Here is a 53,811-nt window from a genome sequence, read left to right as displayed (position 1 = left end):
GTCGCGGGGCGTGGGCAACCGTCGGCACACGGGGGCGTGGCGGGGGGCGCCGCCCGCGGCCCCCCCCCCGTCTCCACGTACGAAGGAGCTAGTCGTGGGAAGCATGCGGGTCAACAAGGTGGCCGACCGGGTCAAGGTCGTCGTCGCCGAGATGCTCGACCGCAGGATCAAGGACCCCCGCCTGGGGTTCGTCACGGTGACGGACGTCCGGGTCACGGGTGACACCCAGCACGCGACCGTGTTCTACACCGTGATGGGTGACGCCGAGGAGCTCGAGGGCACCGCCGCGGCGCTGGAGAGCGCCAAGGGGCTCATCCGCTCCGAGGTCGGCAAGCAGCTCGGCATGCGTCACACGCCGTCGCTGGAGTTCGTCCGCGACGCCGTCCCCGAGAACGCACGTCAGATCGAGGACCTCCTCGACCGGGCACGCGAGCGCGACGCACGGGTGGCAGAGAAGGCGGCGGGGGCGCAGTACGCGGGCGACCCCGACCCGTACAAGGTCAAGGACGTCGACGACCTGGACGAGGCCGACGACCTCGACTCTCAGGAGTGAGCAGCGCGGCGGCACCGAGCGGGCTGGTCGTCGTCGACAAGCCCTCGGGCTGGACCTCGCACGACGTCGTCGGGCGGGTCCGGCGCCTGGCCGGCACCCGCAAGGTCGGCCACGCCGGGACGCTGGACCCGATGGCGACCGGGGTGCTCGTGCTGGGCGTCAACCGCGCGACGCGGATGCTCGGCCACCTCGCCGGGCACGACAAGGAGTACGAGGCCACCATCCGGCTCGGGGAGTCGACGACGACCGACGACGCCGAGGGCGAGCAGGTGGCGCGCGCCGACGCGTCCGGTCTCACCCTGGCGCAGGTCCGCGAGGCGGCTCTTGCGCTGACCGGTGACATCGCGCAGGTCCCGTCGTCGGTGTCGGCGATCAAGGTCGACGGCAAGCGGGCGTACGCGCGCGTACGGGCGGGGGAGCAGGTGGAGCTCGCCGCGCGACCCGTCACGGTGTCGCGCTTCGACCTCGACGACCTGCGTCCGGCGGCCGACGGCGCGGTCGACGTCGAGGCCGTGGTCGCGTGCTCCAGCGGCACGTACGTACGGGCCCTGGCGCGCGACCTCGGCGCCGCGCTGGGTGTCGGCGGGCACCTGACGCGCCTGCGCCGCACGCGCGTCGGTGGCCTCACCCTCGACGTCGCACGGACGCTCGACGCACTCGCGGAGGACTTCACCGTGGTGGGGCTCGACGAGGCCGCACGTGCCTCGTTCCCCAGCGTCGACCTGGACGAGGCCGCGGCCGCGGACGTGACGTTCGGTCGTCCGCTGCGCGGGTGCACGCTGGGCGCGGCAGGGCCGGTCGCGGTGTTCGCGCCCGACGGCACGTTCCTCGCGCTGTACGAGCAGGACGGTGCCGACGCGCGACCCGTCGCCGTCTTCGTCGGCTGAGGCGTCGGCGCCCTGCGTCGTACGCCCAACATGCTCGCGAGTCGACGGGCTCTACGCTGGTGCCCATGTCGACGCTGCTCTCGGTGCTGCTCTGGGTCGCGCTGATCTGGTTCGCCCTGATCGTCGTCGTCACCGCCGTCCTCATGACGGTCGACGCACGGCGCAAGCACCGCACCGACGACGACGCGGTCACGTTCCCGCGGCTCCCGCCGATCTCGGAGAAGATCGGCGACTCCACGCTCACGATCTTCACGTACGGCCGCGACCTCTTCGACGCGATGCTTGCCGAGATCCGCGGCGCCCAGCAGGAGATCCTCCTCGAGTCCTACATCTGGAAGGGCGACGAGGTCGGGGAGGAGTTCAAGCGGGCGGTGATCGAGGCGGCCGAGCGCGGCGTCAAGGTCCACGTCATCTTCGACTCGTTCGCGAACTTCGTCGTCAAGCGGTCCTTCAAGCGCTTCCCTCCGGCGGTCCACGTCCTGCGCTACCCGTTCTTCAACCCGTGGATCCTGGTCCTGCGGATCCGGAAGACGGGGCGTGACCACCGCAAGATCCTGGTCGTCGACCGCAAGGTGGGGTTCGTCGGCGGCTACAACATCGGTTCGGACTACGCGACGAAGTGGCGCGACACCCATCTGCGGATCGAAGGGCCGCTGACCTGGGAGCTCAACAACGCGTTCGTCGACTTCTGGAACCTCCACCGTGATCGCGGGATGCCCGAGCTCCCCGACCCGGGTGCTGTCCAGTGGGAGCCGCGTGTCCGGGCCCACCGCAACTCGCCGATCCACCTGTCGTTCCCGATCCGCAACATGTACCTCGACGCGATCGACCGCGCGAGCCGCTCGATCGCCATCACCCAGGCGTACTTCATCCCCGACCACGACGTCCTGGCGGCGCTCCTGCGCGCGGCCCAGCGGGGCGTCGACGTGCGGGTGCTCGTCCCGGAGGTGTCCAACCATGTCCTCGCGGACTGGCTGTCGCGGGGTTTCTACTCGCAGCTGCTGCGCGGTGGCGTGAAGATCCTGCTCTTCCAGGGCGCGATGGTGCACGCGAAGACGGCCACGATCGACGGTCGGTGGTCGACGATCGGCACGGCCAACATCGACCGCCTCAGCCTGACCGGCAACTACGAGATCAACGCCGAGATCGTCGACGAAGGCGTGGCCGCCCTCATGGACAAGGTGTTCGCCCACGACAGCACCGCCACGCGCGAGCTCACCTTGGAGGAGTGGACGAGCCGGCGCCTCCATGCCCGGTTCAGCGAGGCCGTGCTGGTGCCGCTGCGCCCGCTCCTCTGACCGCCTCTCGATGAGAGGGCTCTCACGCGAGCCTCACTGAGGTCTCACGACGGACCGGCACCGTGAGTGGTGCCAGATTCGCAGCCGGTCCGCCGGCGAGAGCACGAGGAGAGCACCATGAGCAGCAGGATCATCCGTACGGGAGTCGTCGCCCTGGGCGCTGCCGTCGCGCTCGGAGGCGTCGCCTGGGGCGCTTCGTCGATGACGACGGCCAGCGCGGAGACACCGGCCGTCACCAAGCGGATCGACGGCGACGACGCCGTGGTGCTGGTCGCCGACGACGACGATGACGACGACGCCGGCCGCCAGGCCGACACCCACACCCGGACCAAGGCCAGCCGCGCCTCCGCCCGCTCGCGCGACCGCACGAACAGCCGCAAGACCCGGGTGAGCCGCGACCGCGACCTCAGCCGCGGCGACAAGACCCGCGACTGGACGCGTGACGGCGGTTCGAAGACCCGCGACCGCTCGGCCGACCGGACGAACGACCGCAGCAAGAACGACACTCGTTCGCGTCGCGCCTGAGCCGCCGGGAGGAGGACGACATGACCAACCAGCTCGCGTCCTGGGGCCTGGCCCGCGGTGACGCCATCGCTGAGGACCTGATCGCCATGCGTCTGCTCGGCGGCGGCCACGCGTACGAGGCGTACCTGGCGTTCGACGAGATCCTTCACGCGCCCGTCGTCGTGAAGGTCGTGCGGCCCGACCAGGTCGACGACCCGGTCACGTTGCGCGGGCTGGAGCGCGAGGCCGACATGCTCGCCGACCTCGCGCACCCGGCGATCGTGCGCCGCTTCGGCGTGCAGCTCGACGGGGCGCGCCCGCACCTCATCCTGGAGAACCTCGACGGGCCCCGGCTCTCGTCGCTGGTCCGCAGGCACGGCGCGCTGCCCGTCCAACAGCTGCTCCCTCTCGGTCTGGAGCTCGCGTCGGCGCTGCACTACCTGCGTGTCCGTGACGTGGTGCACCTCGACGTCAAGCCGAGCAACGTCATCATGGGGGCGCCCGCACGCCTGATCGACCTGAGCCTCGCGCGCAGGACCGAGGCGGCGGCGCGGCTCGACTACGTCGTGGGGACCGACGACTACCTCGCGCCGGAGCAGGCAGACCCGCAAGGGTACGGCGTGCCGTCGCCGGCGAGCGACGTGTGGGGCCTCGGTGCCACGCTCTACCACGCGGCGTGCGGCTACGCGCCGTACGAACGAGGGGAGCGCGACGACCCGCTCGAGGTGCGCTACCCGCAGCTGGTGAGCCGGCCGCGGCGCATGCCGTACTTCGTCCCTGTCGAGGTCGCCGAGCTGGTCTACACCTGCATGGCGCCCGACCCGCGCCACCGACCGGAGCCTCGTGACGTCGCGCTCGCGATCGAGCCGCTCATGGAGGCGATGCCGAAGGCGAGGCTCTCCGGCTTCAAGATCTCCGCGGCGTGAGACGGTCCGCCGTGCGGGGTGTCAGCTGCCGAACCGGTAGCCGACACCCCGCACCGTCGTGATGCGCGACGCCCCGAGCTTCTTGCGCAGGTAGCCGACGTAGACGTCGACGACGTTCGAGCCAGGGTCGAAGTCGTACCCCCAGACCTGGGAGAGCAGCTGCTCGCGTGACAGGGCTTGGCCGGCGTTGCGGACGAAGACCTCAGCCAGCCGGAACTCGCGCGAGGACAGCTCGACCTCGGTCTCGCCGACGGAGGCCACGCGCCGACGAAGGTCGAGCCGTACGCCGTCGCGCTCGAGCACGTCGTCGGAGGCGGTGCGGGCCACCACCGTCCGCAGACGCAGCCGGACACGGGCCAGCAGCTCGTCGAAGCGGAACGGCTTGCTCATGTAGTCCGCCGCACCGCCCTCGAGCGCGGCCACGGTGTCGGTGACGGAGTCGCGTGCCGTCAGGACGATCACCGGCAGGGTGGGCCGCTCGGCGGCGAGGCGCTCGAGGACCGTGAACCCGTCGAGGACCGGCAGGCCGATGTCGAGGACGACCAGGTCGAAGTCACCGGTCAGGGCGTAGTCGAGCCCGGTCTGCCCGTCGGCGACGCAGGTCACGGTGAACCCGTCGGCGCGCAGTCCCTTGGCCACGAACGACGCGATCCGGTCCTCGTCCTCCACCAGGAGGATGCTGCTCACCCTTCGGCTCCTCTCTCGTGCGCCGTGCGGTCGCGGGGAAGGGTGATGCGGAAGGTCGCACCCTTCCCAGGGCGGTACGGGTCGAGGTGCAGCGACCCGCCGTGCGCCTCGGCGATGGCGGAGACGATGGAGAGCCCCAGCCCGAACCCCTCGCCGCGCGCGTCGCTCCCTCGCCGGAAGCGGTCGAACACCACCGTACGGTCCTCGGGCGCGACGCCCGGGCCCGCGTCGCGTACCCAGAAGGTGGTGGTCTCGGCGTCGACCGCGCAACCGACCGCGACGGTGTCGCCGTCGTCGGTGTGGCGCACCGCGTTCTCCGCCAGCTGCAGGACCGCCTGGGTGAGGCGGTGCGGGTCGAGCCGGACGACGGTGCCGTCGGCCGGCGCCGCATCGAGCGTCCAGGCACGGTCGCCGAGACCGCGGCACTTCTCGAGCAGGCTCGCGGCGAGCGCACCCGCGTCGACGTCGTCGGGTCGGACGAAGTCGGGTCGGCGCGCCTTCGCGAGCACCAGGAGGTCGTCGACGAGCAGGCTCATGCGGTCGACCTCGTCGAGCAGCAGGCCTCGCGTCGCGACGACGTCGTCGGAATCGTCCGCGTCGAGCAGCTCCAGGTGGCCCCGCAGGACGGTCAACGGGGTGCGCAGCTCGTGGCCGGCGTCGTCGAGCAGCTCGCGCTGCGACGCGAAGGCGGCCTGGAGGCGCTCGAGCATCTCGTTGACGGTCTCCGTGAGGTCGGTCAGGTCGTCGTGGCCCGTCACGTCGATGCGTCGCCCCAGGTCCCCGCTGTCGGCGATCTCCTGGGCGGTCGCCCGGAGCGTACGGACGGGGCGCAGCAGGCGACCCGCGATGAGCCACGCGATCAGCGTGATGACGAGCCACGAGCCGAGCGCGACCGCGCCGTAGGTGAGGACCATGCTACGGATCTCGGCCCGCTCGGCGGTGACGTTCCAGGCGACGACGAAGGCTGCAGGGTCTGCGCTGCCGTCGACGACGGGACGTACGGCCATCACGTGCTGGCCGCTGTCGGTCTCGATGACGGCCGTCCCACCCGTCGTCCGCAGCCGGTCGACCGCAGCGTCGAAGTCGGGGGAGGAGAAGAGCGCGGAGTCGCGCCGGCCCAGGAAACGGCGCTCACCGTCGCCGAAGAACGCGACGATGCGCTCGTGGGCGTTGGGCTGGTTGCGGGTCAGGAACGTCGACAGCAGGCTGTCGGCGTCGGCGAACGGCGAACCCGTCGCCGGATCGACGCCGCGCTCCTGAAGCGTCTGGAACTCGCGCAGCTCTTGGGTGATCTGCTCGCGCACCTGGGCGTCGACGCGGCGGATCTCCACGAAGTACGCCGCGAGGCCGGCCGACACCAGGGCGAGCGCCGTCAGCAGCGCGACCACCGTCGTGATCCGCTGGCGTACGGAGAACCCTGTGACCGCGTTCAGTCGTCGTCTCCGTCGTCGTCGTCCCCGTGGTCGTCCCCGTGGTCGTCGAGCTGGCGGGGCGTCGAGGGCTGTGGCTCGAAGTCGTCGTCGTCATCGTCATCGTCGTCCGACGGGGTCGCCGACGGGCTCGGCGCAGGGTCCGACGGAGTGGAGGTCGGTGGGGGAGCGGGGGTGGTGGGGACGGGGGTGATGCGGATCGGCTCGGTCTCGGCGGGCGAGGGGGTCGGACTGCTCATCGCCGCCATGGCGGCGGTCCCACCGACCACGGCGATCAGCACGCCGAGGAGGGCGAGGGCGATCTTGGTCGACAGCGTCATGGCGTCCACCATCCTCGCGCAGCTTCACAGCAGCATGAGGCGAGCATGAGAGAACTCTCATGCTGTCGGGGGGAGGAGCACGAACCCGAGGGGCGTCCGTGGCACAGTTGCCCTGTGAACGTCTGGCGAGCGATCGACGGCGCGCGTACTGAGCCGCGCACCGAGCCCAGCGTGGTGAGCGTCGGAGTCTTCGACGGCGTCCACGTCGGACACCGGCATGTCCTGGCACGCGCGCGTGAGCGCGCGGCGGAGCTGTCCCCAGGCTCGCCGCTGGAGGTGGTTGCGGTGACCTTCGACCCGCACCCGACCGCGGTGTTCGCACCGGACCGGGCGCCGGCGCTCCTCACCTCCGTCGAGCAGCGGGTGGCGCTTCTCCAGGAGGCGGGGGCGGACGAGGTCCGTGTCCTGGGCTTCGGCGCCGAGATGGCGTCGTGGAGTCCTGAGGAGTTCGTCGAGCGCATCCTGATCGGCCAGCTGGGGGTGGCGGGCGTGGTGGTCGGTGCCAATTTTACGTACGGCAGCAAGGCGGCCGGCGACGTCGACTCGCTGGTCGCCAGCGGCGCCGCCCACGGGTTCGCCGCCGAGGGCGTCGACCTCGATGGTGACGGCACCACCGTGTACTCGTCGACCTACATCCGCGCGCTGGTCGCCGAGGGCGACGTGGCGGAGGCCGCACGGGTCCTCCAGCGGCCGCACAGCGTCCGCGGTGTGGTGGTCGAGGGTGACAAGCGCGGTCGCGAGCTGGGGTTCCCGACGGCGAACGTCGCGCCCCCGGTCGGCTTCGCCGTCCCGGCCGACGGTGTCTACGCGGGGTGGCTGCGCCGGCGCGACACCGGCGAGGTCTTCCCTGCCGCGATCAGCGTCGGCACCAACCCGACGTTCGACGGTCAGCAGCGCCGGGTCGAGTCGTACGTGCTCGACCGCGACGACCTCGAGCTGTACGGGGTCGAGGTCGACGTGTCGTTCGTGGCCCGCGTACGCGGCCAGGTCCGCTTCGACGACGTGCCCTCGCTCATCGGGCAGATGCGCCGCGACGTCCTCGACGTACGGGACGCGCTGCGGACCCCGGTCTGAGCCGGCGGCCGGGTCAGTCCTCGTCGAACTCGTCGTCGAGCACGACCTCCCACGCCTGGTCGAGCTGGTCGGCCTCGGCCGCTTCCGCGTCAGGATCGACCTCGCCGGCGTCGAGGCCGGGCTTCGGATCGACGTCGGGATCGGGTGCGAGACGCGCGTCGGGCTCGTCGTCGTCCAGCGGAGCCTCGGTGTCGTGCGACTCGGTCTCGAACTCGGACATGCGTCCCCCTCGCTGCTCGGTACTTCGATCGTGCGCGTCCACGCGAGCCGTGGCAAGCGCAGATTAGGGATGGCCTAGGGCCGCTGATACCCTGGACGTTGCCGTCAGAACGGCCACGGATCCAGAGTGCCCGGGTGAACCAGCCCCGGCGCGCCGTGCAACGACCAGAAGGAGACCGCGTGAGCGCGACCAAGACGTACACCCCTGCCGAGATCAAGGACGTCGACCGCAAGGACATCATCGCGGAGTTCGCGACGTCCGAGGGCGACACCGGGTCTCCGGAGGTCCAGGTGGCCCTCCTCACGGCGCGCATCGCGCACCTGACGGAGCACCTCAAGACGCACAAGCACGACCACCACAGCCGGCGCGGCCTGCTGCTCATGGTCGGCCAGCGTCGTCGCCTCCTGAACTACCTCCAGAAGAACGACATCACGCGCTACCGCAGCCTCATCGAGCGCCTCGGTCTGCGTCGATGATCTTCGCGACGAGCGGCCCCTCCGCCACGGACGGGCCGCTCGTCGCATGCACGAGGTCCGTGGGCTCGGGCAGACTGGGCCCCGACGACCTTACGACCTGACAACTTCATATCGCACCACTATTCAGACGGAGCAGCGCCCGGGTCGACGCTCGGTCCTCGGTAGTGGCCCGCGGATTGCGGCGTACGACGCACGCACTTGGCGGACCTCGATCGAAGACCGGCGCCCATCGGAGCCGGCGCACCGAGACGGTGCGCACGACCTGCTCGCGTGACTGCTCCGCGAGACCCACGCGCCGAGCGCGTGAGAAAGGGGCACCCATGACGGGACCCGAGATCCACTCGACGACTGCCGTGATCGACAACGGTCGATTCGGCAAGCGCGAGATCCGCTTCGAGACCGGTGTGCTGGCTCGCCAGGCCGCCGGCTCGGTCACCGCCTTCCTCGACGACGACACGATGCTGCTGTCGACGACGACCGCAGGCAAGCACCCCAAGGACCACTTCGACTTCTTCCCGCTGACGGTCGACGTCGAGGAGCGGATGTACGCCGCCGGGCGCATCCCCGGTTCGTTCTTCCGCCGTGAGGGCCGGCCGAGCGAGGACGCGATCCTCACCTGCCGCCTGATCGACCGCCCGCTGCGTCCGTCCTTCAAGAAGGGCCTGCGCAACGAGGTCCAGGTCGTCATCACCGTGATGGCGCTCAACCCCGACGTCGCCTACGACGTCCTCGCGATCAACGCCGCCTCGGCGTCGACGCAGATCTCCGGCCTGCCGTTCTCCGGCCCGATCGGCGGCGTCCGTGTGGCGCTCATCGACGGCCAGTGGGTCGCGTTCCCGAAGCACTCCGAGCTCGAGAACGCCGTGTTCGACATGGTGGTCGCGGGCCGCATCGCGGGCGATGACGTCGCGATCATGATGGTCGAGGCCGAGTCCACCGAGGCCACGTGGGAGCTCGTCCGTGGCGGCGCCACCGCGCCGACCGAGGAGATCGTCGCCGAGGGCCTCGAGGCGGCCAAGCCGTTCATCCGCACCCTGTGCGAGGCGCAGGCCGCGCTCGCCGCGTCGGCCGCCAAGCCGGTGCAGGACTTCCCGGTCTTCCTCGACTACCAGGACGACGCGTACGACGCGGTCGAGGCCGCCGCTGCCGACGACCTGCGCCAGGCGCTGACGATCGCCGGCAAGGCCGAGCGCGAGGACCGCCTCGACGAGATCAAGGCCGACGTGCTCGACAAGCTCGGTGAGCAGTTCGAGGGCCGCGAGAAGGAGATCGGCGCCGCGATCCGCGCCGTGACCAAGAAGCTCGTCCGTCAGCGCGTCCTCACCGACAAGGTCCGCATCGACGGGCGCGGCCTGGCCGACATCCGTACGCTGCACGCCGAGGTCGGCACGATCCCGCGCGTCCACGGCTCGGCGCTGTTCGAGCGTGGTGAGACCCAGATCCTGGGTGTCACCACTCTCAACATGCTGACCATGGAGCAGAAGCTCGACACGCTCTCGCCCGAGCGTGCGCGTCGCTACCTGCACAACTACAACTTCCCGCCGTACTCGACCGGTGAGACCGGTCGCGTCGGGTCGCCGAAGCGTCGCGAGATCGGTCACGGCGCCCTCGCCGGCCGCGCGCTCGTGCCGGTGCTGCCGTCGCGCGAGGAGTTCCCGTACGCGATCCGCCAGGTCTCCGAGGCGCTGAGCTCCAACGGCTCGACCTCGATGGGCTCGGTCTGCGCCTCGACGATGTCGCTGCTCAACGCCGGCGTGCCGCTGCGCGCACCGGTCGCGGGCATCGCCATGGGCCTCATCTCGGGCGAGGTGGACGGCAAGACGGAGTACGTGACGCTCACCGACATCCTCGGCGCCGAGGACGCGTACGGCGACATGGACTTCAAGGTCGCCGGCACGCGCGAGTTCGTCACCGCGCTCCAGCTCGACACCAAGCTCGACGGCATCCCGGCGTCGGTCCTGGCCGGCGCGCTGACCCAGGCGCGTGACGCCCGGTTCACCATCCTCGACGTCATGAACGAAGCCATCGCGGCTCCGGACGAGATGTCGCTGTACGCGCCGCGGATCATCACGATCCACATCCCGGTCGACAAGATCGGTGAGGTCATCGGCCCCAAGGGCAAGGTGATCAACCAGATCCAGGACGACACGGGCGCGCAGATCACGCTCGAGGACGACGGCACCGTCTACGTCGGTGCGGAGTCGGGCGAGGCTGCCGAGGCGGCCCGCGCGGCGATCAACGCGATCGCCAACCCGACCATGCCCGAGGTCGGCGAGCGCTACCTCGGCACCGTCGTCAAGACGACCAACTTCGGTGCGTTCGTCTCGCTCATGCCGGGCAAGGACGGCCTGCTGCACATCAGCAAGCTGCGCGAGCTCAACGACGGCAAGCGGGTCGAGAACGTCGACGACGTCGTCAAGGTCGGCCAGAAGGTCATGGTCTCGATCGCCGAGATCGACGACCGCGGCAAGCTGTCGCTCACCCCGGTGGTCGAGGAGACCGAGACCGCCGAGGTCGCAGGCGACGACGCCGAGGCAGACACCGAGAAGTGACCGTTCCGCTCGACCCGGCACAGGCCCCGGGAACCACCCGCACTCTCCTCACCGAAGGCGGTCTCGTCCGCCGTACGGTGCTCGAGGGCGGGCTGCGGGTGGTCACCGAGGCCATGCCGGGCGTGCGGACGGCGACGCTGGGCATCTGGGTCGGGGTCGGGTCTCGTGACGAGACCCCGACCCTGTCCGGTGCCTCCCACTTCCTCGAGCACCTGCTGTTCAAGGGGACCCGGACACGCTCCGCGCTGGAGATCTCGGCGGCGCTCGACGCCGTCGGCGGCGAGATGAACGCGTTCACCGGCAAGGAGTACACCTGCTACCACGCGCGGGTGCTCGACGACGACCTCCCGCTCGCGATCGACGTCCTCGCCGACATGGTCACCGACTCGGTGATCAGTGCGGAGGACGTCGAGGCCGAGCGCGACGTGATCCTCGAAGAGATCGCCATGAACGAGGACGACCCTGACGACGTCGTCCACAGCCTCGTGACCTCGCTGGCGTGGGGCTCCACGCCGCTCGGCCGTCCCGTCGCCGGCGAGCCGCACTCGATCCGTACGCTCAGCCGCGAGCAGATCGTGCGCTACTACCGGCGCCGCTACCGCCCGTCGGCGATGGTCGTCTCCGTTGCCGGCAACCTCGACCACGACCGTGTGGTCGCCCAGGTGGCGGAGGCCTTCGGGCCGTTCCTGGCCGCTGCGGCCGACACCGGCCCGGCGCGCCAGCGGGCACGCGCCACCACCGCTCGTTTTCGCCGGGCGCGAGGGCTCGTGACCCGCCCCACGGAGCAGGCCAACGTCGTCGTCGCGCTCCCCGGCCTCGCTCGGGGCGACGAGCGACGGCACGCGGTCGGTGTGCTCAACGCCGTCCTCGGCGGCGGCATGTCGTCGAGGCTGTTCCAGGAGATCCGCGAGCGACGCGGCCTCGCGTACTCCGTGTACTCCTTCGGCTCCAGCTATGCCGACGCAGGGATGCTCGGCGTGTACGCGGGGTGTGCTCCGGGCAAGCTGCACGACGTCCTCAAGGTCGTCCGTGAGGAGCTCGCGACGTACGCCGAGCGCGGCCTGTCAGCCGAGGAGCTCGAGCGCGGCAAGGGTCAGCTCAAGGGGAGCGTCGTGCTCGGCCTCGAGGACCCCGGGTCGCGGATGTCGCGGATCGGCAAGGCCGACCTCCTCTACGGCGAGCTGGCGAGCCTCGACGAGCTGCTGGCCAGCATCGACGCCGTCACGCTCGAGGACACCCGCAAGGTCGCGGGGCTGTTCGCGGGCAAGCCGGCGCTCGCGGTCGTCGGCCCGTTCGAGTCGCTCGACGCCATCGACGTCTGACCCGTCACGCGGGACGCGCCACCACCGGCATGACAGCCCCGTCGACGAGCTCGGTCCTGCTGTCGGTGAGGTCCAGCGTGTCCAGGTCGTGGGTGACCAGCACGGTCGCCAGCCGATGCTCGTGGGTCATCCCGCGCCAGCAGCGCGACGACCTCGCGGCTGCGGGCCGAGTTGAGGGCGGCTGTGGGCTCGTCCACGAGCAGTAGCGCGGGGTCGTTGACGAGGGCGCGGCGGGCGATCGCCACCCTCTGACGCTCCATCGAACGACGGATCCGGTGCCGGATCGCGGGATTCTCGGCGCGTGCCCAGAGCTACCGTGGCGAGGACCATGACCGAGGTGGACGACGCCGTCCGGCGAGACGGCTCCGACGAGACTGCCGTGCTGCGCGCCATGCAGCTCGGTCAGCACGCGCTGGTCACCGCTTCGCGATGGTGCGCCGACAGCGGACACGTGGCGTGCGCGCGTGTGGCTCGGCAGCCTCGTCCTCGGATGGCTCCTCCTCGTGCTCTGGTCGGCCGAGTTCGCATGGGTCGCTTTCGCGATCTTCTTCATCTGCGTCCACCTCCTGCCGGCGGTCGCGGTGGTCGCGCTGATGACCGTCGCCGTGGTCGCGACGCAGCTCGCGCAAGGGGACGGCAACGTCGTCGCCGGTATGCTGGGGCCGTCGGTGGGTGCGGCCGTCGCGATCGGAATGGGCCTGCTGTACGAGCGGCTCGTCGCGCAGGACGTACGACGGCGCGCCCTGGTCCGCGCGCTCGTCGAGGCGCGCGACGACCTGCTCGCGGCGCAGGACGCCCTCGCCACCGCGCAGCGCGACGCGGGAGCCGAGGGCCTGCTCAAGGACACGGCGCCCGACCAGCCGGTGTCGGCCGTCCTGCGGGCGGCCGCAGGGGAGACGGTGCTCGCGAAGGTGACCGACGGGTTGTCGAACCGCGAGGTCGCTCGGGCGCTGTTCATCAGCGAGGCGACGGTGAAGTCCCACCTCGTCCATGTGTTCGGCAAGCTCGGCGTCGAGAGCCGGACCGCGGCGGTCGCAGTGGCGCGCGAGGCCGGTCTTCTGCGCTGACCTACCAGGCGCGTACGCGGTCGACGGTGACCCGTAAGGGCACCGAGTACGACGCGGCGAACGAGTCCGGCGTGAAGCCGAGCCCCGAGATCTGGTCGGCGTACTTCTGGACGTAGGCGTCCCAGATCGCGTCCGACATCGCCGTCTCGACGCTGCCGGTGCCGTTGAGGACGACGACGTCGCCCCCGGTCCGGTCGGCATTGAGGTTCAGGGCGACGTGCGGGTTCGCCCCGACGTGGTCGAGCTTCGCGCCGACGGGCTGGCTGCGTATCCACACCCCGTCGTCGACCCAGACGAACCACACGGGGGTCGGGATCGGCTCTCCGGCGGCGTTCACGGTTGTCAGCCACACCACGTACTCGCGCTCGAGCCGCTCGCGCACCTCGGCGGAGAGCGTCGTGACGTCGTTCGTCATCGGGTCCCCCTTTCCGCACCGGCACGCGCCGGCGCCTCTGCCCGACCGTAGCGCGGTCGCCCGTGTTCCTCAGGCAACCTTCAGGCCACTCCGAGGTGGCTGTGAGGAACGCCTGCGAGCCTGGCCCGATGGCAGGGGAGCGCTCGCGGGTGCTCGTCGTCGACGACGAGCCGAACATCACCACGCTCCTGAGCTCGACGCTCCGGCTGGTCGACCTCGACGTCCGGCAGGCCCACACCGGCCGGGAGGCGCTCGCGGCCGTGGAGGCGTACGACCCGCACCTCGTCCTGCTCGACGTGATGCTGCCCGACCTCGACGGGCTCGAGGTCGCACGCCGACTACGGGCGTCGGACCGCGGCGTCCCCATCCTCTTCCTCACGGCCCGCGGCGGCGTCGACGACCGCGTCGCGGGCCTCACCGCGGGCGGCGACGACTACGTCGCGAAACCGTTCAGCCTCGAGGAGGTCGTGCTGCGCGTCCGCGCGATCCTGCGCAGGAGCCGGCCCGAGCAGAGTGGGTGCGCGGTCGTCCGGTACGCCGACCTCGAGCTCGACGACGACGCCCACGAGGTGCGACGCGCGGGGCACCACGTCGAGGTGTCCCCGACGGAGTTCAAGCTGCTGCGCTACCTGCTGACCAACGCCGGTCGGGTCGTGAGCAAGGCGCAGATCCTGGACCGGGTCTGGAGCTACGAGTTCGACGGGAGCGGCGCGATCGTCGAGTCGTACGTCTATACGCTCCGCAAGAAGCTCGACGTGCACGGGGAGCCCCTGATCCAGACCGTGCGCGGGGTGGGCTACTCCCTGCGGGAGCGGCGACCGTGAACGTGACGGCACGCCCCCGGCCGTGGCGGTCGTGGACCGTCCGTTCCCGGATGACGGCGGTCGTCGTGGTGGCGGCCGGGGCGGCCATGGTCGTGGTGACGCTGCTCGGCACGGCGCTCCTGCGCGGCTACCTCACCGATCGGGTCGACGCCCAGGTGGAGCGGGTGACGGGAGGACAGGTCGTCGTTCAGCAGCGCTTCTCGGCGTCGGCACCCTCGGCGGACCCGATGCCGTCGCTCAGGATGACGGTCGACGACATCGTGGGCGAGACCCTCCGGCTGGTGCACGTGCGCTCCGACGGGCACGGGACTCCGCTGGTCGGCGGTGCGGGCGAGGGCGGTCCACGGCTCCCATCGGCCCACGCGCTCGCCGACCGGGTGGGAGACGACACGTTCACCGTCGACGACGTTGAGGGGGGCGCCCCGTGGAGGATGTCGATCTCCGCCCTGCCGAGCGGCGAGTACCTCGCCGTGGCGGCCTCCCTGTCGGACGTGGAGGCCACGGTGACCCGCTTGCTCTGGACCGGGCTCGCCGTGAGCATCGCGGCGGTCGTGCTCATCGCCGGCGTCGCGCTGGCGGTCGTCCGGGTCGGGCTACGTCCCCTCACGCGGATGGAGACGACGGCTGTGGCGATCGCGGGCGGGGCGCTCGAGGCCAGGGTGCCGGACACCGACCCGCACACCGAGCCGGGACGCCTCGGGCTCGCGCTCAACACCATGCTCGGACGGCTACACGGCGCCCTGACGGCCCGGGAAACCTCCGAGAAACGCCTGCGGGCGTTCGTGGCGGACGCCTCCCACGAGCTGCGGACGCCGTTGACCTCGATCCGCGGGTTCGCGGAGCTCTACCGCCGAGGCGGCGCCCCGCCCGGGCCGGAGCTCGACGCCGCGATGCGCAGGATCGAGGACGAGGCGGCCCGGATGGGGTCGCTGGTCGACGACATGCTCGTCCTCGCCGCACTGGACGAGCGGCGGCCGGCGGCACGGGAGAGGGTCGACCTCGTCACCGTCGCCGCGGACGTGGTGCGCGACGCCCGTGCGCGGTGTCCCGGTCGCCGGATCGGCCTCGAGATGGACGTCGACGGTGGCGAACCGGTGCTGGTGGCCGGAGACGAGGCCCGGCTACGGCAGGTCGCCACCAACCTCGTCGCGAACGCGCTCGAGCACACCGCTCCGGCGGCGGTCGTGACGGTCCGCACCGGCCGGGGACCGGGCGGAGCGGGACAAGGCGCAGGCACCTGCCAGGCAGCAGTCGGGACGCGGCCCGAGGGCCCGACGGTGTTCCTCGAGGTGCGCGACGACGGCGCGGGCGTGGCGGCCGAGCACGCGACGAGGATCTTCGATCGCCTCTACCGGCCGGACCGGAGCCGGGTCCGCGGCGCCGGAGGTGGTGCCGGACTTGGACTCTCGATCGTGGCGGCGATCGCGACGGCGCACGGTGGAGCAGTCGCGCTCCTCCGTACGGCGCCGCACGGAGCGACCTTCCGCGTGGTCCTGCCTCGTCACCAGGACTCTGAGGAGACCTTGAGGTCGTCCTGAGGGAGCAGCGAGGCGGCACCGCCACGCTCCCGGTATGAACACGACAGCACGACCCTCCAGTGGAGGGCACTCTGCGAGTCGGCTGCTGGCCGTCCCGATCGCACTCCTCGTCATGCTCGTGGTCGGCGCGTGCGGTGGCACCGCCGACGGGGGCGACGACCCGGTCGCGTCGGTCGACGGCACGAGCTCTGACGGCACCGACGGGACCAACGCCGACAACGGCAAGACCGACGAGGAGAAGGCGCTCGAGTTCGCGGACTGCATGCGCGAGCACGGCGTCCCGATGGAGGACCCGAAGCCCGGCAAGGACGGGAAGCGACCGCGGATCACGATCAAGAGCGAGAAGGGCAAGGGACCCAGCCGGGCCACGCTCGAGAAGGCGATGGAGGCCTGCCGCGCGCTGGCGCCAGGGGATGGCAAGCCGCACAAGCCGTCCAAGGAAGAGCTCGAGGAGATGCGGACGTTCGCCGCGTGCATGCGCGAGCACGGGGTCCCGATGGAGGACCCGAAGGCCGACGGCGGCCCCATGCTGCACCGGTTCCAGGACGACGACAAGACCGAGAAGGCGCTCGAGGCGTGCGCGGAGCTTCAGCCCGGGGCGCGGGGCGAGACGAACGGCTCCTCGGCATGAGGCGCCTGACGCGGGTTGCGGTGGCCGCGGGCGCGGGGCTCGGGATCGCGGGAGCGACGGCGGCCGCGGTCGGCTACGGCGGAGACGATGCACAACCGGCGTCCGAGGAGCCCACTACGGCCGCTACCGCCGAGATCGTCCGCACGACGTTGACGGCCACCGAGACCGTTGACGGCACGCTTGGCTACGGCTCGGCGACCACGGTGTCGTCACGCTCCGGCGGCACGCTCACGTGGCTGCGGGCGGAGGGGAAGGTGGTTGCGCGCGGCGAGCGCCTGTACGAGGTCGACGCCAGCCCCGTGGTCCTGCTCTACGGCACGGTGCCGGTGTACCGGGTGCTGTCGGAAGGGGTTGAGGGCAAGGACGTCGAGCAGCTCGAGCGGAACCTCGCCGCGCTGGGGTACGACGGGTTCACGGTCGACGAGGAGTACACCGACGCCACCGCCGACGCGGTCGAGCAGTGGCAGGACGACGTGGGCGTCGAGGAGACCGGACGCGTCGAGATCGGCGCCGTCGTGGTGTCCGACGGGGCGGTCCGGGTGGCCTCGCACCAGGGCGACGTCGGAGATCCGGCCAGCGGCCCGGTGATGACCACCACCGGGATCCGTCGCTCGGTCGCGGTCGACCTCGACGCCGAGGACCAGGCCTCCGTGAGCGAGGGAGACCGGGTGACCGTGACGCTTCCCGGTGGGGCGACCGTCCCGGGTCGCGTGACCGACGTCGGCACGGTGGCTACGGAGCAGGGAGGCGACGAGGCGGGTTCAGAGTCGACGACCACGATCCCCGTCACCGTGCGGGTAGCCAGGAAGCAGGCGCTCGGCCGGCTCGACGCAGCGCCGGTCGACGTCACGCTGGTGTCCGACGAGCGCAAGGACGTCCTGGCCGTCCCTGTGAACGCGCTGCTCGCGCTCGCCGAGGGCGGATACGGCCTGGAGGTGGTCGGCGACGACGGCACGAGCGCGTACGTCGCGGTCGAGGTCGGGTTGTTCGCCGACGGACAGGTGGAGGTGTCCGGGGACGCGATCGCGGAGGGAACGACGGTGGTGGTCCCGACATGAGCCGCTGGATCGTCGACGCTCGCGACGTCGCGAAGACGTATGGCGGCGGGGTGACGGCCCTCGGCGGAGTCACGCTCCGAGTCGCGCGCGGCGAGATGCTCGCCATCGTCGGGCCGTCGGGGTCGGGCAAATCGACCATGCTGCACCTGCTGGGGACGCTGGACCGGCCGACGAGCGGCACGGTCGAGATCGACGGTCATGACGTCGCACGGCTGTCCGACGGGCAGCTGTCCGCGCTCCGGGCGCGGCGGATCGGCTTCGTCTTCCAGCAGTTCCACCTCGCTCCCGGGGTGGCGGCGCTCGACGGGGTCGCCGACGGCCTCCTCTATCTCGGGGTCGCCCGGAAGGAGCGCCGGCGGCGAGCCGCGGCCGCGCTCGAGCGGGTGGGGCTGGCGCACCGGCTCGGCCACCGGCCGCACCAGCTGTCCGGGGGAGAACGGCAGCGGGTCGCGATCGCGCGTGCGGTCGTCGCGGAGCCGGCGCTGCTGCTGGCCGACGAGCCGACGGGCAACCTCGACTCCGCGTCCGGCGCGGTGGTCATGGATCTGCTCCGCGAGCTGCACGCCGGGGGCACGACCGTCGTCGTGATCACCCACGACCGCGACATCGCGGGGAGCGTCCCGCGTTATGTCGAGATGCGCGACGGACGGCTCGTGACGGCCATGGGGGTGGCATCGTCCACGGCGGTGCCGCGGTCCACGGCGGTGGCGCGATGAGCGCGCTGCGGCCGGCCCGGATGCGGGTCCGCGACGTCGTCCGCGTCGGGGCGTCGGGCCTGGTTGCGCGGCCACTCCGGGTGGTCCTCAGCGCCCTCGGGATCGCGATCGGGATCGCCGCGATGCTCGCCGTCGTGGGCATCTCGTCGTCGAGCCGCGCGGACCTCGACCGACAGCTCGACGCGCTCGGGACGAACCTTCTGACCGTGGGGCCGGGAGAGACCCTGTTCGGGGACTCCTCGCACCTGCCCGACGACGCCGTCGCGATGATCACTCGCATCGGCCCTGTCAGCTCGGCGAGTGCGACCGCGACCCTCGACGCCGACGTCTATCGCAACGATCTCGTTCCGGAGGAGGAGTCCGGCGGCATCTCCGTCCGGGCGGCCCGCACCGATCTGCTCGAGACGGCGGGCGCGAGCGTCGCCGCCGGAGCCTGGCTCAATTCCGCGACCGCACGCTACCCGGCGGTTGTCCTGGGCAGCGCGGCGGCGGACCGTCTGGGGGTGACCGCACCGGGGCCGGACGTCCGGGTGTGGCTCGGCGACCTGTGGTTCACCGTGGTGGGCATCCTTCGCTCCTCCGCCCTCACCCCGGAGCTCGACATGTCGGCCCTCGTTGGCTGGCCGGTGGCGGAGGCGCGGCTCGGCTTCGACGGCTATCCGACGACCGTCTACACCCGCGCCGACGAGGACTCCGTGGAGGCGGTCCGCGACGTCCTCGCCGCGACCGCGAACCCGCAGGTCCCGAGCGAGGTCGAGGTGTCCCGGCCGTCGGACGCGCTGGCCGCCCAGCAGGCGTCCGACAAGACGCTGAGCGCGCTCCTCCTCGGCCTCGGGGGAGTCGCCCTGCTGGTCGGTGGCGTCGGCGTCGCGAACACGATGGTCATCTCGGTCCTCGAGCGCCGGGCCGAGATCGGGCTGCGGCGTTCGATGGGCGCGACCCGAGGGCAGGTCCGGCTCCAGTTCCTCGCCGAGTCCCAGCTCCTGTGCGTGCTCGGCGGGTTCGGGGGGCTGCTGCTCGGGATCGGGGTGACGACGGCGTACGCCGCCTACCAGGGATGGATCACCGTCGTTCCCGTCTGGGCGACCGTCGGCGGGCTCGGCGCGACCCTGCTCATCGGGGGAGTGGCAGGGCTCTATCCCGCGGTGCGCGCCGCCCGGCTGTCGCCGACGGAGGCCCTCGCGACACCGTGACCCCGGGCGTACGCCTGTGGTGCTCGCCACCCCGTGCGCGTCGGCGCGCGGGGTGCGAGCACCGCCGGGGAGGGGTTCGATAAGGGCATGCAGCAGATCACCGATCAGCCGCCGGTCTGGGCCACTCCCGTCGACGAGGTCCTCGACCGCCTCGACACATCGCGGGACGGGCTGACGCGTGAGCAGGCGCAGCGGCGGCTCACGGAGGTCGGGCCCAACCGGTTGCCGCCTCCTGAGCCGACGCCGTGGTGGCGGCGCGTGCTGGCGCAGTTCCAGGACACGCTGATCTACATCCTGCTCGCCTCTGCGGCGGCGAAGGCCGCGCTCGGTGACTGGGTCGACTTCACGGTGATCCTCGCGGTCGCCGTGATCAACGCGGCGATCGGCCTGATCCAGGAGGGCCGCGCGGAGAAGGCGCTGGCCGGGATCCGGACGATGCTCAGCGTCCAGGCCGACGTACGCCGCGACGGCGGATGGGAGCGCGTCGACGCCGAGGACCTGGTCCCCGGTGACGTCGTACGCCTGCGGGGTGGCGACAAGGTGCCTGCCGATCTGCGGCTGCTGGTTGCCTCGAACCTGCAGGCCGAGGAGTCGGCGCTGACGGGGGAGTCGGTGCCTTCCGCCAAGGACGCCGACGTCGTCGCTGCCGACGCCGGCGTCGGCGACCGGACCGACATGGTGTTCTCCGGCACGCTGATCACCCAGGGCAGCGCGCGCGGGGTTGTCACCGCCACCGGCCAGCAGACCGAGGTCGGCAAGATCCAGACGCTCGTCGACGAGGTGGAGCCCCTCGAGACGCCGCTCAGCCGCCAGCTCGACGCGTTCGGGAAGGCGCTGGCGCTCCTGATCGCCGTGCTCGCGGTCGTCATGGTCGTCGTCGGCCGGGTCGTGCACGACTTCGCGGGAGCCGACCTGGTCTCCGCGACGATCGGGTTCGCCGTGGCCGCTGTGCCGGAAGGCCTCCCGGCGCTGGTGACGATCATCTTGGCCCTCGGCGTGCAGCAGATGGCGAGGGAGCGCGCGATCACCCGCAAGCTGCCGGCCGTCGAGACCCTGGGCTCGGTGACGACGATCTGCTCGGACAAGACCGGCACGCTCACCAAGAACGAGATGACGGTACGCACGGTGGTGACGCGCGCCCGCACGTACGAGGTCACCGGGATCGGGTACGCACCCGACGGCGAGATCCGTGACGGCGACACTCCGGTGACCCTCGACGGGCACGACGACCTCACGGCCCTCGTCACGGTGATGGCGCGCTGCAACGACGCCGTCGTACGCGTGGACGAGGACGGGCGCTGGGGACTCGTGGGGGTGCCGACCGACGGCGCGCTCCGGACGCTCGCGCTCAAGGCAGGGTTCGACGCGGAAGGCTGGGCCCGCGTCGACGTGGTCCCGTTCGACTCCCAGACCAAGTACATGGCGACCCTGGACCACGACCCCGAAGGGGCGGCCGTCCTCCTCGTGAAAGGCGCGCCTGACCGCATCCTCGACCGGTGCGCGCGGCAGCGCTCCGCCGACGGCACGAGCGAGGCGCTCGACCGCTGGTGGTGGGAGCAGCACATCGACGACCTCGGTGCCCAGGGACTGCGCGTGCTCGCGGCCGCTGTGGGTCCGGCACCCGCGGGAGACCGGGTCGCCGACGAGGACGTCAGCGAAGGGCTGGAGATCGTCGGGCTCGTCGGCATCGTCGACCCGCCCCGGCCGGAGGCCGTCGCCGCGATCGAGAAGTGCCGGCGCGCCGGCATCACGGTGAAGATGATCACCGGCGACCACGCCGGGACCGCGCTCGCGATCGGCCGCGAGATGGGCCTGGTCCACGGCGAGGGGATCGGCGTCCTCACCGGGGCGGAGCTGGAGGCGATGAGCACCGAGCAGCTGCGGGAGGTCGTCCGGGAGGTCGACGTCTACGCACGGACCAGCCCCGAGCACAAGATTCGCATCGTCTCGGCCCTGCAGCACCACCGCGAGGTCGTGGCGATGACCGGGGACGGCGTCAACGACGCGCCCGCGCTGACCCAGGCCGACGTCGGCGTCGCGATGGGGATCAAGGGCACGGAGGCCACCAAGGAGGCCGCCGACGTCGTCCTCGCCGACGACAACTTCGCGACCATCGAGCGCGCGGTCGAGGAAGGCCGGCGGATCTACGACAACGTCCGCAAGTCGGTGCTGTTCCTCCTGCCCACGAACGGGGCGCAGGCGCTCGTCATGCTCATCGCCGTGCTCTTCGGCATGACACTGCCCCTGGAGCCGGTGCAGGTCCTGTGGATCAACATGGTCACCGCGGTCACGCTCTCGCTCGCCTTGGCGTACGAGGGTGCCGAGCCCGGGGTCATGGACCGTGCTCCGCGCGACCCGCGGGAGTCCGTCGTCGACCTCGCGTACGGGTGGCGGATCGTGGTCGTGTCGCTGCTCATCGGCGGTGCGACGCTGCTGGTCTTCACGAGCACGTACGACGCCGGCCTGCGGCTCGCCGAGGCGCGTACGGCGGCGGTGACGATGCTCGCGCTCGGCCAGCTGGCGTACCTGTTCAACAGTCGGTACCTGGACCGCTCCAGCCTCACGCCGGCGGTGCTGCGCGGCAACAAGGTCGTGTGGATCGCCTCGGCCGCCATGGTCGTCTCGCAGCTCGCGTTCGTCTACCTGCCGTTCATGAACACCTGGTTCGGCTCGGCTCCGATCGGGCTCGACATCTGGGGCTACACGGCTGCGCTGGCGGTCGCGGTGTTCCTCCTCGTCGAGGCGGGCAAGGCGGTCGACCGGTGGCGCGGGGCCCATGGTGAGATCAGGGCATGACGCTCACGTACGACGACGCCGTCGCGCTGGACCTCGCCGACCCGCTGGCGGCGTACCGCGACGAGTTCCTCCTCGGAGACGACCCCGTCGCCTACCTCGACGGCAACTCCCTCGGCCGACCCCCGCGCCGGACGCTGGAGCGGGTCGAGTCCCTCCTGCGCCACGAGTGGGGCCAGCGGCTGATCCGCAGCTGGGAGGACGGCTGGCTCGACCTGCCCGAGCAGGTCGGCGACCGTCTCGCTGAGGCGTGCCTCGGGGCCGCCGCGGGTCAGACGGTCATCGCCGAGTCGACCTCGGTCAACCTGTTCAAGGCGCTCCACGCCGCGTGCGGCCTGCGCGAGGGTCGGACCGAGGTTGTTGCGAGCGACGCCGACTTCCCGACCGACCGGTACCTCGTCGAGTCCGTCGCCGCAGCGCGCGGGATGACGGTCCGCTGGCTGAGCCCTGACGTGGTGGAGGGCGTCTCACGGGCCGAGCTGAACGACGTGCTGTCGGAGCGGACGGCCGTCGTCCTGCTGAGCCACGTCGACTACCGCTCGGGCGTGCTGCTCGACATGGCGGCGGTCACCGAGCAGGTGCACGCGGTAGGCGCGGTCGTGATCTGGGACCTCTGCCACTCCGCCGGCGTCATCCCCCTCGAGCTCGACGCGCTCGGTGTGGACCTGGCGGTGGGCTGCACGTACAAGTACCTCAACGCGGGCCCGGGCGCACCCGCGTTCGTCTACGTCGCCGAGCGCCACCTGGGCGCGGTGAGCCAGCCGATCACCGGCTGGTGGAGCAGCTCCGACCGCTTCGCGATGGGGCCGTCGTACGAGGCGGACCGGTCGATCCGGGCGATGCTGTCCGGTACGGCGTACGTGCCCGGGATCGTCGCCGTGGACGCCTCGGTGTCGTTGGTGGCCGAGGCGGGGATCAAGGCGATCCGCGAGAAGGCGGTCGCGCTCACCGAGCACTGCGTCGCGCTGGCAGACGCCTGGCTCGTCCCGCACGGGTTCACGATCGCGTCGCCGCGCGATCCCGCGCGACGGGGCGGGCACGTCACGGTGCAGGGGCCGCGGGCCCGCGAGGTCGCCGACGCGATGTACGCGGCGAAGGTGATCCCGGACTTCCGCAACCCTGACATGATCCGGCTCGGCCTCTCGCCGCTGACCACCTCGTACGCGGAGCTGTGGACCGCTCTCGACCTCACGCGCCAGATCGTGGAGGGCGGCTCGATCGAGTCCTGACGTGGGCGGGGTGGCGTACAGTGGAGGTACCGGTTCGACGTGCTCACCTGGGCGCGTCGCCGGCAAGTGGAGAGTCGGTGCCCCCGATGAACGACCATCCTGATCCAGTCAGGTCAGCCTCCAGCAGGTCACGCCGCCAGCCGCGTGACCTGAGTCGGATGGGACTGAGCGACGACCGCCCCGAACGCCCGCGCATCGCCGCCTGGAGCCCGGGGGAGGGACGCAGCTGTGCCCCGATCCTGGCCGCGCTCCGCGCGGAGGGGATCGACACCTGGATCGGGTCGCGACGCGTGCCCGTCGGCAACTTCGAGGTGGCGTGCCTGGAAGGTGACAACGAGCGGGTGCGCGCGATCATCGAGGCCGTCGACCCCGACGCCGCTCCGCTGAGCGTGGGTCGCTGACGCCCCGCCGACGCACAGACACGCGAGAGCCCCCGCCTCCCAGAGGGAAGCGGGGGCTCTCGTCGTACGCGGCTGGGCCGCGCCGGAGTCAGAGCGGGCGGATGTTGGCCGCCTGCAGGCCCTTCTGGCCCTGCTCGACGTCGAACTCGACCTTCTGGCCCTCGTCGAGCGAGCGGAAGCCGGAGGCCGCGATCGCGCTGTAGTGCGCGAAGAGGTCCTCGCCGCCGCCGTCCGGCGCGATGAAGCCGAAGCCCTTGTCAGCGTTGAACCACTTAACGGTGCCTGTCGCCATGATGTTTCTCCTTCGGTCGTGCACACGCGACGTTCGCGTGCGGCTTGGTGTCGCGATCACCTCAACCTGGGAGAAGAACGAGAGGCCTCGAGAACGAGGGTCTTGCATTCGATTCTGCGGCGTGACGGCATTGCAACAACTACACCGACCGTACCACCGACTACCTCGAACCCTTCGGGTCCAGTCGCACCAGGCGCGCCGTCGAGCTCTCGTCGAGCTCGGCGAGGCCCTCCCGCGAGCGGATGAAGTCGGAGAACGAACGGAAGCCGAGCGCCTTCTCGTTGAACGACGGGTCCATCCGCTTCATCTGGCTCTTGACCGCGGAGCTGTGCAGCCAGTCGGCGTCGTCCTTCTCGTGCCCGAGCCGCAGAGCACGCTCGAGGAGCCGCGTCGCGAGCTCCTGGGCGTCCTCGGGCTCGGGGTCGGGGTCACCTCGGTCGTCGAAGCCCGGCTCGGCGAAGACCGGCACGGTCGCCCGGGGCGCTTGCGCACCGCGCTTCGCGCTTCCCGTCCGCGAGCCGCTCTCGGGCTCCGCGGACGCCGGCTCCTCGGCCGTCTCCGGCCGTGCTGGACGCTCGCCGGTGCGGGACTTCTTGGATCCGGACCTCGTGCCCTTCTTGGCCGCAGCCTCCGGCAGCGGCGGGGGCGGCTCGACGCCGGGCAGAGCGTCGTAGGTGACCATCTCGTCGCAGGCGGCCGCGAGCGACTTGCTGGTCGACCCGGCAACACCCACGCCGACGACGTAGCGCCCGAGCCGCCGGCACCGCTGCGCCAGCGCGATGTAGTCGGAATCACCGGCGACGATCACCACGTGGGTGAGGTCGGGCAGGCGGAACATGTCCTCGACCGCGTCGACGGCGAGGCGGATGTCGGCACCGTTCTTGCCGTAGGCGGCCGCGGGGAATAGCTGGACGAGGTCGACCGCGCGGCTGACGAGCTGGCCGCGGTACTCGGCGTTGACCGGCGCGGACCAGTCCGCGTACGCCCGCGTCAGGACGAGCGTGCCGAACGACGACGCGAAGTCGATGATCGCCCCGACGTCCACGGTGGCGCGGGCGAGCTTGTCGGCGACCTCCGGGTCGGCGTCCTGCTCGGTCGTCGAGAACGCCCTCGCCTTGTCCCGCTGGAACTGGTTGCGGCCGTTCACCTGGTCGTACCGCGAGATCACGATGTTGTCGAAGTCGAGGTAGACGGCGACGCGTGTGTCGCCTGAGTCCGCCATCGGCGCCTCTTCTCGGTCGGGTGCAGGGATGCTTCACAGTCTGCCGGAACCGCTGGCGGGCCGGGTGGGATGATCGGCGCATGAGCGAGATCAAGGTCGGGGTGCTGGGTGCGCGCGGGCGCATGGGATCAGAGTCCGTACGGGCGATCGAGGCGGCTGAAGGGCTGGTTCTCGCCGCGGCGGTGGACGCCGACGACCCGCTCGAGGTCCTCGTCGACGCAGGCGTCGACGTGGTGGTGGACTTCACGAGCCCTGACGTCGTGATGGACAACCTACGCTTCTGCGTGGCCAACGGGATCCATGCCGTCGTCGGGACGTCCGGGTTCGACGACGCGCGGCTCGCCGAGGTCCGCGAGCTGGCGGCGCAGTCGCCCGAGGTCGGGGTGCTCATCGTCCCGAACTTCTCGATCGGCGCCGTGCTGATGATGCGGTTCGCGCAGATCGCCGCCCCGTACTTCGAGTCAGTCGAGATCGTCGAGCTCCACCACCCGGACAAGGTCGACGCCCCGTCCGGCACCGCCACCCGTACGGCGGAGCTGATCGGTGAGGCGCGCCGCGCCGCAGGGACGGCGCCGAGTCCCGACGCCACCACGTCCGACCCCCTGGGGGCCCGCGGTGCCGTGGTCGACGGCGTCCACGTGCACGCCGTACGCGCCCGCGGTCTCGTCGCGCACCAGGAGGTGCTCTTCGGCGACCGCGGCGAGACGCTCACGATCCGTCACGACTCCGTCCACCGGGAGTCGTTCATGCCGGGCGTCGTCGCCGGCGTCCGCGGTGTCGCCGCGCACCCCGGCGTCACGGTCGGGCTCGACGGCATCCTCGGCCTCGCCTGAGGCTCACCTCAGGCCCGCATCCGAGGCGACGGGCGGGCTCAGAGGAGGCGGACGAGGGCGGCGGCGAGGGCGGCTGCGCCGACGACGACGAGGAACGGCGCCCGTACGAGCAGGAGCAGCACCGCGACCCCGACGCCGACCAGGCGCGCGTCCACGACCAGCGACTGGCCGTCCGCGAAGACCTGGACGGCGATCAGTGCACCGAGCAGCCCTACCGGGATCAGCGCCGCGACCCGGATCGTCAGCGGGTGCTCGAGGACGTGGTCGGGGACGGAGAGCCCGGCGAGCTTCAGCCCGTAGCACGCGAGCGATGCCGCGATGACGGCCCACCAGATCACGGCTCGCCCCTCTCCGGGTGCTCGAGGGACGCGGTCAGCTCGTCCTCGCTGCTGCGGCGGGTCACCCAGAGCCCGAGCGCCACGGCCACCGCGCCCCCGATGATGATCGGCGCTCCTGCCGGCGTCAGCGGCACCACACCGATCGCCACCAGGGCGCCGACGACCGCGACGACGCGCTGCGGCCACGCGGTCAGCCGGGGCCAGAGCAGGGCGAGGAAGGCGGCGCCGACCGCGGCGTCGAGCCCGTACGTCCGGGGGTCGCCCATGGCGTTGCCGGCGAGCGCGCCCACGAAGGTCATCGCGTTCCACAGGACGAAGATCGACGCGCCGGTGACGTAGAAGCCGATCCTGGCGTGACGGTCGGTCTCGCGCGCCACCCCCATCGCAGTGGACTCGTCGATCACGAGCTGCGCCGCGAGGAGGCGACGCCACCCGTGCACCCGCAGCCGCGGCGCCAGCCCTAGACCGTAGAAGCTGTTGCGGCTGCCGAGCAGCGCGGCGGTGACAGCGCCGGTGAACGGGTTGCCGCCAGAGGCGACGACGCCGGCGAACGCGAACTGCGACGCCCCGCTGAACATCAGCAGCGACAGCACGCAGGTCTGGAGGATCGACAGGCCGGACGCCGTGCCGATCGCCCCGAAGCTGACCCCGTACGCGCCCGTGGCGAGGCCGACGCCGAGCGAGTCGACGACGACGCTGCGGTCGCTGGGCGCGGGCGCCTCAGCCGACATGCCGTGCGTGCCAGTCGAGGAGCGGGGTGAGGGTGCGCCAGTCGTCGGCGACGCGCGCGGCCAGGCCGGGGGTGCTCATCCAGTCGGGGGTGCCGTACCAGCGCATGAGCGTCAGCGTGTTGTGCCGCAGGAGGTCGATCCGGGGGTGGTCCGGCGGCCACCCGCGCGGCTGGGTCTTGACGCGGTCGCCGCCGAGCTCGAAGCCGTGCGACGTGAGCTTCTTGAGGAGCCGCTGGAGCTCCGCGCCCTTGCGGGAGTCGTCCACCGCCGTACGGAAGCGGTGCTTGCGCTCGGCGTTCGCGTCGTACCACCCGGCGCCGACGCGCAGCCCCGAGGCGTCGATCTGGACGTAGTAGCCGGTCGCCGGAGCCGTCGCGACGAACGCGCCCTGGTGGGTCTTGTACGGGGTCTTGTCCTTGCTGAAGCGCACGTCGCGGTACGGGCGGAAGACCTTGGCCGTCCCGAACTCGTCGGCCAGCGCGGCGGTCAGGGCGAGCATCGGACGGCGGACCAGGGCGTCGTAGTCGTCCTTGTGGGCCGTCCAGAAGGCGCGGTCGTTCTGGTTCTCGAGGTCTTCGTAGAAGTCGGCCGCCGCGACGCTGAAGCCGACCGGACCGTGGTCGTCGGCCTCAGGCATCGTCGCTGACCAGGAGCGTGTGCAGCCGGACCTGCTTGAGCCGGACCACGCCGTCGCCGACAGGGTCGACCTCGCGGTGCGCACCGTCGGGAGCCCACCCCGTCCCCGTGACGAACCGGCGCATCGCGTCGTCGGACGCGTCGAGCCACATGGTCGCGCGGACGAACCGGTCGGCACGCAACGTGTCGGCGCACGCCTGCAGGAGCCGCGACCCGTGGCCGGCGCCGAGGTGGGCGGGGGAGACCGTGAGCTCGCTCACCTCGCCGTCGGCGACCGGGTCGGCGTCGTCGTCGCTCGACGGACCCGTGACGGCGAACCCGCGGACGGTGCTGTGCTCGAGGGCCACGAGGACGCGGTTGCGCGCGTCGCCGGGCTTGTCGAGCGAGACCGCCCACTTCTCCTCGAACACGGCCGGGACGATCTGCGCGACGATCTCGGGCGGGAGCACCGGGCCGTACCGCTCCCGCCACGCCGTCGCCTGCAGCGACGCGATCGCGGCGGCATCGTTTCTCCAGGCGACCCGGACGCTGGTGTCGGCAGTAGTCACTGCTCGATTGTGTCAGGTAGGTGTCGTAGCGTGAGCACGTGCGCGCCTACCTCGACCTCGTCCAACGGATCCTCGACGACGGCGTCCGCAAGGGCGACCGTACGGGCACGGGCACGCTCAGCGTGTTCGGCCACCAGATGAGGTTCGACCTGCGCGAGGGCTTCCCGCTGGTCACCACCAAGAAGGTCCACGTGAAGTCCGTGGTCGCGGAGCTTCTGTGGTTCATCGCCGGCAGCACCAACACCGCGTTCCTCAAGGAGAACGGCGTCTCGATCTGGGACGAGTGGGCGGACGCCGACGGCGAGCTCGGCCCGATCTACGGCTACCAGTGGCGGTCGTGGCCGACTCCGGACGGGCGTCACGTCGACCAGCTCCAGGGCGTGATCGACGCGCTGGTCCGCGACCCCGACTCGCGGCGCCACCTCGTGAGCGCCTGGAACGTCGCCGACCTGCCCGACATGGCGCTCGCGCCGTGCCACACGATGTTCCAGTTCTACGTCGCACCGGGGGAGGACGGAGGGCCCGGTCGCCTGTCGTGCCAGCTCTACCAGCGCTCGGGCGACGTGTTCCTCGGCGTGCCGTTCAACATCGCCTCGTACGCGCTGCTGACCCACATGGTCGCCCAGGTCGCGGGCCTGGAGGTCGGCGACTTCGTCCACACGCTCGGCGACGCCCACCTGTACGTCAACCACCTCGACCAGGCGCGCGAGCAGCTGACACGCGAGCCCCGGCCGCTGCCGCAGCTCGAGCTCGATCCCGGCGTCCGCTCGATCGACGGCTTCACACTGGACTCGGTCAAGATCGCGGGCTACGACCCCCACCCGGCGATCAAGGCCCCGATCGCCGTATGACCTCACCGGACGAGGACCTGCGGCGCCATGCCCGCATCACCCTGGTGGCTGCCGTGGGGACCAACGGCGTCATCGGCCGTGACGGCGACCTCCCGTGGCCGCCGACCGGCGACCTCAAGCAGTTCAAGGAGCTCACGACCGGTCACGTGCTGGTGATGGGCCGCAAGACGTACGAGTCGATCGGCAGGCCGTTGCCCGACCGCACCTCGATCGTCGTCACCCGGCGCACGGGATGGCAGGGGCCGGCCGAGGTGGTCGTCAGCAACGACGTCGACGGGGCGCTCGACCTGGCCGCCCAGCTCGACGGCGAGGTGTTCGTGATCGGCGGCGCCCAGATCTACGAGCAGACGCTCGACCAGGCCGACCGGATGGTGCTGACGCTGGTCGACGCGGCCCCCGAGGGGGACGCGTGGTTCCCGGAGATCGACTGGTCGCAGTGGCGCGAGGTCGCCTCCACCCCGTACGAGGGCTACAGGATCGCCACGTACGAGCGGGTGTGAGGCAGGTCACACCAGGTCGTACGCCATCGGGTGTAACGCTGCCTGGGGCTCCGGCGATGTTGTGAGTGTCCCGGTGCTGTCCGGGCCCCCGAGCGGACAGCATCGGGACATTCCATGTCCTGCCCCGGGCGGCGCTACCGGTCCCACGACCCACGCTGTGCAAGCGGTAGCGTGGGAGGTATGACCTCTCCGCTCGCCACACCCGCGGCCCCTTTCGGCCGGGTGCTGACCGCCATGGTGACGCCGTTCACCCCGGACGGCGCCCTCGACCTCGACGCCACCAAGAAGCTGGCGTCGTACCTCGTCGACGAGGGGTCGGACGGCATCGTGGTCAGCGGCACGACCGGTGAGTCGCCCACCACCAACCCTGACGAGGACGGCCAGCTGCTCGCTGCGGTCCTCGAGGCCGTCGGTGACCGCGCCTCGGTGGTCGCGGGCGTCGGCAACAACGACACCCAGGCCTCGGCGCGGCTCGCCCGTCAGGCCGCCTCGCTCGGCGCCCACGGGATGCTGCTCGTCTCGCCCTACTACAACAAGCCCCCGCAGGCCGGGCTCGTCCGCCACTTCATGACCGTCGCCGACGCCGGCGACGGCGTCCCGGTGATGCTGTACGACATCCCGGGCCGCGCGGTCGTGCGCATCGCGCCCGAGACGTACGCCGAGGTGGCCAAGCACGAGGCGATCGTGGCGGTGAAGGACGCCGTCGGCGACCTCGGCTCCGGGGCCCGTCTCATGCGCGAGACCGGGCTCGCCTGGTACTCCGGTGACGACCCGCTCAACCTCGCGTGGCTCGCGTACGGAGCGGCCGGCCTCGTGTCGGTCGTCAGCCACGTCGCCGCGGCGAAGTACGCGTCGATGGTGCGGGCGGTCGACGACGGCCGGCTGCACGATGCCCGTACGATCAACGACGAGCTCCTGGACGTCGTCGCCGCGATCATGCCCCCGACCTCGCAGGGCGCGATCATGACGAAGGCCGCCCTGCAGCTGATGGGCGTGATCGAGAACCGCACGACGCGTTCCCCGTACGTGGACGCGACCGACGAGCAGGTGACGGCGCTGGCCCAGGTGCTCCGTGACGCCACCCTGCTGAAGGACTGATTGATGAGCCATCCTCACCCCGAGCTCGGCGCCCCGCCGGAGCTCCCTACCGACGGCCTGCGTGTGATCGCGCTCGGTGGACTCGGCGAGATCGGGCGCAACATGACCGTGTTCGAGCACGCGGGCAAGCTGCTCGTCGTCGACTGCGGCGTGCTCTTCCCCGAGGACCACCAGCCGGGTGTCGACCTGATCCTCCCCGACTTCGCGCCGATCCGGGACCGCCTCGACGACATCGTGGCGATCGTCCTCACCCACGGGCACGAGGACCACATCGGCGGAGTCCCGTACCTCCTCCGCGAGCGCGGCAACATCCCGCTGGTCGGCTCCAAGCTCACGCTGGCGCTGGTCGACTCCAAGCTCCGCGAGCACCGCCTCAAGGACGCGCCGAAGTACGTCGTCGCCGAGGACGAGACGCTGTCGATGGAGCCGTTCGACCTCGAGTTCGTGGCGGTCAACCACTCGATCCCCGACGCGCTCGCCGTCGCGATCCGCACCGCAGCCGGCCTCGTGATCCACACCGGCGACTTCAAGATGGACCAGCTCCCGCTCGACGGCCGCATCACCGACCTGCGCGCGTTCGCACGGCTCGGCGAGGAGGGTGTGGACCTGTTCCTCACCGACTCGACCAACGCCGACGTTCCTGGCTTCACCACCACCGAGCGCGACATCTCGCCGGTGCTCGACCGGGTCTTCGCGCAGAGCCAGCAGCGGATCATCACCGCCTGCTTCGCCTCGCACGTGCACCGCGTCCAGCAGATCCTCGACGCCGCCGTGAAGCACGGGCGCAAGGTCGCCTACATCGGGCGCTCGATGATCCGCAACATGCAGATCGCCCGCGACCTCGGCTACCTCCACGTTCCCGACGGCGTCATCGTCGACGGCCGGAAGATCTCGGACTACCGCCCCGAGGAGCTCGTGCTCGTCTCCACCGGGTCCCAGGGTGAGCCGATGGCGGCGCTGTCGCGCATCGCGGCCAACTCGCACGACTCGGTCCGCATCGAGCCCGGCGACACCGTCGTGCTCGCGAGCTCGCTGATCCCCGGCAACGAGAACGCCGTCTACCGGGTGATCGACGGTCTGATCCGCCTCGGTGCTCGGGTGGTCCACAAGGGCAACGCGCTCGTCCACGTGTCCGGCCACGCGTCCGCGGGCGAGCTGCTCTACTGCTACAACATCGTCAAGCCGAGCAACGTCATGCCCGTGCACGGGGAGATGCGCCACCTCCACGCCAACGCGGCGCTGGCACGCGCGACGGGCGTCGAGGCCGACCGTGTCGTGATCGCGGAGGACGGCTTCGTGGTCGACCTCGTCGACGGGCGCGCGAAGGTCACCGGCAAGGTGGACTGCGGGTACGTCTACGTCGACGGCTCGTCAGTCGGTGACATCACCGAGTCGGAGCTCAAGGACCGCCGGATCCTCGGCGAGGAGGGCTTCATCTCGGTCATCGTCGTGATCGACTCGTCGACGGGCAAGCTCGTGAGCGGTCCGGAGATCCAGGCCCGCGGTTTCGCCGAGGACGACTCGGTGTTCCAGGCCATCGTCCCGCAGATCGAGCAGGCGCTGGCCAACGCCGTTGCCGACGGCGCGTACGACGCCCACCAGCTCCAGCAGGTGATCCGTCGTACCGTCGGTCGCTGGGTCTCGGGTGCGCACCGCCGCCGCCCGATGATCGTGCCGATCGTCCTCGAAGCCTGATCCGCTCCGCTCGCTGACGTCATACGTTCCGTGGCCCCTGGGCCACGGAACGTATGACGTTGCGGGAGCGTTGCGCTCGTGGGCGGCCTCACAGCGGGGCGTACGGGGGTGTGCGCGAACGGTTACGGACGCGCCATCCGCAGGGCAGCCGACGGGAAACACCGCGTTCGTAGCCTCCTGGGCACGGTGACCGGCATCCGGCCGGACCCCTCTCCTCCAGGAGCCCGTCATGGCGACCACGATCACTCCGACGGATGGCCCGGTACGACGTCGTACGGGGCGCTGGATCGACCACTGGGAGCCTGAGGACTCGGCGTTCTGGGAGTCCAGCGGCCGTCAAGTCGCGCGGCGCAACCTGGTCGTCTCGATCCTCGCCGAGCACCTCGGGTTCTCGGTCTGGATGCTCTGGAGCATCGTCGCGGTGAACCTGAACGCGGCCGGGTTCGCGCTCACCGACTCGCAGCTGCTCTGGCTCGTCGCCGTCCCGAGCCTGGTGGGTGCGACGCTGCGTCTGCCGTACACGTTCGCCGTCGGTCTGTTCGGCGGGCGCAACTTCACCATCGTCTCGGCGCTCCTGCTGCTGATCCCGACCATCGGGCTCGCGGTCGTCGTGCAGCGGCCCGACACGCCGTTCTGGGCACTGCTCCTGGTCGCGGCGACCGCGGGATTCGGCGGCGGCAACTTCGCGTCGTCGATGACGAACATCTCGTACTTCTTCCCCGAGAAGGAGAAGGGCTGGGCGCTCGGCCTCAACGCCGCCGGTGGCAACATCGGGGTCGCGGTCGTCCAGGCGCCGTTCGTCGTCACCGCGGTCGTGACGGCCGGTGGCGGGCTCGTGCTCTGGCGGGCGGGGCTGATGTGGGTGCCGCTCATCCTGGTCGCGGCGTTCCTCGCCTGGAAGGCGATGGACAACCTGAGCACCGCCCGGGCCGACTTCTCCACCTCGGCCGCCGCAGCCAAGCGCCCGCACACGTGGGTCATGTCGTTCCTGTACGTCGGCACGTTCGGCTCGTTCATGGGGTACGCCGCCGCGTTCCCGATGCTGATCAAGATGGAGTTCGCGGAGGTGAACCCGGCGAGCTGGGCGTTCCTCGGGGCGCTCGTCGGCTCGCTCGCCCGGCCGTACGGGGGCAGGCTGTCCGACCGGGTCGGAGGCGCTGTCGTCACCGCGGCCAGCTTCGTCGTGATGGGAGTCGGGGTGCTCTGCGCGGTGTTCGCGCTGCGCGCCGGGTCGTTCCTCTTCTTCCTGGCCTCGTTCCTGCTGCTGTTCGTCGCGACCGGCATCAGCAACGGCTCGACGTACCGGATGATCCCGGCGATCTTCCGCGCCACGGCGGCCGACGGCGCGGAGGGCATGCTGCGAGCCAAGCGCGAGGCGGCGGCCGCGATCGGCATCATCTCGGCGGTCGGCGCGTTCGGCGGCTTCTTCGTCCCGCGGATCTACGCGTGGGCGTCGGAGGCGACGGGTTCGATCGAGCCTGCCATGTTCGTCTACGTCGGCGTGTACGCGACGATGCTGGCCGTCACGTGGTTCGTCTACCTCCGCCCCGGGGCGACGATGGCGAAGGCGCGCGTATGACGGACACGCACTGCCCGTACTGCGCTCTCCAGTGCGCCATGCGGCTGGCGGCCGGGGTGGACGGAGTCCTGGCGGCCTCGCCTCGGGACTTCCCGACCAACCGGGGAGGGATATGCCAGAAGGGCTGGACCAGCGCCGACCTGCTGAGGGCGCCGGACCGGATCACCGCACCGCTGCGGCGCACCACGGACGGCCGGTACGAGGAGGTCACGTGGGACGCGGCCCTCGACGAGATCGCGTCGCGGGTGACCGCGCTCCAGACGGCCCACGGCCGCGACGCGGTCGCGGTGTTCGGTGGCGGCGGGCTGACCAACGAGAAGGCGTACGCCCTCGGCAAGTTCGCGCGTACGGTGCTGCGGACCCGCTTCATCGACTACAACGGCCGCTTCTGCATGGCGTCGGCTGCCGCGGCGGGCAACCGGGCGTTCGGGGTCGACCGCGGACTGCCGTTCCCGCTGACCGACCTCGCCGGAGCTGAGGCGGTCCTGCTGCTCGGCAGCAACCTCGCCGACACCATGCCCCCTGCGGTGCAGCACCTGGGTGGCGTCCGAGAGCACGGCGGGCTGGTCGTCGTCGACCCGCGCCGCAGCGCCACCGCGCGCCTGGCCGACGACGGTGCGGGCGAGCACCTCGCCCTCGTCCCCGGCACCGACCTCGTGCTGCTGCTCGGCCTCACCCACGTGGTGCTCGCCGAAGGGCTGGCTGACACCGCTTACCTGGAGGAGCGCACCCACGGTCTCGACGACGTCCGGCGCAGCGTCGCCGCCTGGTGGCCGGAGCGCGTCGCGTCGGTGACCGGCATCGACGAGGGGACCCTGCGTCGCGTCGCACGCCGGCTCGCGGCAGCCGCCCCGTGCCACGGCGGCGCGGGCGCGTACGTGCTGACGGGACGCGGTGCCGAGCAGCACGTCGACGGTACGGACACGGTGACGGCGGCGATCAACCTCGCGCTCTGCCTGGGCCTGCCGGGCGGTGCCGGCAGCGGGTACGGCTGCGTCACCGGACAGGGCAACGGCCAAGGAGGGCGAGAGCACGGGCAGAAGGCCGACCAGCTACCGGGTTACCGGATGATCGACGACCCCGCGGCACGCGAGCACGTGGCGCGGGTGTGGGGCGTCGACCCGGACTCCCTGCCGGGCAAGGGCGTTCCGGCCGTCGAGCTGCTGAGGCGGCTCGGGGCGGACGACGGGCCCAAGGCGCTGTTCGTCCACGGCGCGAACCTGGTCGTCAGCGCGCCCGACGCGGGCGTGGTCACCGAGCGGCTGCGAGGGCTCGACCTGCTGGTGGTGTGCGACTTCTTTCCGTCGGAGACCGCGCTGCTCGCCGACTTCGTCCTGCCGACGACGCAGTGGGCCGAGGAGGAGGGGACGATGACGAGCCTCGAAGGGCGTGTGCTGCGCCGACGGGCCGCGCTCGCACCGCCGCCGGGGGTGCGCAGCGAGCTCGAGATCCTCGCGGGCCTGGGGGAGCGGCTCGGGTCGCCGGTCGCGTTGCCGACCGACCCGCGGACCGTCTTCGACGAGCTGCGACGCGCCTCGGCCGGGGGACGGGCCGACTACGCAGGGATCTCGTACGACCGGCTCGACGCGGGCGAGGAGCTGTACTGGCCGTGCCCCGCCGAGGACCACCCGGGGACGCCGCGGCTGTTCGCCGACGCGTTCGCGACGCCGGACGGGAGGGCGCGGATGGTGGCGGTCACGCCGGTCGGTCCGGACGACGACCTCCGTCGCGACGCACCGGTCTACCTGGTCACCGGCCGGGTGCTCCCGCACTACCAGTCCGGAGCTCAGACCCGCCGCGTCGCGCGGCTCCACGACGCGGCGCCCGCGGCGTACGTCGAGCTCCACCCGCAGCTGGCCGCTCGACTCGGGATCGAGGGCGTCGAGGACGTCCGGGTGTCGTCGAGTCGCGGCTCGATGGTCGCGCAGGCTCGGATCAGCGCGGACATCCGGCCGGACACCGTCTTCGCGCCGTTCCACTTCGCCGGGCTCGCGCGGGTCAACAGCGTGACGAACGCGGCCACGGACCCGATCTCGGGGATGCCTGAGTTCAAGGTGTGCGCGGTGACGGTGGAGGTCGCCCGGTGAACGGGGAGGGCTCGATCCGGGTGGTCGTCGTCGGCGCCGGGATGGTCGGCATCCGGTTTGCCGAGGAGGTCGCTCGCGCCGACCGCGCCGGGAGGTTCGAGGTGCTGGTGCTCGGTGAGGAGGAGTACGAGCCGTACAACCGGATCCTGCTCACCGAGCTCGTCGCCGGGCGTGCAGAGCTCGCGAGCCTCGCGCTGGCTCGACCGGCAGGGGCGACCGTGCGACTCGGCGCGCGCGTCGAGCGGATCGACCGCGAGGCCCGCGCGGTGTGCGTCGACGACGAGCCCGTGCCGTACGACCACCTGGTGCTGGCGACCGGGGCCCGGGGGCGGGTGCTCCGCGTGCCGGGGCTGGACGCGGGGCCGGACGAGCCGCTGCCCGGGGGCGTGTTCGTGCTGCGCTCCGTCGACGACGCCCGAGGGATCAGCGCGGCCGCGCTCAACTCCCGCCGCGCTGTCGTCGTCGGCGGCGGGCCGCTGGGTGTCGAGGCGGCGTGCGGTCTGCGGCTGCGAGGCGTCGACGTCGACGTCGTGTCGTTCGCGGGCCACCTGCTCGACCGCGACCTCGACCCCGAGCCCGGGCGGTTGCTGGCCGAGGCGGTCTCCGACCTCGGCATCGCGTTCCACGGCGACGCCGCCCTCGCTGCCCTGACGCACGACGACCGGCACGTCAGGGGAGTGGTCCTCGACGACGGTCGTACGCTCGCCGCCGACCTGGTCGTGCTCGCCTGCGGAGCGGTCCCGGAGACCGCGCTCGCCACCGCGGCCGGCCTCGAGGTCGCTCACGGCGTGGTCGTCGGCGACGACCTCGCGACGACCCGCGATCCTGCGATCCACGCGATCGGCGACTGCGCGCAGACCCCGTCCGGCGTCGCGGGCCTCGTCGCGCCCGGCTGGGAGCAGGCACGCGCGCTCGCCCGGCGCCTGGTCGACGGGGAGGCTGCCGACCCGGTTGCGGTCGTCCTCGACGGCGCCGCCATGCGCCTCAAGGCGGCCGGCGTCAGCCTCGTCGCGGCGGGGCGCAAGGCATCGACGGCCGGCGGTGCGCGTGTGCTGACCATGAGCGACCCGTACGCGCGCCGCTACGTCGAGGTGGTCGTCGACGGCGACGCGCTGGTCGGGATGACATGCCTGGGGGCGCCGGAGCTCGCGTCGTCGTTGAGCGTCCAGCTCGGCCGGCCGTCCGTGGTGCCGCTCGACCCTCTGCAGCTCCTCGCGCCGAGCGCCGGTCAGGGGGACACCGCTGCGGGATCACCCACGACGATGCCGGGCGGAACGACGGTGTGCCGCTGCAACGGTGTCACCAAGCGCGACCTGGTCGCGGCGTGGGACGGCGGCGCGTGCTCCGTCGACGCGCTCGCGACCACCACCCGCGCTACCACCGGGTGCGGCGGCTGCACGTCGCTCGTGCGGGGGATCGCGGACTGGCTGCAGGTCTCGGACGCCGATGCCGACGCCTCACAGTCCCGCTCCGCCACTCGTGAGCCAGTTGTGAAGGGGGCGTAACCGGAATGGACCAGGACCCGAAACACCTCGTTCCTACGGTCTCGGACATGGACACGGAGGTCAGGGCAGCAGACGGCCGGGCACGTCTCGTCGTCGTCGGCGCCGGCATGGTCGCGCACCGGCTGGTCGAGGCGCTCGTCGAGCGCGACGCGACCGAGACCTGGACCGTCGACGTCTTCGGGGAGGAGTCCCGCCCTCCGTACGACCGGGTGGCGCTGACGTCGTTCTTCTCCGACCGGGACCCCGACGATCTCGTCCTCGGCGACCCGGCGCTGTGGTCGTCCGAAGGGGTGCGGCTGCACCGCGGCGTCCGCGTGACGCAGATCGACCGCGAGCGCCGCACCGTCACCGCACGGGGACGTACCTACCCCTACGACGCCCTCGTGCTCGCCACCGGGTCGTACGCGATGGTCCCGCCGATCGAGGGCAAGGACACGCCTGGGTGCTTCGTGTACCGGACGGTGGACGACGTCGCGGAGCTCCGGGCGTACGTGAACGAGCTCGCCGGCCGGCTCGACCGGCCCGTGCGTGGTGCGGTCGTCGGCGGGGGCCTGCTCGGTCTCGAAGCGGCCGGCGCGCTCCAGGCGCTCGGCGCGGAGTCCACCGTCGTCGAGTTCGCGCCGTGGCTGATGCCGATGCAGGTCGACGAGGCGGGTGGTCGGACCCTGCGGCGGATCATCGAGCAGCTCGGCGTCGAGGTGCGTACGGGGACGGCGACGTCGCGCGTCCGCGCCGGACGTGGGGGAACGGTCCGCGCGATGGAGTTCGCGAACGGTGGCGGAAGCATCGACGCCGACGTCGTCGTGTTCGCCACCGGCGTGCGGCCGCGCGACGAGCTGGCGCGCGACGCCGGGCTGTCGATCGGCGAGCGCGGGGGAGTGGTGTGCGACGACGCCTGCCGGACGGACGACCCGGCGATCTTCGCGATCGGCGAGGTCGCGCACGTCGCAGGCCGTACCTGGGGCCTCGTCGGTCCCGGCTACACGATGGCCGAGGTCGTCGCGGACCGGCTCGTCGGCGGCGACGCGACGTTCACCGGCGGCGACCTGTCGACCAAGCTCAAGCTGCTCGGCGTCGACGTCGCGAGCTTCGGCGACGCCTTCGCCGGGACGGACGGGAGCCTCGAGGTCGTGTACGCCGACCCGGTCGGCGGCGTCTACAAGAAGCTCGTGATGTCCGATGACGCCACGACGCTGCTCGGTGGCATCCTCGTCGGGGACGCGGAGGCGTACGCGTCCCTACGACCGATGGTCGGCAGTGCGCTCGGCGCGGATCCGACGGCGTGGCTGGTCCCGGACGGCGGGACGCCGGTGTCGGGCGGATCGCTGCCGGACACGGCGGCCGTGTGCTCGTGCAACAACGTGACCGCGGGGGCGATCCGTGGGGCGGTGCGCGGAGACGACGGGTCTGGCGCCGAGCCCTGCCACGACCTCGGTGCCCTCAAGGCATGCACGAGGGCCGGGACGAGCTGTGGCTCCTGCCTCCCGCTGGTCAAGAAGCTGCTCGACGAGGAGCTGACGGCAGCCGGGATCGAGACGTCGAACGCGCTCTGCGAGCACTTCGCGATGAGCCGCGCGCAGCTGTTCGACGTCGTCCGCGTCACGGGGATCCGGACGTTCTCCGAGCTCGTCGCCGCCCACGGCACCGGGCGCGGCTGCGACATCTGCCGGCCTGTCGTGGCGTCGATCCTCGCGTCGCTCGGGGCCGGGCACGTGCTCGACGGCGAGGCCGCCGCGCTGCAGGACACCAACGACCACGTGATGGCGAACATGCAGAAGGACGGCACCTACTCGGTCGTCCCGCGCATCCCGGGGGGAGAGGTGACGCCCGAGGGTCTGATCGCGATCGGGCAGGTCGCCGCAGACTTCGGGTTGTACACGAAGATCACGGGCGGGCAGCGGATCGACCTGTTCGGGGCGCGGATCGAGCAGCTCCCGGCGATCTGGCGGCGGCTCGTGGACGCCGGGTTCGAGTCCGGCCACGCGTACGGCAAGTCGCTGCGCACGGTGAAGTCGTGCGTCGGCTCGACCTGGTGCCGCTTCGGCGTGCAGGACTCCGTCGGGCTCGCGGTCGCGTTGGAGCTGCGCTACCGCGGGCTGCGTTCGCCTCACAAGATCAAGCTCGGCGTCTCGGGGTGTGCGCGGGAGTGCGCTGAGGCGCGGGGCAAGGACGTCGGGGTGATCGCGACCGAGAAGGGCTGGAACGTCTACGTCGGTGGCAACGGCGGCTTCACCCCGCGGCACGCGCAGCTGTTCGCGGAGGACCTCACGACGGACGCGCTGGTCCGTACGATCGACCGGTTCCTCATGTACTACATCCGCACCGCCGACCGGCTGCAGCGCACAGCGCCTTGGCTCGAGTCGGTCGAGGGTGGCCTCGATCACGTACGATCGGTGGTGCTCGACGACAGCCTCGGGATCGCCGCCGATCTCGACGCCGCGATGGCGCGGCACGTCGAGGCGTACGAGGACGAGTGGGCAGCGGCGCTCGCCGATCCTGCGAAGCTGAGCAAGTTCGCGAGCTTCGTCAACAGTCCCGACACCCCCGACCCGGACCTCGTCTACGTCGCCGAGCGCGGTCAACGCCGACCCGCCAGTCCGCAGGAGCGGGCGACGCTGATCGCCGGGACGACGCTGGAGGTCCGCACGTGAGCGCTGCATCTCTCACCACGCCCGTGACCGCGACGTGGGTACGCGTCTGTGCGGTCGACGCGTTGTTCCCGGACCGCGGTGCGGCGGCGCTCGTCGACGGGCGGCAGGTCGCGCTGTTCCGGCTCGCCGGTGACGCCCCCACGACCGTACGCGCGATCGGCCACCGTGACCCGTACAGCGGAGCCAACGTGATGGCCCGCGGACTGGTCGGCACCGTCGGTGACGTCCCGGTGGTCGTCTCACCGATGCACAAGCAGCGGTTCCGCTTCGACGACGGGTGCGCGATCGACGAACCGGGGGTGTCGGTCGGCGTCTGGGCGACACGCGTGCTCGACGGCGTCGTCGAGGTCGCCGCGACTCCTCTCGTCGAGCCCTCGGCCGGCCTGTGACCCCGCTCGGTCCGGTGCTCACCGGGACCTCCGTCCTCGTCACCGCTCAACGGCGCGCGGACGACCTGGCGATGGCGCTGAGTCGTCGTGGTGCGGTGGTGTCGGTCGCGTCGGCGCTGGGCGTCGAGTCCCACATCGACGAGGACACGCTGCTCGACCGGACTCGTGAGCTCGTCGCGGAGTCTGCCGACGTCGTCGTGGTGACGACCGGCATCGGGTTCCGCTCGTGGCTCGACACCGCCGAGGCCGCAGGGCTCGGCGAGGCGCTGGTCGACGCCTTGGCGCGTACGCGGCTGGTCGCGCGCGGACCCAAGGCGCGCGGCGCGCTCCAGGCGGCGGGGCTGGTCCCGGACTGGGTCGCGGAGTCCGAGACGTCGGCGGAGATCGCCGACTTCCTGTGCACCGAAGGCATCCGGGGTCAGCGCATCGTCGTCCAGCACCACGGAGCAGGCGACGACGGGTTGGAGCGGCGGCTTCGCGCGGCGGGCGGTGACCCGGTCGGGCTCGTGGTCTACCGGTGGGGTCCTCCGCCGGATCCCGAGGCGGTCGCCGCGTCCGTACGCGACGCAGCCGCGGGAGCGTACGACGCCGTGGTCTTCACCTCCGCTCCGGGCGCGGCCGCGTGGATCACCGCCGCGCGCGAGGCAGGTGTGCTCGAGGAGATCCTCACGCTCGACCGGACGGGGGCGTTGACGTCGGCCGCTGTCGGCCCGGTGACCGCCGAGCCGCTGCGCACGGCGGGTCTCGATCCTGTCGTCCCGGACCGGGGTCGTCTCGGCTCGCTCGTACGGACGCTCATCATGCACCTCGGTGACGACCACGAGGCGACTCCGACAGCGGCAGGTGCGCTGCGGCTGCGGGCGAGGACGGCGACCCTCGACCACGAGGTCGTGGGCGTCTCGCCGAGCGGGCTGGCCGTCCTGCGCGCGCTCGCCGCGGTCCCGGGCGCCGTCGTGTCGCGTGAGGCTCTGCTCAAGGTGCTGCCGGGGTGCTCGACCGATCCGCACACGGCGGAGGTCGCGGTCGCCAGGCTGCGTGACGCGTTCGGGGGACGACCGGTGGTGGAGACGGTGGTGAAGCGTGGGTACCGGCTCAACCTGCGCCACGGGGCGCCCGCATGACGAGGCTCGTGGCGTGCAGCCACGGCACCCGTGACCCTGCCGGGCAGGCGGCGATCGCACGGCTGGTCGACTCGGTCTCGGGCGCTCTGCCCGGACTCGCGGTCGCGCCGACGTATGTGGACGTGCAGCACCCGCAGGTCGCCGAGGTGGTGGAGGGCGTCAGCGGGCCGACCGTCGTGGTGCCGTTGCTGCTGTCGTCCGGCTATCACGTCCACGTCGACATCGCGGACGCCGTGTCGACGCGTCGCGAGGCCGTTGCGGCGCCCGCCCTCGGACCGGACCCCGTGCTCGCGGGGCTGACCGCCAAGCGGCTGCGTCAGGCGGGGCTGCGTGCCGCGGATCGGGTGGTGCTGGCCGCGGCGGGCTCGTCCGATCCGCGAGCGAGGCGTGACACCGAGCGGGCGGCCGCACTGCTGGAGTCGGCGCTGGGTCGCCCCGTCGCGCTCGGGCACGTCGGCGCTGGACGCGACACGGTGGCGTCGGTCGTGGCGGAGCAGCGGCGGCGCACTCCGTACGCGCGGGTGGCCGTCGCGTCGTACTTGCTGGCCCCCGGATGGTTCCGCGACCGCCTCGACAACGTCGGTGCCGACCTCGTCAGCGCCCCGCTGCTCGACGGTGGCGAGCCCGACGCCCGTCTGACGGGCCTCGTCGTACGCCGGTTCCTCGACACCATGCGCCAAGACCCACAGTGCGGTCCTTTGGTGTCAGCAGGTGGCACCAAAGGACCGCACTGAGGTCGCACGCCTGCCGGATCCGTGGACGGGCGCTGGCGCTCGGCGATCGCGCGGTGTCAGGATGTGCCGCTGCGCAACCGCAATGAAGGCTGGTGGACCCCACGGTGATCGACGGGCTCATGTCGTTCCTGCGGGAGTTCATCTCGGCCATCGCGGCAGCGGCGCTGCTGGATTTCGTGCGGAGGAGGTTCCGCAAGCAGCTCGCCGAGGTGACCTGGCGTGTCGCGTTCGTCGCCGTGCTGGTCGGGGCGGCGACCGCCGTGATGGCGGAGGACTTCGCCCGCTACCTGCCCGCGGGCTCGTGGGGTGCAGAGGTCACCGAAGGCGTCGCGAACGTCGCACTCCTGTCCGCAGCCGTCATCACGGGCTTCGCCGCCGTACGCTCCTGGCGGTTGCGTCGCGATCTGCGGTGACCGACCTCCGCAGTGCGGCGCGGCGGCGGGACACCTAGCCTCGCCCTGACGGCACGACCAGGGGGACCGATGAGCGCGACGGAGACGGCGACGCCCTCGACTGCGGGCAAGCTGAGCCTGCCGACGCTCACCGCGATGGTCGTCGGCGGCATGGTCGGTGCGGGTGTGTTCTCGCTGCCGGCGCGGTTCGGCGTCGCGACCGGCATCCTCGGCTCGCTGATCGCGTGGGCGATCGCCGGTACAGGCATGCTCATGCTGGCCTTCGTCTTCCAGAACCTCGCGATCCGCAAGCCCGAGCTCGACTCCGGGGTCTTCATCTACGCCAAGGCGGGCTTCGGCGACTACGCGGGCTTCAACTCGGCGATCGGGTTCTGGGCGAGCGCGGTCGCGGGCAACACGTTCTACTGGGTCTTCATCACCGCCACCCTCGGGGCGTTCTTCGACGGGTTCGGCGACGGCGACACCGTCCTCGCAGTGGCGCTCGGCACGGCCGGTGTCTGGTTCTTCCACTACCTCATCGCCCGCGGGGTGCGCGACGCCGCGATCATCAACCGGATCGTCACCGTCTTCAAGATCCTCCCGATCGTCGTCTTCATCATCGTGCTGTTCGTGAACTTCGACGCGGGCGTGTTCGCCGACAACTGGACGGCGTACGGCTACGGCGACCTCGGCAACCTCGACGAGCAGGTCCGCAACACGATGATCATCACGACGTTCGTGTTCATCGGGATCGAGGGAGCGAGCGTCTACTCCCGGTACGCCAAGAAGCGCTCGGACGTCGGACGCGCCACCGTGCTGGGGTTCCTCAGCGTGCTGTCGCTGTTCGCGCTCGTGACCTTGTCGAGCTACTCGGTGATGCCGCAGCCGGAGCTCGCCGACACCCGGCAGCCGTCGATGGTCGGGGTGTTCCAGTCGGTCGTCGGGGACTGGGGCGAGGTCTTCATCAGCGTCGCCGTCATCGTCTCGGTCCTGGGCGCCTACCTGGCGTGGACGCTGATGGCCGCCGAGGTGATGTTCATCCCCGCCCGCAACGACGACTTCCCGAAGTTCCTCGGCCAGGAGGACAGGAACGGCACCCCGATCACCTCGCTGGTCGTGACGTCACTCGGCGTCCAGGCCCTGCTCGCGCTCACCCTCGTCATCGAGGACGCGCTGAACTTCATGCTGGACCTGAGCACGAGCCTCGCCCTGCTGCCGTACTTCCTCGCCGCCGCGTACGCGCTCAAGCTCGGCCTCACCGGCGAGGCGTACGAGGGGGTCGCGAGGCAGACCCGGCGTCGCGAGACGATCGTCGCGGGCGTCGCCACGGTGTACACGCTCTTCCTGTTCGACGCCGCCGGCCTGGAGTTCCTCGTGCTGTCGACGCTCATCCTGGCGCCTGCCACCGTCCTGTACGTCAAGGCGCGGACGGAGAACCGGCGGCAGCTCTTCACGCCGACCGAGATCGCCCTGTTCGTGCTGATCCTTGTCGGCGCGCTCGCGGGCGTCATCAGCCTGTGGACCGGACGCATTGCCCTCTGACCCTGCCAGCACCGAGAAAGGCCTCGTCATGACCGACACGGGACCCGCTGCCTCGTACGGAGTCCACTCCGAGGTCGGGCGGCTCCGCAAGGTGCTCGTCTGCCGCCCGGGACTCGCGCACCGGCGCCTTACGCCGACCAACGCCGACGACCTGCTGTTCGACGACGTGATGTGGGTGGAGAACGCGCAGCGCGACCACGCCGACTTCGTCGACAAGCTCACGAGCCGCGGTGTCGAGGTCGTGGAGCTGCACGACCTGCTCGCACAGACGGTCGCGCGTCGTGAGGCGCGCGACTGGCTGCTCGACCGCAAGATCGTGCCGAACGAGGTCGGGATCGGGCTGATCGACGGCACGCGTGCGTACCTGGAGAGCCTCGAACCCTCCCGGCTCGCCGAGCTGCTCATCGGCGGCCTGGCGACCCAGGACCTGCCCGAGGACTACCGTTCGCCGTACCTCGCCATGGCACGGGAGTCCCCGGACTCGCGCGAGTACCTCATGCCGCCGCTGCCCAACACGCTCTACACCCGCGACACGACGTGCTGGCTGTACGGCGGGCTGACCATGAATCCGCTCTACTGGCCGGCGCGCCACGACGAGACGCTGCTGATGAAGGCGATCTACACGTTCCATCCCGACTACGTGGGCGCGACGGTGTGGTGGGGCGACCCTGAGCTCGACTGGGGACAGGCGACGTTCGAGGGCGGCGACATCATGCCCGTGGGCAACGGGGTGGTGCTCATGGGCATGAGCGAGCGCACGTCGCGGCAGGCGATCACCCAGGTGGCGCAGGCGCTCTTCGACCAGGGCGCCGCAGAGCGGGTCGTCGTCGCCGGCATGCCGAAGCTCCGCGCGGCGATGCACCTCGACACCGTGTTCACGTTCGCCGACCGCGACATCGTGACGCTCTACCCGCGGATCGTCGACGCCGTCCACACGTTCTCGCTCTACCCGAGCGACGCCGCGCCCGGCGTCGACGTCGTCGACGAGGGGGCGGGCCGGTTCGTCGAGGTGGTCGCGCAGTCGCTCGGTCTCGACGAGCTGCGGGTGATCGAGACCGGGGGAGACGTGTACGCGTCGGAGCGCCAGCAGTGGGACTCCGGCAACAACGCGGTCGCCCTCGAGCCCGGCGTCGTCTTCACGTACGACCGCAACACGGAGACGAACGCGCTGCTGCGCAAGGCGGGCGTCGAGGTCATCACGATCGTCGGTGCCGAGCTGGGACGCGGACGAGGGGGCGGGCACTGCATGACGTGCCCGATCGTGCGCGATCCCGTCGACTTCTGAGCCGTCCGCCGCCGCGTTGGTTCCTCCGTGGTCACCGGGGCGGGCGCGGTGACCACCCACGCACCAACGCGCGGGCGGCGTGGGATACCGAGGAACGGCGTGTCTCGCCTCTAGGCTCGCCACCATGGCGAGCCGTACGTCTTCCCCACCGCAAGGGTCGTCGAAGAAGAAGCCCTCGCGGTCGTCCGGTGGCCAGGACCGTCGTCCGCAGCAGCGCGGCCGTGGCTCGACCAAGCGTCAGCCGCCCGTCCCGCCGCCGAGGACAGGCCCTGGCCCGTTCGTCCGTGTCCTCAGCGCGATCGGCCGCGCGATCGGGGCCCTCTGGATGGGGCTCGCCCGCCTGATCGGGGCCCTCGTCCGCAGCGTCGGGTCGGCAGCTCGCGACCTCGATCCCGAGCACCGCCGCGACGGGATCGGCCTTGCGCTCATCGGCCTGGGTGTGGTCGTCGTCGGCGCGGTCTGGTTCCAGGTCGACAGCCCGGTGACCCACGCCGTCGCCGAGGCGGTGTCCAACAGCGTCGGGCTGCTCGCGTGGACGGTTCCGCTGGCGCTGTTCGTCGTCGGTGCGCGCACGATGCGCAACCCCGAGGCCAACGGCCCGCTCGGCCGCCAGGTCATCGGGTGGGCGGCGCTGGCGGGCGGCACGTTGGGGATCGTCTCGATCGCCAACGGCATCCCGAAGCCGTCCGAGGCCGGCGGCGAGGGGATCCGTGACGCGGGAGGTGCGATCGGCTTCGGCGTCTCCAAGCTGCTCGACGACCTCCTCCGCACCCCGTACGTGACCGTCCCGCTCCTGGCCCTGCTGGCGTTCTTCGGGCTGCTCGTCATCACCGGCACCCCCGTCTACCGCATCCCCGACCGGCTGCGCAGCGCCCGCGACATGGTGCTCGGACGCCGCCACTTCGAGTCCGATCCCGCCCCGGCCGAGCCCGCCCGCAAGCGCACGCCCCGCGGCGGCACCGGAAGCGACGTGCCGTACGACAACCCGCTGGTCGTGGGGGCCGACGAGGAACCCACCGTCGACACCGGCGCCCGCAAGGGCAAGCTCAAGAAGGCCCCCACGCCGGAGGACGACACGGTCGGCGTCGACGTCGCCGAGGCGGCACCGCCAGCCGACGACGAGCCTGTCGAGCTCCCGCCGATGACGCCGCTGCCGGCGCGCGCCGAGCAGCTCGCCCTCTCCGGTGACATCGTCTACACGCTGCCCGCCAACGACATGCTCCGCGAGGGCACCCCGCACAAGGCCCGCACAGCGGCTTCGGACTCGGTCGTCGCGCGCTTGACGACGGTGCTGGAGGAGTTCGGCGTCGACGCCGAGGTCACCGGCTACACGCGTGGACCGACGGTCACCCGGTACGAGATCGAGCTCGGCCAGGGCGTGAAGGTCGAGAAGATCACCGCGCTCGCGAAGAACATCTCCTACGCCGTCGCGTCGAACGAGGTCCGGATCCTCTCGCCGATCCCGGGCAAGTCCGCGATCGGCATCGAGATCCCGAACACCGACAAGGAGACCGTCTCCCTCGGCGACGTGCTCCGCTCCAACCGGGCACGCAGCGACCACCACCCGATGGTCGTGGGTCTCGGCAAGGACGTCGAGGGCGGCTTCGTCGTCGCCAACATGGCGAAGATGCCGCACCTCCTCGTCGCCGGCGCCACGGGGTCCGGCAAGTCGAGCTTCATCAACTCGATGATCTCCTCGGTGCTCATGCGGGCGACGCCGGACGAGGTGCGGATGATCCTCGTCGACCCCAAGCGCGTCGAGCTCACCGCGTACGAGGGCATCCCGCACCTCATCACGCAGATCATCACCAACCCCAAGAAGGCGGCCGAGGCGCTGCAGTGGGTCGTGCGCGAGATGGACCTGCGCTACGACGACCTGGCCAACTTCGGGTTCCGGCACATCGACGACTTCAACAAGGCGGTGCGCGAGGGATCGGTCAAGGTGCCGCCGGGCAGCGAGCGTGTCCTCGCTCCGTACCCGTATCTGCTCGTCGTCGTCGACGAGCTCGCCGACCTCATGATGGTGGCCCCGCGCGACGTCGAGGACTCGATCGTCCGCATCACCCAGCTGGCGCGCGCCGCCGGCATCCACCTCGTGCTGGCGACCCAGCGTCCGTCGGTCGACGTGGTCACGGGCCTGATCAAGGCGAACGTGCCCAGCCGGCTCGCCTTTGCGACCTCGTCGCTGGCCGACAGCCGGGTCATCCTCGACCAGCCGGGCGCTGAGAAGCTCGTCGGCGGCGGTGACGGGCTCTTCTTGCCGATGGGCGCGAACAAGCCGCTGCGCATGCAGGGCGCGTGGATCACCGAGAAGGAGATCCACGACGTCGTCCAGCACTGCAAGGACCAGCTGCAGCCGGTCTACCGCGAGGACGTCACCGCGCCCCAGGCGAGCAAGCGCGAGCTCGACGACGACATCGGCGACGACCTGGAGCTGGTGCTGCAGGCGGTCGAGCTCGTGGTCAACACCCAGTTCGGGTCGACGTCCATGCTGCAGCGCAAGCTCCGCGTGGGCTTCGCCAAGGCGGGCCGCCTGATGGACATCCTCGAGTCACGCGGCGTCGTCGGTCCCAGCGAGGGCTCGAAGGCGCGCGACGTGCTGATCAAGCCGGACGACCTGGACGAGGTCCTGGAGACGCTGCGGGGAGAGTGACATGACAGATCGGCTGGAGCAGGGACGGACGCTCGACCCCGCGGGGACGGGGTCGGGGGAGGTGCTCGAGGTACGCCGCAGTGCGGGCGTCCTCGCGCTCGTCGCCGTGGGAGCGGGCGTGCTGGCGGTCGCGTACGCCGTGCGCGCGGTCGACGGCTCGGCGCTGCTCTGGTTGATCGCGGGCGTGCTCGGTGGCGTCGGGCTGCTGGCGGGTCGGGGGTGGTACGACGCGCGGAGCCCGCTGATGGTCGCGGACTCGCTCGGCGTACGCGTACGGCACGGCGACGCGTGGCGAGGGTTCCCCTGGGCCGATGTCGATCACGTCGTGCTCGCGGAGCCCAGGGGACTGCTCGGCGACGGGGCGATCGACGTGGTCGCCTCGGACGGGACGGCGTTCGTGGTGCCGCTGGGACTGGCCGTGCGCGCGAGCCGCGAGGACGTCGCCGAGGCGCTGCGGCAGCTCTCGGGCGACGACGAGATCGTGGTCGTGCCGCCCCGCGACGCCGACGCGGACACGCCTCCGCCCGCGGACACCGCTGAACTTGCCGAGGCAGCGCCGGCGCAGGACCGTGACGACGAGGACGCGCCGCCCGCTCCCGTACCGCCGGCTCCCGCCCCGCCCGCTCCCGCCCCGCCGGTGCGGTCGGTCAGCGCGCCGGCGCGGATCGACCTCGGTCTGGTGCAGAGCGCGGGGACCTCCGCTCTCGCGCCGGGCTACAAGGTCGTCACGGCGCTGCGCGCGAGCCATGGCCGCCCGGAGCTCGTCATCGACGCGCCCGCCGAGGACGCGCCGCGCTCCCTCGTGGTCGACGCACCCGCGCCTGAGCCCGCGCCTGAGGCGGACGACGCGGCGGATGCCGAACCCGTCCAGACCGTTCCTGGCCTCGGCGACCAGCTCCGTACCGCGCGCGAGAGCGCAGGGGTCAGCATCGACGACCTCGCCGAGCGCACCCGCATCCGCCCTCACGTGATCGAGGCCCTGGAGGCGGACGACGTGTCGGCCTGCGGCGGCGACTTCTACGCACGCGGCCACCTCCGCTCGCTCGGTCGTGCGCTCGGGACGGACCCGGAGCCGTGGATCGCGCGCTACGACGCCTCGTACGCCCAGGCTCCGATCCCGGCGCGTGCGGTCTTCGAGGCCGAGCGCGCCACCGGGGCCCAGGCGATCCGGGTCGCCCGCGGTGGCCGGAGCTGGCTCGCGCTCACCGTCGTCGTCCTGGTGCTCGCGATCATCTGGGGCATCGGGCAGCTCGTGGTCGGCAACGGCGACGACACCGACGCTCCCGCGAGCGTCCCCACCGAGGTGGCACCGCCCCCCGCCGACCCGTCGTCGCTGGCCGGGCTCGGAGCCCCGACGACCAACCACCTCCTCATCCGCGGCAAGGAGAAGAAGCCCACCAAGGTGACCGTCACGGACGGCACGGGAGCCACGATCTGGACCGGTGACCTCGCGAAGGGCGAGTTCAAGCGGGTCAGCGTCGTCGGACCCGCGAAGGTCACCGTCGGACGGGCCGACGCCGCGACCGTGGCGGTCAACGGAGGCAAGGCGCGACGTGTCGCGGACGGCTCCGAGAAGGGGTCGGCCACGCTCGGCGATTCTTGAGGGTGGCGATAGGCTGGAGCGAGGTCCAAGGCCAGGGGCACCAGACGACCTGCCACCCCGAGCCGGCCCGAGGAGAGAGATGAACGACACGTCGACGCCTGCCCCGCAGGCGCCGAGCAACTACAACATCGCGAACGCGCTGACCGTCCTCCGGATCGCGTTCGTCCCGTTGTTCGGGTGGCTCCTCCTCCTCGACGGCGGTGAGGACACCGGTCTGCGGCTCGCGGCCTGGGCGGTCTTCGTCGTCGCGATGGCGACGGACCGCATCGACGGCAACCTGGCCCGCAGCCGCGGGCTCATCACCGACTTCGGCAAGATCGCCGACCCGATCGCCGACAAGGCGCTCACCGGCATGGCGTTCGTCGGGCTCTCGATCATCGGTGCGCTCCCGTGGTGGGTGACGATCCTCGTCCTCGTCCGCGAGTGGGGCATCACCTTCATGCGCTTCGGCGTGATCCGCTACGGCGTGATGCCGGCCTCGCGCGGCGGCAAGCTCAAGACCGTGCTGCAGGCCGTGGCCCTGGGGGCGTACGTCTTCCCGATCGAGGCGCTGCTGCCCGACTGGATGATGTGGTTCGCCTACCTGACGATGGGCGCTGCCGTGCTGGTGACGGTCATCACCGGTTTCGACTACATCGCGCAGGCGGTGCGCATGGTCCGCGCGTCCAAGGCGAAGGACGTCCCCGAGCAGGTCGCCGGACGTCCGTGACCGGCCTCGCGGGCGGTGACCCGCGGTCCTTGGTCGACGAGCTGCGTCGCCGTGCGCAGTCCGTCGCGTTCGCCGAGTCGCTGACCGGGGGAGCGCTCTGTGCGCGTGTCGTCGACGTCCCCGGCGCCTCCGACGTGGTGCGGGGCGGCGTCGTCGCCTACGCGGCCGATCTCAAGAGCGCGCTCCTGGGCGTGGACCAGGTCTTGATCGCCGCCCGAGGCACGGTGGACCCGGGTGTCGCCGAGGCGATGGCTCAGGGTGTCCGCGACCGGCTCGGCGCCTCGTACGGCGTGGCGACGACAGGCGTGGCGGGCCCGGGTCCGAGCGAGGGCAAGCCGGCCGGGACCGCGTACGTCGCGGTGGCCTGGGAGGACGGCGTACGGACCCTCGGGCTGGCGCTCGACGGCGACCGTGCAGCCGTACGCGCAGGGTCCGTCGACGCGGCGCTCGGCCTGCTCGGCGAGGTTCTGGACGAGGGACGAAACGCCCCTTGATCTGAGCACGTTGCCGGTCCGCCACTCGTAGCGCATAGAGTGGTGGGAAGAACACGGCTCGACGAGGAGTTGTACCAAGTCTGAGAGCGGAGGTGTGAGATGACGGTGCTTCGACGTTTGATCGGTGAGGTCCTGCGGGCTCGCCGGATGGCTAAGGGGCTGACGCTGCGCGACGTCTCTGCTGCCGCTCGGGTCAGCCTCGGCTACATCTCCGAGGTCGAGCGCGGCCAGAAGGAGCCGAGCTCCGAGCTTCTCGCCGCCCTGTGCGACGCCCTCGAAGTGCCGATGTCGCAGGTGCTTCGTGACGTGAGCGCGCTGATGGAGATCCAGGAGCAGTCGACGATCGACGCCTCGATCGCCCTCGCGCCGGAGTCCGACTCCGTCGGCGTCCGCTGAGCCTCACGGGGCTGGTTGGCAGTGCGGGCACCAGTAGGTGACGCGCTCCTCGACCCCGCGGGTCTGAGTGACGATCGGCGCGCGGCGCTCGACGCGGGTGCCGCAGCGACGGCACGGCTCGCCGCCTCGTCCGTACACCCAGGTGCGTTGTCCTCGCCGGTCCACGCCGGTGGTGACGATGGCGGGGAACGCGCGGTTCGCGACGAGCATGCGGCGCGCAGTCGCGAGCGTACGGGTCAGGTCGGGGTCGTCGCCGACGGTGGTGTCCGGATGCAGGCCGCGGACGTACAGGATCTCGTTGCGGAAGATGTTGCCGACACCGGCGAGGTTGGTCTGGTCGAGCAGCGCCTCGCCGAGGTTGCGGGCGGGATCGGCGCTCACGCGACGTGAGGCCTCCGCGGCGTCGAAGTCCGGGTCGAGCAGGTCCGGACCGAGCCGCGCGCGGACCGCCTCGGCCTGCTCGAGCGTCAGCAGCTCGACGGTCGGCAGCAGGAACCCGACGGCCTGCACCCGCTCGGTCTGCAGCACCACGCGCGCCTCGTGACCGGGCCGGGTCCAGCGACCGCCGGCGTCGTACGTCCGCCACGACCCGTCCATGCCGAGGCGGGTGTGGAGCGAGAGGTCGCCGATCCGGGCGAAGAGGTGCTTGCCTCGGCTCGAGACGCTCTGGACCGTCTCGCCGGCGAGGTCGGAGGTCGCGAGCTGGGGGGTGCGGAAGTCGGTCCGGACCAGGGTCTTGCCCCGCAGCGCGTCGTCGAGGCGTCGTGCCGTACGCCAGACGGCGTCTCCCTCGGGCACCGTCAGCCCCGGATCCGCAGGCCGCGCGGCGTCGCGTGGAACCCCGCCTTGGCGAGCGCCTCGCCGAGCGCCGTGCCCAGCACCGCCTCGCCGTCGGCCTTCTCGACCGTGAGGCGCCCCAGCACGCCGTCGCGGACGGCGGTCGCCAGCGCGTCGATGGCCGGCTCGAGCCGGGCGGCGCCCTCCGGGTCGTCGAGGTCGTCGAACGTGAGGAGCGTGCGCCCGCCCCGCTCGACGTACAGCGAGAGCGCTCCGTCGACCAGCACCACGAGCGCGCCGGCCTTGCGTCCGGGGCGGTGTCCGCCACCGGTCTCGGGCCATCCCAGCGCAGCCCCGTACGGGTTGGCGGGGTCGGTGGCGGCCAGGGTGACGGCACGCCGCTCGGGATCCTGGCCCGGCTCACGGGCGTACGAGCGCAGGCGGTCGACGGCGCCGGCCGTGGCGAACTGGGCGGCGCCGAGGCCGTCGACGAAGTAGCCCCGACGTGCCCGCCCGGCCTCCTCGAAGCCGCTCAGGACCTTGTAGACGGCGGCGAACCCACCGGTCACCCCTTCGCTCACGGCCGTGCCGCGGGTGACGACGCCGTGCCGCTCGAGCAGCTGCTCGGCGGTCGCGTGCGCGCGGACGGTCGGGTTGTCCTCGGGGCGCGGGACCAGCGCCCAGCGTCCGCCCACGGTCGGCGGACCCGTACGGGTCGGCATCGTCGGGCGTGCGAAGGACGGCGCACGACGCCCGCGCAGCCGCGGTGCGGCGCGCGCGGTGCGGTGAGCGGTGCGACCGGCGCCGATCAGCGTGCGCAGTGGCGCCAGCGTGTCGTTGGTGAGGTAGCCGGCCCACACGAGGTCCCAGAGCGCGTCGGCCAGCTCGGCATCGGGGGCCGAGGTGTCGCCGCCGGCTGCCACGGCGTCGGCGAGCTGGCGGAAGAAGTACGCACCGCCGGACTGGACGACGCCGAGCACCGCCTCCTGGAGCGCGCTCAGCTCGAGCTCGGACGGCGGCGCGAGCGTCAGCGGCG

At 71.7% G+C, this 53,811-nt stretch carries 53 protein-coding genes (1 of these 53 cut by a window edge); 39 read left to right on the top strand and 14 right to left on the bottom strand.

The window, feature by feature from the left end:
* Positions 1-94 precede the first annotated feature (94 nt).
* The 5 genes from rbfA (at position 95) to NYZ95_RS03875 (ending at position 4,168) form a co-directional block, all read left to right on the top strand.
* A complete protein-coding gene (gene rbfA / locus NYZ95_RS03895; RefSeq protein ID WP_372500448.1) occupies positions 95-553 on the top strand; it encodes a 30S ribosome-binding factor RbfA in 459 nt (152 codons plus the stop codon).
* Positions 550-1,440 (top strand): tRNA pseudouridine(55) synthase TruB, encoded by an 891-nt coding sequence (truB, locus tag NYZ95_RS03890; RefSeq protein ID WP_262848889.1) that lies wholly within the window; start codon positions 550-552, stop codon positions 1,438-1,440. Before rbfA ends, truB begins: the two co-directional genes overlap by 4 nt.
* Before the next feature lie 65 nt (positions 1,441-1,505).
* Entirely contained in the window at positions 1,506-2,738 is a 1,233-nt protein-coding gene (locus NYZ95_RS03885) for a phospholipase D-like domain-containing protein (protein WP_262848887.1), read from the top strand.
* Positions 2,739-2,855: 117 nt separating this feature from the next.
* Entirely contained in the window at positions 2,856-3,263 is a 408-nt protein-coding gene (locus tag NYZ95_RS03880) for a hypothetical protein (RefSeq protein WP_262848885.1), read from the top strand.
* A gap of 20 nt (positions 3,264-3,283) precedes the next feature.
* Positions 3,284-4,168 carry a serine/threonine-protein kinase gene (locus NYZ95_RS03875; protein ID WP_262848884.1) on the top strand — a complete coding sequence of 295 codons (885 nt, stop codon included), beginning with the start codon at positions 3,284-3,286 and terminating at the stop codon, positions 4,166-4,168.
* A 21-nt stretch (positions 4,169-4,189) separates the two neighbouring features.
* Here NYZ95_RS03875 and NYZ95_RS03870 read toward each other — a convergent pair whose 3' ends face one another.
* The 3 genes from NYZ95_RS03870 to NYZ95_RS03860 are packed head-to-tail and all read right to left on the bottom strand — an operon-like array spanning position 4,190 to position 6,605.
* Complete coding sequence (locus NYZ95_RS03870; RefSeq protein WP_262848882.1) at positions 4,190-4,855, bottom strand: response regulator transcription factor; 666 nt, start codon at positions 4,853-4,855, stop codon at positions 4,190-4,192.
* Positions 4,852-6,243 carry a sensor histidine kinase gene (locus NYZ95_RS03865; RefSeq protein WP_262848880.1) on the bottom strand — a complete coding sequence of 464 codons (1,392 nt, stop codon included), beginning with the start codon at positions 6,241-6,243 and terminating at the stop codon, positions 4,852-4,854. The genes NYZ95_RS03870 and NYZ95_RS03865 overlap by 4 nt, the downstream gene beginning before the upstream one ends.
* A 41-nt stretch (positions 6,244-6,284) precedes the next feature.
* Complete coding sequence (locus NYZ95_RS03860) at positions 6,285-6,605, bottom strand: hypothetical protein (RefSeq protein WP_262848878.1); 321 nt, start codon at positions 6,603-6,605, stop codon at positions 6,285-6,287.
* 114 nt (positions 6,606-6,719) lie between these two features.
* Here NYZ95_RS03860 and NYZ95_RS03855 point away from each other — a divergent pair, with 114 nt between their 5' ends.
* Complete coding sequence (locus NYZ95_RS03855; RefSeq protein WP_262848876.1) at positions 6,720-7,679, top strand: bifunctional riboflavin kinase/FAD synthetase; 960 nt, start codon at positions 6,720-6,722, stop codon at positions 7,677-7,679.
* A 13-nt stretch (positions 7,680-7,692) separates the two neighbouring features.
* Here NYZ95_RS03855 and NYZ95_RS03850 read toward each other — a convergent pair whose 3' ends face one another.
* Complete coding sequence (locus tag NYZ95_RS03850) at positions 7,693-7,899, bottom strand: hypothetical protein (protein ID WP_262848874.1); 207 nt, start codon at positions 7,897-7,899, stop codon at positions 7,693-7,695.
* A 212-nt stretch (positions 7,900-8,111) separates the two neighbouring features.
* On the opposite strand from NYZ95_RS03850, the gene rpsO reads away from it, so the two are divergent.
* From rpsO to NYZ95_RS03835, 3 genes are all read left to right on the top strand, one after another.
* Positions 8,112-8,375 (top strand): 30S ribosomal protein S15, encoded by a 264-nt coding sequence (rpsO, locus tag NYZ95_RS03845; RefSeq protein WP_262849943.1) that lies wholly within the window; start codon positions 8,112-8,114, stop codon positions 8,373-8,375.
* A gap of 320 nt (positions 8,376-8,695) precedes the next feature.
* Entirely contained in the window at positions 8,696-10,927 is a 2,232-nt protein-coding gene (locus NYZ95_RS03840) for a polyribonucleotide nucleotidyltransferase (protein ID WP_262848872.1), read from the top strand.
* Positions 10,924-12,249: a M16 family metallopeptidase gene (locus NYZ95_RS03835; RefSeq protein ID WP_262848870.1), complete on the top strand. Its 1,326-nt coding sequence runs from the start codon at positions 10,924-10,926 to the stop codon at positions 12,247-12,249. Before NYZ95_RS03840 ends, NYZ95_RS03835 begins: the two co-directional genes overlap by 4 nt.
* A 4-nt stretch (positions 12,250-12,253) precedes the next feature.
* On the opposite strand, the gene NYZ95_RS03830 is transcribed toward NYZ95_RS03835, so the two are convergent.
* Positions 12,254-12,379, bottom strand: coding sequence for a hypothetical protein (locus NYZ95_RS03830; protein ID WP_262848868.1), 126 nt, complete (start codon positions 12,377-12,379; stop codon positions 12,254-12,256).
* 334 nt (positions 12,380-12,713) lie between these two features.
* Here NYZ95_RS03830 and NYZ95_RS03825 point away from each other — a divergent pair, with 334 nt between their 5' ends.
* On the top strand, positions 12,714-13,316 hold the full coding sequence (locus tag NYZ95_RS03825) for a LuxR C-terminal-related transcriptional regulator (RefSeq protein ID WP_262848866.1): 603 nt from the start codon (positions 12,714-12,716) through the stop codon (positions 13,314-13,316).
* A gap of 1 nt (position 13,317) precedes the next feature.
* On the opposite strand, the gene NYZ95_RS03820 is transcribed toward NYZ95_RS03825, so the two are convergent.
* Entirely contained in the window at positions 13,318-13,731 is a 414-nt protein-coding gene (locus NYZ95_RS03820; RefSeq protein ID WP_262848864.1) for a TIGR03667 family PPOX class F420-dependent oxidoreductase, read from the bottom strand.
* A 128-nt stretch (positions 13,732-13,859) separates the two neighbouring features.
* On the opposite strand from NYZ95_RS03820, the gene NYZ95_RS03815 reads away from it, so the two are divergent.
* The 9 genes from NYZ95_RS03815 (at position 13,860) to NYZ95_RS03775 (ending at position 24,114) form a co-directional block, all read left to right on the top strand.
* Positions 13,860-14,555: a response regulator transcription factor gene (locus NYZ95_RS03815; RefSeq protein WP_262848863.1), complete on the top strand. Its 696-nt coding sequence runs from the start codon at positions 13,860-13,862 to the stop codon at positions 14,553-14,555.
* Positions 14,556-14,557: 2 nt separating this feature from the next.
* Positions 14,558-16,093, top strand: coding sequence for a sensor histidine kinase (locus tag NYZ95_RS03810; protein WP_262848861.1), 1,536 nt, complete (start codon positions 14,558-14,560; stop codon positions 16,091-16,093).
* Positions 16,094-16,127: 34 nt separating this feature from the next.
* Positions 16,128-16,724: a hypothetical protein gene (locus NYZ95_RS03805; RefSeq protein WP_262848859.1), complete on the top strand. Its 597-nt coding sequence runs from the start codon at positions 16,128-16,130 to the stop codon at positions 16,722-16,724.
* Positions 16,721-17,782, top strand: coding sequence for a peptidoglycan-binding protein (locus tag NYZ95_RS03800; RefSeq protein ID WP_262848857.1), 1,062 nt, complete (start codon positions 16,721-16,723; stop codon positions 17,780-17,782). The genes NYZ95_RS03805 and NYZ95_RS03800 overlap by 4 nt, the downstream gene beginning before the upstream one ends.
* Entirely contained in the window at positions 17,779-18,498 is a 720-nt protein-coding gene (locus NYZ95_RS03795; RefSeq protein WP_262848855.1) for an ABC transporter ATP-binding protein, read from the top strand. Before NYZ95_RS03800 ends, NYZ95_RS03795 begins: the two co-directional genes overlap by 4 nt.
* Positions 18,495-19,691 (top strand): ABC transporter permease, encoded by a 1,197-nt coding sequence (locus NYZ95_RS03790; RefSeq protein ID WP_262848853.1) that lies wholly within the window; start codon positions 18,495-18,497, stop codon positions 19,689-19,691. The genes NYZ95_RS03795 and NYZ95_RS03790 overlap by 4 nt, the downstream gene beginning before the upstream one ends.
* Positions 19,692-19,778: 87 nt before the next feature.
* Positions 19,779-22,487, top strand: coding sequence for a cation-translocating P-type ATPase (locus NYZ95_RS03785; RefSeq protein ID WP_262848851.1), 2,709 nt, complete (start codon positions 19,779-19,781; stop codon positions 22,485-22,487).
* On the top strand, positions 22,484-23,713 hold the full coding sequence (gene kynU / locus NYZ95_RS03780; protein ID WP_262848849.1) for a kynureninase: 1,230 nt from the start codon (positions 22,484-22,486) through the stop codon (positions 23,711-23,713). The genes NYZ95_RS03785 and kynU overlap by 4 nt, the downstream gene beginning before the upstream one ends.
* A gap of 158 nt (positions 23,714-23,871) precedes the next feature.
* Complete coding sequence (locus NYZ95_RS03775; RefSeq protein ID WP_262848848.1) at positions 23,872-24,114, top strand: hypothetical protein; 243 nt, start codon at positions 23,872-23,874, stop codon at positions 24,112-24,114.
* An 88-nt stretch (positions 24,115-24,202) separates the two neighbouring features.
* On the opposite strand, the gene NYZ95_RS03770 is transcribed toward NYZ95_RS03775, so the two are convergent.
* Positions 24,203-24,406, bottom strand: a complete 204-nt coding sequence (locus tag NYZ95_RS03770) for a cold-shock protein (RefSeq protein ID WP_262848846.1) — start codon at positions 24,404-24,406, stop codon at positions 24,203-24,205.
* 160 nt (positions 24,407-24,566) lie between these two features.
* Positions 24,567-25,628: an NYN domain-containing protein gene (locus tag NYZ95_RS03765; protein WP_262848844.1), complete on the bottom strand. Its 1,062-nt coding sequence runs from the start codon at positions 25,626-25,628 to the stop codon at positions 24,567-24,569.
* Between the two features lie 80 nt (positions 25,629-25,708).
* Between NYZ95_RS03765 and dapB the strand changes: the two genes are divergently transcribed.
* The gene (gene dapB / locus NYZ95_RS03760) at positions 25,709-26,461 is read left to right on the top strand and encodes a 4-hydroxy-tetrahydrodipicolinate reductase (RefSeq protein WP_262848842.1); all 753 of its coding nucleotides are present in this window, start codon (positions 25,709-25,711) and stop codon (positions 26,459-26,461) included.
* A 38-nt stretch (positions 26,462-26,499) separates the two neighbouring features.
* Here the strand turns inward: dapB and NYZ95_RS03755 are convergent, their stop codons facing one another.
* Genes NYZ95_RS03755 through NYZ95_RS03740 form a run of 4 tightly spaced genes read right to left on the bottom strand, consistent with a single transcriptional unit; the run spans position 26,500 to position 28,714 of the window.
* On the bottom strand, positions 26,500-26,799 hold the full coding sequence (locus NYZ95_RS03755) for an AzlD domain-containing protein (protein WP_262848840.1): 300 nt from the start codon (positions 26,797-26,799) through the stop codon (positions 26,500-26,502).
* Positions 26,796-27,530, bottom strand: coding sequence for an AzlC family ABC transporter permease (locus NYZ95_RS03750; RefSeq protein ID WP_262848838.1), 735 nt, complete (start codon positions 27,528-27,530; stop codon positions 26,796-26,798). Before NYZ95_RS03750 ends, NYZ95_RS03755 begins: the two co-directional genes overlap by 4 nt.
* Complete coding sequence (locus NYZ95_RS03745) at positions 27,520-28,167, bottom strand: DUF2461 domain-containing protein (protein ID WP_262848836.1); 648 nt, start codon at positions 28,165-28,167, stop codon at positions 27,520-27,522. Before NYZ95_RS03745 ends, NYZ95_RS03750 begins: the two co-directional genes overlap by 11 nt.
* Positions 28,160-28,714 carry a GNAT family N-acetyltransferase gene (locus NYZ95_RS03740; RefSeq protein WP_262848834.1) on the bottom strand — a complete coding sequence of 185 codons (555 nt, stop codon included), beginning with the start codon at positions 28,712-28,714 and terminating at the stop codon, positions 28,160-28,162. Before NYZ95_RS03740 ends, NYZ95_RS03745 begins: the two co-directional genes overlap by 8 nt.
* Before the next feature lie 38 nt (positions 28,715-28,752).
* Between NYZ95_RS03740 and NYZ95_RS03735 the strand changes: the two genes are divergently transcribed.
* The 19 genes from NYZ95_RS03735 (at position 28,753) to NYZ95_RS03645 (ending at position 51,998) form a co-directional block, all read left to right on the top strand.
* On the top strand, positions 28,753-29,565 hold the full coding sequence (locus NYZ95_RS03735) for a thymidylate synthase (protein WP_262848832.1): 813 nt from the start codon (positions 28,753-28,755) through the stop codon (positions 29,563-29,565).
* Positions 29,562-30,065, top strand: coding sequence for a dihydrofolate reductase (locus NYZ95_RS03730; protein WP_262848830.1), 504 nt, complete (start codon positions 29,562-29,564; stop codon positions 30,063-30,065). Before NYZ95_RS03735 ends, NYZ95_RS03730 begins: the two co-directional genes overlap by 4 nt.
* Positions 30,066-30,245: 180 nt before the next feature.
* Positions 30,246-31,163 (top strand): 4-hydroxy-tetrahydrodipicolinate synthase, encoded by a 918-nt coding sequence (gene dapA, locus NYZ95_RS03725; protein WP_262848828.1) that lies wholly within the window; start codon positions 30,246-30,248, stop codon positions 31,161-31,163.
* 3 nt (positions 31,164-31,166) lie between these two features.
* Positions 31,167-32,858, top strand: a complete 1,692-nt coding sequence (locus tag NYZ95_RS03720; RefSeq protein WP_262848826.1) for a ribonuclease J — start codon at positions 31,167-31,169, stop codon at positions 32,856-32,858.
* A gap of 229 nt (positions 32,859-33,087) precedes the next feature.
* Positions 33,088-34,437 (top strand): MFS transporter, encoded by a 1,350-nt coding sequence (locus tag NYZ95_RS03715; RefSeq protein ID WP_262848824.1) that lies wholly within the window; start codon positions 33,088-33,090, stop codon positions 34,435-34,437.
* The gene (locus NYZ95_RS03710; RefSeq protein WP_262848822.1) at positions 34,434-36,524 is read left to right on the top strand and encodes a molybdopterin oxidoreductase family protein; all 2,091 of its coding nucleotides are present in this window, start codon (positions 34,434-34,436) and stop codon (positions 36,522-36,524) included. Before NYZ95_RS03715 ends, NYZ95_RS03710 begins: the two co-directional genes overlap by 4 nt.
* Complete coding sequence (locus tag NYZ95_RS03705) at positions 36,521-38,029, top strand: FAD-dependent oxidoreductase (RefSeq protein ID WP_262848820.1); 1,509 nt, start codon at positions 36,521-36,523, stop codon at positions 38,027-38,029. Before NYZ95_RS03710 ends, NYZ95_RS03705 begins: the two co-directional genes overlap by 4 nt.
* 47 nt (positions 38,030-38,076) lie before the next feature.
* Positions 38,077-40,680, top strand: a complete 2,604-nt coding sequence (gene nirB / locus NYZ95_RS03700) for a nitrite reductase large subunit NirB (protein ID WP_262848818.1) — start codon at positions 38,077-38,079, stop codon at positions 40,678-40,680.
* On the top strand, positions 40,677-41,069 hold the full coding sequence (nirD, locus tag NYZ95_RS03695; protein WP_262848816.1) for a nitrite reductase small subunit NirD: 393 nt from the start codon (positions 40,677-40,679) through the stop codon (positions 41,067-41,069). Before nirB ends, nirD begins: the two co-directional genes overlap by 4 nt.
* A gap of 14 nt (positions 41,070-41,083) precedes the next feature.
* Complete coding sequence (locus NYZ95_RS03690) at positions 41,084-42,190, top strand: uroporphyrinogen-III synthase (protein ID WP_262848815.1); 1,107 nt, start codon at positions 41,084-41,086, stop codon at positions 42,188-42,190.
* Positions 42,187-42,924: a sirohydrochlorin chelatase gene (locus tag NYZ95_RS03685; protein WP_262848813.1), complete on the top strand. Its 738-nt coding sequence runs from the start codon at positions 42,187-42,189 to the stop codon at positions 42,922-42,924. Before NYZ95_RS03690 ends, NYZ95_RS03685 begins: the two co-directional genes overlap by 4 nt.
* A gap of 92 nt (positions 42,925-43,016) precedes the next feature.
* Complete coding sequence (locus NYZ95_RS03680; protein ID WP_262848811.1) at positions 43,017-43,337, top strand: hypothetical protein; 321 nt, start codon at positions 43,017-43,019, stop codon at positions 43,335-43,337.
* A 69-nt stretch (positions 43,338-43,406) separates the two neighbouring features.
* Entirely contained in the window at positions 43,407-44,858 is a 1,452-nt protein-coding gene (locus tag NYZ95_RS03675) for a basic amino acid/polyamine antiporter (RefSeq protein WP_262848809.1), read from the top strand.
* 28 nt (positions 44,859-44,886) lie between these two features.
* The gene (locus NYZ95_RS03670) at positions 44,887-46,143 is read left to right on the top strand and encodes an arginine deiminase (protein ID WP_262848807.1); all 1,257 of its coding nucleotides are present in this window, start codon (positions 44,887-44,889) and stop codon (positions 46,141-46,143) included.
* Between the two features lie 124 nt (positions 46,144-46,267).
* Positions 46,268-48,796 (top strand): DNA translocase FtsK, encoded by a 2,529-nt coding sequence (locus NYZ95_RS03665; protein ID WP_262848805.1) that lies wholly within the window; start codon positions 46,268-46,270, stop codon positions 48,794-48,796.
* A 1-nt stretch (position 48,797) separates the two neighbouring features.
* Positions 48,798-50,399: a helix-turn-helix domain-containing protein gene (locus NYZ95_RS03660; protein ID WP_262848804.1), complete on the top strand. Its 1,602-nt coding sequence runs from the start codon at positions 48,798-48,800 to the stop codon at positions 50,397-50,399.
* Positions 50,400-50,478: 79 nt separating this feature from the next.
* Positions 50,479-51,108 (top strand): CDP-diacylglycerol--glycerol-3-phosphate 3-phosphatidyltransferase, encoded by a 630-nt coding sequence (gene pgsA, locus NYZ95_RS03655; RefSeq protein ID WP_262848803.1) that lies wholly within the window; start codon positions 50,479-50,481, stop codon positions 51,106-51,108.
* A complete protein-coding gene (locus tag NYZ95_RS03650) occupies positions 51,105-51,602 on the top strand; it encodes a CinA family protein (protein ID WP_262848802.1) in 498 nt (165 codons plus the stop codon). The genes pgsA and NYZ95_RS03650 overlap by 4 nt, the downstream gene beginning before the upstream one ends.
* Positions 51,603-51,701: 99 nt before the next feature.
* Positions 51,702-51,998 (top strand): helix-turn-helix domain-containing protein, encoded by a 297-nt coding sequence (locus NYZ95_RS03645; protein ID WP_262848801.1) that lies wholly within the window; start codon positions 51,702-51,704, stop codon positions 51,996-51,998.
* A gap of 3 nt (positions 51,999-52,001) precedes the next feature.
* Here the strand turns inward: NYZ95_RS03645 and NYZ95_RS03640 are convergent, their stop codons facing one another.
* Positions 52,002-52,796 (bottom strand): DNA-formamidopyrimidine glycosylase family protein, encoded by a 795-nt coding sequence (locus NYZ95_RS03640; protein ID WP_262848799.1) that lies wholly within the window; start codon positions 52,794-52,796, stop codon positions 52,002-52,004.
* Positions 52,797-52,798: 2 nt separating this feature from the next.
* Positions 52,799-53,811 carry the final stretch of an ATP-dependent helicase gene (locus NYZ95_RS03635; RefSeq protein WP_262848798.1) on the bottom strand. Its footprint extends 3,589 nt past the window's final position, so only the last 1,013 of its 4,602 coding nucleotides appear in the window; the start codon falls outside the window, past its right edge; it ends in the stop codon at positions 52,799-52,801.

This window comes from Mumia quercus (assembly GCF_025506335.1).
GTDB classification, from domain to species: domain Bacteria; phylum Actinomycetota; class Actinomycetes; order Propionibacteriales; family Nocardioidaceae; genus Mumia; species Mumia quercus.
This window is presented reverse-complemented; position numbering and strand designations above follow the sequence as displayed.

Excerpts from the sequence above, each read along its gene's own strand:
- NYZ95_RS03885 (WP_262848887.1), top strand. The coding sequence starts at position 1,506 with ATGTCGACGCTGCTCTCGGTGCTGCTCTGGGTCGCGCTGATCTGGTTC.
- NYZ95_RS03880 (WP_262848885.1), top strand. The coding sequence starts at position 2,856 with ATGAGCAGCAGGATCATCCGTACGGGAGTCGTCGCCCTGGGCGCTGCC.
- NYZ95_RS03875 (WP_262848884.1), top strand. The coding sequence starts at position 3,284 with ATGACCAACCAGCTCGCGTCCTGGGGCCTGGCCCGCGGTGACGCCATC.
- NYZ95_RS03860 (WP_262848878.1), bottom strand. The coding sequence starts at position 6,605 with ATGACGCTGTCGACCAAGATCGCCCTCGCCCTCCTCGGCGTGCTGATC.
- NYZ95_RS03850 (WP_262848874.1), bottom strand. The coding sequence starts at position 7,899 with ATGTCCGAGTTCGAGACCGAGTCGCACGACACCGAGGCTCCGCTGGAC.
- NYZ95_RS03840 (WP_262848872.1), top strand. The coding sequence starts at position 8,696 with ATGACGGGACCCGAGATCCACTCGACGACTGCCGTGATCGACAACGGT.
- NYZ95_RS03830 (WP_262848868.1), bottom strand. The coding sequence starts at position 12,379 with ATGACCCACGAGCATCGGCTGGCGACCGTGCTGGTCACCCACGACCTG.
- NYZ95_RS03820 (WP_262848864.1), bottom strand. The coding sequence starts at position 13,731 with ATGACGAACGACGTCACGACGCTCTCCGCCGAGGTGCGCGAGCGGCTC.
- NYZ95_RS03815 (WP_262848863.1), top strand. The coding sequence starts at position 13,860 with ATGGCAGGGGAGCGCTCGCGGGTGCTCGTCGTCGACGACGAGCCGAAC.
- NYZ95_RS03805 (WP_262848859.1), top strand. The coding sequence starts at position 16,128 with ATGAACACGACAGCACGACCCTCCAGTGGAGGGCACTCTGCGAGTCGG.
- NYZ95_RS03800 (WP_262848857.1), top strand. The coding sequence starts at position 16,721 with ATGAGGCGCCTGACGCGGGTTGCGGTGGCCGCGGGCGCGGGGCTCGGG.
- NYZ95_RS03795 (WP_262848855.1), top strand. The coding sequence starts at position 17,779 with ATGAGCCGCTGGATCGTCGACGCTCGCGACGTCGCGAAGACGTATGGC.
- NYZ95_RS03790 (WP_262848853.1), top strand. The coding sequence starts at position 18,495 with ATGAGCGCGCTGCGGCCGGCCCGGATGCGGGTCCGCGACGTCGTCCGC.
- NYZ95_RS03785 (WP_262848851.1), top strand. The coding sequence starts at position 19,779 with ATGCAGCAGATCACCGATCAGCCGCCGGTCTGGGCCACTCCCGTCGAC.
- kynU (WP_262848849.1), top strand. The coding sequence starts at position 22,484 with ATGACGCTCACGTACGACGACGCCGTCGCGCTGGACCTCGCCGACCCG.
- NYZ95_RS03775 (WP_262848848.1), top strand. The coding sequence starts at position 23,872 with ATGGGACTGAGCGACGACCGCCCCGAACGCCCGCGCATCGCCGCCTGG.
- NYZ95_RS03770 (WP_262848846.1), bottom strand. The coding sequence starts at position 24,406 with ATGGCGACAGGCACCGTTAAGTGGTTCAACGCTGACAAGGGCTTCGGC.
- NYZ95_RS03765 (WP_262848844.1), bottom strand. The coding sequence starts at position 25,628 with ATGGCGGACTCAGGCGACACACGCGTCGCCGTCTACCTCGACTTCGAC.
- dapB (WP_262848842.1), top strand. The coding sequence starts at position 25,709 with ATGAGCGAGATCAAGGTCGGGGTGCTGGGTGCGCGCGGGCGCATGGGA.
- NYZ95_RS03750 (WP_262848838.1), bottom strand. The coding sequence starts at position 27,530 with ATGTCGGCTGAGGCGCCCGCGCCCAGCGACCGCAGCGTCGTCGTCGAC.
- NYZ95_RS03745 (WP_262848836.1), bottom strand. The coding sequence starts at position 28,167 with ATGCCTGAGGCCGACGACCACGGTCCGGTCGGCTTCAGCGTCGCGGCG.
- NYZ95_RS03730 (WP_262848830.1), top strand. The coding sequence starts at position 29,562 with ATGACCTCACCGGACGAGGACCTGCGGCGCCATGCCCGCATCACCCTG.
- dapA (WP_262848828.1), top strand. The coding sequence starts at position 30,246 with ATGACCTCTCCGCTCGCCACACCCGCGGCCCCTTTCGGCCGGGTGCTG.
- NYZ95_RS03720 (WP_262848826.1), top strand. The coding sequence starts at position 31,167 with ATGAGCCATCCTCACCCCGAGCTCGGCGCCCCGCCGGAGCTCCCTACC.
- NYZ95_RS03715 (WP_262848824.1), top strand. The coding sequence starts at position 33,088 with ATGGCGACCACGATCACTCCGACGGATGGCCCGGTACGACGTCGTACG.
- NYZ95_RS03710 (WP_262848822.1), top strand. The coding sequence starts at position 34,434 with ATGACGGACACGCACTGCCCGTACTGCGCTCTCCAGTGCGCCATGCGG.
- nirB (WP_262848818.1), top strand. The coding sequence starts at position 38,077 with ATGGACACGGAGGTCAGGGCAGCAGACGGCCGGGCACGTCTCGTCGTC.
- NYZ95_RS03685 (WP_262848813.1), top strand. The coding sequence starts at position 42,187 with ATGACGAGGCTCGTGGCGTGCAGCCACGGCACCCGTGACCCTGCCGGG.
- NYZ95_RS03675 (WP_262848809.1), top strand. The coding sequence starts at position 43,407 with ATGAGCGCGACGGAGACGGCGACGCCCTCGACTGCGGGCAAGCTGAGC.
- NYZ95_RS03670 (WP_262848807.1), top strand. The coding sequence starts at position 44,887 with ATGACCGACACGGGACCCGCTGCCTCGTACGGAGTCCACTCCGAGGTC.
- NYZ95_RS03665 (WP_262848805.1), top strand. The coding sequence starts at position 46,268 with ATGGCGAGCCGTACGTCTTCCCCACCGCAAGGGTCGTCGAAGAAGAAG.
- NYZ95_RS03660 (WP_262848804.1), top strand. The coding sequence starts at position 48,798 with ATGACAGATCGGCTGGAGCAGGGACGGACGCTCGACCCCGCGGGGACG.
- pgsA (WP_262848803.1), top strand. The coding sequence starts at position 50,479 with ATGAACGACACGTCGACGCCTGCCCCGCAGGCGCCGAGCAACTACAAC.
- NYZ95_RS03645 (WP_262848801.1), top strand. The coding sequence starts at position 51,702 with ATGACGGTGCTTCGACGTTTGATCGGTGAGGTCCTGCGGGCTCGCCGG.